The sequence below is a fragment of the Gordonia sputi NBRC 100414 genome (assembly GCF_000248055.1).
In the GTDB taxonomy this organism is placed as follows: domain Bacteria; phylum Actinomycetota; class Actinomycetes; order Mycobacteriales; family Mycobacteriaceae; genus Gordonia; species Gordonia sputi.
The window spans coordinates 1-57,671 of sequence record NZ_BAFC01000034.1 but is presented as its reverse complement, the minus strand read 5'-3'; the positions used below and the strand labels follow the sequence as shown (position 1 = coordinate 57,671).

Genomic DNA, 57,671 nt, shown 5'->3' with positions numbered 1-57,671 from the left:
CGTAGTCCCAGTTGTCGAGGCTGTCGGTCGAGACTTCGAGCGCGAACACCGGGTCGAGGCCCTGTGCGGGGTCGAGAAGGATGAGCCGACGGACCTGGTCGGGCATCCGGGCTGCCAGGCGTACGGCGATGGCACCACCGAACGAGTGACCGACCAGCACGAACGGTTCGTCGGCGCCGAGCTGTGTCTCGACAGCCGTGGCGACGGCGTCGACATGGTCGTCGAGGCCCCACGGTGGCCGCCACGGCGACCTGCCGTGCCCGAGGAGATCGGGTGCGATCACGCGGAGCTCGGGAATGCTGCTCGACGCGAAGTGTTCCCATCGTCGACCGTGGCCGGTGAGACCGTGCAGAGCGACGACCGCCTGGCCATCAGGAGGACCGAAGACGTAGGTGTGCAGCGGAGCCATGAACTCATCATGCCCCGCGTCGTATCCGTTTCAGTGCGCGCCACCCCGACTGCTCGCCGGGGTGGGGAACTCGTGAGAACGGGTGTCGTAGGCGCGTGATTCGATGGACTCGTGGCTCGACGACAAGGGGGGCCGAGACAGTCCCGGACAAACGCACCCCGTACACGACACCCCCGTGAGGGGCAGGGGGGCGGCACTGCGCTGCGCACCCATCTCGTCGCGTCGACCACTGATTCCGATGGCGCGCAGGGCGCCGGGCGGCCGAGGGTCTGGCCGGCGCAGGTGCAGGCTGTGATCGACGGCGCGGCACCGGCCTCTGGCGACGGCTCCGGCTGGCAACCGTGGCGGGTGCACGGCGGGCCGGGAACCGGCAAGACGTCGCTCGTCGTCGACGCCGCTGTCGCGCGGTTGCTGTCTGCCGATACGGACCCCGAGTCGATCCTGGTGCTCGCGTCGAGCAGGCGTGCGGCGGTCGCACTGCGCGAACGGATCACCCGCAGGGTGCTGGCTGAGTCGGGTGGCTTCGGAACGGGGGCAGGCGGCGCGTTGCGCGAACCGCTCGTCCGCACGATCCACTCGTACGCGTTCGCCATCCTGCGGTTGCAGGCGAGCGCGCACGGCAATCCGCCGCCCCGTCTGATCACCGGTTCGGAGCAAGACGTCGTGCTGCGCGAACTGCTCGCGGGCGATATCGAAGACGGTGCGGGCTACTGGCCGAAGCTGCTACGTCCCGCGCTGGGCACCGACGGCTTCGCGCAGGCATTGCGCGACCTCATGATGCGGGCTGCCGAGCGTGGCGTCGGCCCGGAAGAACTCGCGTCGCTCGGCCGCACACATCGCCGACCCGAATGGGTCGCCGCGGCGCGGGCATACGCACAGTACGAGCAGAACATGCTGTTGCGCGGGGCCGTGGGGCTCGCGACTCCCGGTGCGTCGGCGCCCGCGGTCGACGCCGCCGAGCTGGTCGGGTCGGCGCTGTCGGCGTTCGCGACAGATCCCGAGCTCCTCGCGGGTCAGCGCAATCGCATCCGGCACCTGATCGTCGACGACGCACAGCACCTCGACCCGCAGGCAGCAGAACTCGTCCGACTCGTCGGCACCGGAACCGAGTCGACGATCATCGCCGCCGACACCGACCAGTCGATCTTCGGATTCCGTGGTGCGAGTCCGCGTTTCGCCGACGGACTGGCCGATCCAGGATCCGAACGCGACGTCGTGCTGAGCGAGGATTTCCGTTCGCACCCCGACATCGGCGAGGTCGGCCGAGCGCTCGCGTCGCGGCTCCCCGGTGCCCGGCCGCATTCCTATCCACGGGCGTCGGCAACGGCGGACGACGACGCAGGCGCGGCGGTCAGGGTGTTCTCGTCGGCGGCCAAGGAGGCGACGGCCGTCGCCGACCTGCTGCGCCGCGCCCACCTGTTCGAGGGTGTCCCGTGGTCGGACATGGCGGTCATCGTGCGCTCTGTGCACCTGGCATTGCCTGCGCTGCGTCGAGCGTTCCGATCCGCGGGCGTCCCGCTCACGACGCCCACCTCCGATCTGCCGATCCACCGGCAACGTTCCGTTGCGGCGCTGATGACGGTGCTGTGCGCGGTCGCGGCGCGCTCGGATGCAGCAGAGGTAGCTCCTTCTCCCGACGAGACGTTCTCCATCGACGACACCGTCGCGTTGCTGACCGGCCCCATCGGAGCTGCCGATCCGGGCGCGATGCGCCGACTGCGTCGTGGTGTGCGCAGGTGCGACGAGAAGGCGGAGCGTGACGCATCCTCGGCCGGAGATGTCGCGGGTGAGGCTGCGGCGCAACGTGATTCGTTGACATCGTTGCGGGAGGCACTGCTCGACGACGAGGTCGCGCAGCGTTACCTGCGCGCGCTATCCGACGCCGAGGCCGCACCGTTGCGGCGCGCGCTCGACGTGATAGCTGCAGCGCAGCGGGCTCATGGTGCCCGCCGCGGCGTCGAGGAGACCCTGTGGGCCGCGTGGCAGGCGAGTGGGCTCGAGCGTCGGTGGGTCGGCAGCGCGATCAGGGGTGGGCCCGCAGGTGAACAGGCCGACCGCGATCTCGACGCGATGATGGCGATGTTCGAGGCGGCGGGCGACTTCGCCGACACGCTCCCGTCTGCGGGGCCCGCGGCTTTCGTGCACTACTTGAGCCAGTTGCAGATCCCCCGCGATTCCCGAACCGCTTCTGCGGCAGCCGATTCGGTGACGGTCCTGTCCGCGCATGCTGCGGCGGGCCGCGAGTGGGAGGTCGTCGCTGTCGCGGGTGTCCTCGACGGGCTCTGGCCGTCGCTGCGGAGTCGGGGCAGCGTGCTCGCCACCGCTGAGCTCGTCGACCTGCTCGACGGCGTCGCACCAGACGGGATCGACGTCGTCACGCGTGGTGCCGGGGCACTCGCGGACGAGCGGCGTCTGTTGCTCGTCGCGTGCACGCGGGCGCGGCGTCGACTTCTCGTCACAGCGGTCGAGGACGGTAGCGGCGACGCATCGCCGTCGAGGTTCGTCGCCGAGATCGCGGCGGCGCTCGGTGGCGAGTCCGACACGGACGCAGATGCGCCGCAGGTCATGGAGGGCGTCGCGCTCGATCCCGGCGTCGACCGTGTGCTGTCGCTTCCGTCGTTGGTGGCCACCCTGCGGTCCGTGGTCATCGCCGGTGCGCAGGAGCCAGAACTCGACGAGCGCACCAGGGCGGCCGCCGAACTCCTTGCCACACTTGCCGATTCCGACATCCCGGGAGCGCACCCGCGTGACTGGTTCGGTCTGGCAGAGGTGAGCACCGATGCGCCGCTGTGGCGCCCCGACGACGGGCCGATCACTTTGTCGCCGTCGAATATCGAGAGTTTGAGCAGGTGCTCGCTGCGCTGGCTGCTCGAACGCAACGGTGGGCGCGACGGCGATGCGACACCCGCCATCGCGGGCAGCCTGGTGCACACGCTCGTGCAGGCGGTTGCGGGCAACATCGACCCGGCCGAGGTGACCGGCGCGTTGCGCGACATCTGGGAGCGCGTCGACACCGGAGCGGCGTGGTACTCGGCGCACGAGTTGGAACGAGCGGAGGAGATGCTCACCAATTTCCGTGACTGGCTGCGTATTTCGCGCGACGAACTGCGGGAGCGTGGTGTCGAATCGGCCATCGACGCCACGGTGCCCGGCGTCGACGACGATCCACCGGTGCGGCTGCGTGGTCGCGTCGACCGACTCGAGGCCGACTCGTCGGGCAGGCCCGTCGTCGTGGATGTGAAGACCGCGAAGACCGCGGTGTCGCGCGCCGATGCCGAGGAGCACGCACAGCTCGCCGCCTACCAGGTGGCGCTTGCGCACGGCGGTGCGGCGCAGTTTCCGCCCGACACCGACGGCACGCTCGAACCCGGGGGTGGGCGCCTGGTGTTCGTGTCGGCGAACAATACGTCGACGGGCGCGGCCGAGCGTGTCCAACCTCCGCTGACACCGGAACTGCTCGATGAGTGGATCGGTGTGGTGCGGTCGGCGGCCAAGGCGAGCGTCGGGCCGGTGTTCGACGCGACGCCTAACCCTGGCTGCGCGCACTGCGCACTGCACACGAGTTGTCCCGCGCAGTTGCGTGGCAAGGCGGTGATCGATGACTGACGTCGATGTGCGGCGCGCGCGTGTCTCCGCGACTTCGCTTGCCGCAGCGCTCGGATTGCCCTCGCCGACACCCGAACAGGTCGCGGTGATCGAGGCGCCGCTGGAACCGCTGCTCGTGGTCGCCGGTGCCGGTGCGGGCAAGACCGAGACCATGGCGTCGCGGGTCGTGTGGCTCGTCGCCAACGGGCTGGTCTCACCCGACGAGATCCTCGGACTCACGTTCACCCGCAAGGCGGCCAGCGAACTGGGCGCCCGCATTCGGCGTCGACTCTCGATGCTCGCGGGGTCGCCAGCCCTGGTGAACTGGGACCCCGACGGCATGCTGGCCGCGCGGCTGCGTTCGGCCGACCCCGAGGTGAGCACCTATCACGCGTACGCGGGCAGGCTCATCGCCGACTACGGGCTGCTGCTGCCCGTCGAACCGAGTTCGACGCTGCTGAGCGAGACCGAGCTGTGGCAACTCGCGTTCTCGATCGTGTCGAACTGGACCGGCCCGTTGCACACCACCAAAGTGCCCTCCGGCGTGACCGAGGCAGTGCTGCGGTTGCACGGCGAGATGGCCGAACATCTCGTCGATCTCGACACGCTGACCGCGTGGGGCGACGACCTGCGGTCGATGGTCGACACATTGCCGCCCGGCCCGAGGCAGCGTGCGGCGCCGAGCAAAGACCTCGTCAAGATCCAGGAGGTCATCGACGAACGCCGTGAACTGCTGCCGATGGTGGCGGCGCTGCGCGACGCGATGCGTGAACAGTCCGCACTCGACTTCGGCAGTCAGATGTCGCTGGCCGCCCAACTGGTGCAACGCAATCCGGACGTTGCGGCGGGTGAGCGGCGGTCCTTCCGTGCCGTGCTGCTCGACGAGTACCAGGACACAGGCCATTCGCAGCGAATCCTGTTGTCGACGCTGTTCGGTGGTGCGGGTACGAAAGCGTCTGGAGGCGAACGTGTTCCGACGGTCGCTGTCACGGCGGTCGGCGATCCGATCCAGTCCATCTACGGCTGGCGCGGCGCGTCGGCGGCCAACCTTCCCCGCTTCACCGCCGATTTCCCGCGCTCCGACGGCAGGCCGTCGGAGCGGCTCGAGCTGCTCACGAGTTGGCGCAACCCCTCGCACACGCTCGAGCTCGCGAACCGGACCTCGGAAGAGTTGCGGCGCAGGGGAATTCCGGTCAGCGTGCTGCGCCCGCGACCCGACGCGCCGTCGGGAACGGTCTCGATGGCCCTCACCTCGACGGTGGTCGACGAGCGGGCATGGCTGGGGGAGGCCATCGAACGTCACTACCGTGATGCCGAGCGCGACGGCGTCGACCCGCCGACCGTCGCGATCCTGGTGCGCCGCAACGAGGATTCGGCGCCGTTGGCGGACGAACTCGAGAGTCGGGGAATCCCGGCCGAGGTGATCGGTATCGGCGGGTTGCTCCACGTACCGGAGATCGAGGACGTCGTCGCGACGCTGCGGTTGATGGCGGATCCGATGGCCGGGACCGCAGCGATGCGACTCCTGACCGGCGCGCGCTGGCAGTTGGGCGCCGCCGACATCGCCGCACTGTGGCGGTGTGCCACCAACCTCGCCGCCGACGCCTTCGCGGCATCCGGTGGTGCTGTCACCAGCCGCGAAGAACTCGACGCCGCGCTCGACGCCGTGCTGCCGACCGAGGTCGTCGACCGTGCCGGAATCGCCGACGCCGTCGTCGATCCGGGCGATCCGGAGGCGTACACACCGCAGGGATACGCCCGTATCCGGGCGTTCGGCGCGCAGCTCGAGGCGCTGCGCAGGCGCATCGGCCAGCCGCTGCCCGAGCTCGTCGCCGACGTCGAGAACACGATCGGTGTCGGCATCGAGGCTCAGATCAGGGCTCGTCGCATGCGCGGTGCGATCACCGGACGCGAACATCTCGACGCCTTTGCCGAGTACGTCACCGCGTACGCCGACCGTCCCGGCGCGAATCTGCCGGGCCTGCTGGCCTTTCTCGACACCGCCGAGACCATCGAGAAGGGACTCGAGCCCGGCAGGATCGAGGTGGCCGAGCAACGCGTCCAGATCCTCACGGTGCATGCGGCCAAGGGGCTCGAGTGGGATGTCGTCGCGCTGCCGCACGTCGCGGCACGGATCTTCCCCGGTGGGCGGGCCGATACGACGTGGATGCGCAGCGCCAAGGAGTTGCCGGGACCGCTGCGTGGCGACCTCGCGGAACCGGGGACGGGGGAGGGCTTCCCCACCTTCGACCTCGCAGCCGCGGGCATCAGCAACCGCAAAGAACTCGCCGAGGCGCTGACTCTGCACAAGGAGGCGATCGACGAGCGCAGGCTGGAGGAGGATCGTCGACTCCTCTACGTCGCGTTGACGCGAGCGCGCCACGATCTGCTCGTCTCGGCGCATCACTGGAGCGAGACCGGCGACAAACCGCGCGGCGGGTCGGAATTCTTCGACGAGCTCGTCGCCATCGTCTCCGACGCCATCGCCGACCCTGCCGTCGATTCCGAGGGCCTCAGCATCGACGAGCTCGCCCCGCCACCGGAAGACGGTGCGACGAACCCGTTGGCCGAGCAGACCATTCGTGCGCCGTGGCCCGCGGATCGGCTGGGTGCGCGTCGCGAAGGAGTCGACGCGGCGGCCCGACTCGTCCTCGATGCGGTCGCCGCGCGCAGTGCTCCGGCGCTCTTCGACGCACCCGCCGACAGCGGCACCGAGTCGGCGGCACACGGGCAAGACCCTGAGACCGCAGAAGAATCCGAGATCGCGCAGTGGAGAGCGGAGGTCGACGCCCTGCTCGCCGAGCATTACCGAGGCAACCAGGCCTTCGTCGACGTCGCGCTCCCGACGCACCTGTCGGTCAGCCAACTCGTCGAACTCGACTCGGACGAAAGGGAATTCGCACGACGACTCCGCCGTCCGACGCCGTTCCGGCCCAATCCGACGGCACGCCGCGGTACCGCTTTCCACGCATGGGTGGAGCGGTGGTTCGGTGCGACGCGGCTGCTCGATATCGACGAACTACCGGGTGCCGCCGACTCGTCGGCCTCGCCGGACGCCGACCTCGACGCGCTGCGCGAGGCGTTCCTGGCGTCGAAGTGGGCGTCGCGCAATCCCAGCGAGGTCGAGGTCCCGTTCGAGACGGTCATCGGCGACACGGTGATCCGCGGCCGGATCGACGCGGTGTTCGCCGAACCCGACGGCTCGTGGGTCGTCGTCGACTGGAAGACGGGTGCGGTACCCGGTGGTCGGCGTGACGGGGCGTCGAACGACTCGACCGTCGGTGGTGCGCAACGAGAATCCGTCGACATTCAGCTCGCCGCCTATCGGATTGCGTGGGCGCAGCTCGCAGGTGTTCCGGTGGATCGGGTGAGCGCTGCGTTCCACTACGTCCGGCACAACTACACGCTCGAGCCCGAGGTGTTGCCCGACCATGACGATCTCGTCGCGCTGCTCGCGCGAGAGTCGGATCAGTGATACACCTCCCGGATGCATTAGATTCACACCCTGTGAAGCAAAGGTGGTTCGGCTGATGCGCGGACGCGGATTCCGACGTCGATGGCGGGGCGAGGAGCTGTCCGACGGCCCCGACTACGCACTCGTCGGCGTCGTCCGTATTCCGGAGCTCAAGCAGAGTCCGGCTCGGGCCATCGGGCGTCGGGTCATCTTCGCGGTAGTCGCGCTGTTCTTCACGGCCGTTCTCGTCTACGTCGACCGCAGCGGCTACCGCGACGTTCAAGATAACGAGCTCTCGTTTCTCGACGCGATGTATTACTCGGCTGTGACGTTGTCGACCACCGGCTACGGCGACATCACTCCGTTCAGTCCGTCGGCTCGCCTGCTCAACCTGCTGATCATCACTCCGCTACGCGTGCTGTTCCTGATCGTGTTGATCGGTACGACGCTCGAGGTGCTGACCGAGCGGTCCCGCCAAGCTCTTAAAATCCAGCGCTGGAGGAACAACTTGCGCAACCACACCGTCGTCATCGGGTACGGCACCAAGGGTCGTAGCGCGGTCGACGCGATGATCGGCGACGGCATCAAGCCGGCCGAGATCGTCGTCGTCGACAACAACCCGGGAGTCCTCGAGCATGCGGAGGCCGACGGTCTCGTGACGGTTCGCGGCGACGCCACGAAGTCCGACGTGCTGCGGCTGGCGGGTGTCGCGCACGCCGCCAGCATCGTCGTGGCCGCCAATCGCGACGACACCGCCGTTCTCGCCACGCTCACGGCGCGCGAACTCAACCCGCGCGCGAAGATCGTCGCGTCGATCAGGGAGTCGGAGAACACGCACCTGATGCGGCAGTCGGGTGCGAACTCGGTGGTCGTGTCGTCGGAGACTGCGGGCAGGCTCCTCGGTATCGCGACCATGACGCCGTCAGTCGTCGAGGTGATCGAGGACCTGCTGACTCCCGACGCCGGGTATGCGATCGCCGAACGCGAAGTCGATCCGACGGAAACGGGAGGCTCGCCCGCCCACACCCGCGACATCGTCCTCGGCGTGCTGCGTAACGGTGTGCTGCACCGCGTCGACGACAGCGAGGTCGAGCAGATCGAGGCGGGCGACCGGCTGCTGTACGTCCGCAAGGGCGCGGGCGACTGAGGTTCGCCACCGGCGAGTGAGTCAGGGTAGAACAGTCTTCATGGGCGCCTTTGTCTTCGACCAACCGCCGCTGCTGTCTCGAGGCACGTTTGACCGTGCCGACGAGGTCCGCGACGAACCCGACCGTATGCTCGCAGGCTGGCCGACAGCGCGCGTACTTCGCATCGATACCGGCGGTCGCTATCCCGTCGAGCCCGACGGGGCGCTGCGGTGGGTCGACAGTTCTGAGTTCGGAGACGAGCCTCCGGCCGATGCGGTCTTCCTCGCACACACCGACACCGACCTGTGGACGATCAGGGTCGAAGCACTCGACGGCAAGACCGCCGATCCTCGACGCGGAGCCTCCCGACTCGACGCCGACGAGGCCGGACTCCTGGCCACCGCGCTCGGTATCTTGAACTGGCATGCGACAGCACGGTTTTCACCCGTCAACGGCTCCCCAACCGTCCCGGCACGTGGCGGTTGGGTGCGTCGCAATCCGGAGACCGGCGTCGACGAGTTCCCGCGCACCGACCCCGCGATCATCACCGTCGTCCACGACGGCGCCGACCGAATCCTGCTCGGACGTCAGGCCGTCTGGCCCGACCGGTGGTACTCAACGCTCGCGGGCTTCGTCGAACCGGGAGAGTCGTTGGAGCAGTGCGTGATCCGAGAGGTTCACGAAGAGGTCGGGATCACCGTGAGCGAGCCGCGATACCTGGGATCGCAGCCGTGGCCGTTCCCCAGATCACTGATGCTCGGTTTCTCCGCGCTCGGCGACCCCGCCGAACCGCTCCAGTTTCTCGACGGCGAGATCGGCGACGCGCAATGGTTCACGCGCGCCGAGGTACTCGACGCGCTCGACCGCGGCGACGAATGGCTGCGGGGCATGCCCGAACCCGACGTCGCCGACGGCGAGGACGCCCCTCGGCTACTGCTGCCCGGCTCGATCTCCATCGCGCGGGCGCTGGTCGAGGCCTGGGCGCGCACGCCCGCCTGACCGGGCCTGTCTCAGACGCCGAGCTTCTTCTTGACGTCGGTGATCGATGGGTTCGTGGCGGTCGTGCCGTCGGCGTACTGGACCGTCGGGACCACGTGGTTGCCGCCGTTGACGCTGCCGACGAACTCTGCGGCGTCGGGGTTGCGCTCGATGTCGATCTCGGTCCACTCGAGGCCCGAGCTGCGCAGGGCCGTCTTGAGTCGCGCGCAGTAGCCGCACCACGACGTGGTGTACATCGTCAGTGCGGCGGGGGTCTGATTCTCAGATGTCTCGCTCATGGCATCCACAACACGAACTCGTCGGCGCGTGTTCCCGACCTGTCTCCACGGTGAGGGTGTGGCGCGCTTGTGGACAGCGGTGAACGGGCCGGCGTCGGCGTCGTATCGGGGTGCCATAGTGGAACCCGTGTCCGACAGCCCCTCATCGCCCCGCGCACGTGACCGCAGCATCCTCGACGGACTCGACCCCGAGCAGCGGGCCGCAGTCCTCGCGCCGCGCGGTCCGGTGTGTGTGCTGGCGGGTGCGGGTACCGGCAAGACGCGCACCATCACGCGACGCATCGCGTATCTGATCGATCAGGGGCAGGTCAATCCCGGTCAGGTGCTCGCCGTGACGTTCACGGCGCGGGCGGCGGGGGAGATGCGCGGCAGGCTGAGGTCGCTCGGCGTCGGCGCCGGCGGTCCGAGCGTGTTGGCGCAGACGTTCCACGCTGCGGCCATGCGCCAGCTCCGCTACTTCTGGCCGCGCGCGTTCGGCAGTGCGTCGTGGGAGCTGCTCGACAACAAGTTCCCACTTGTCGGACGTGCGGCACGCAAAGCCGGACTCGACAGTTCCACCGACACCGTGCGCGACCTGATGTCGGAGATCGAGTGGGCCAAGGCGTCGCTCATCGGACCCGAGGACTACGTCGCTGCCGTCACCCGTGCCACCAGAGAGACGCCCGCACCCGCCGCGCAGGTCGCCAAGGCTTTCGCCGCCTACGAGGACGCCAAGGTCTCACCAGACGGCGACCGCCTCCTCGACTTCGACGACCTCCTCATCTACATGACGACGATCATCGAGTCCGACGCCGGGCTTGCCGACGAATTCCGTTCGCGCTACCGGTGTTTCGTCGTCGACGAGTATCAGGACGTGACGCCGGTGCAGCAGGGTCTGCTCGACGCCTGGCTCGGTCCCCGCGACGACCTGACCGTGGTCGGCGACGCCAACCAGACGATCTACACGTTCACCGGCGCCACACCGAAGTACCTTCTCGATTTCGGCCGCCGATTCCCCGACGCCACGCTTGTGCGCCTCGAACGCGACTATCGGTCGACGCCGCAGGTGGTCAGCCTCGCCAACCGGGTGATCGGGGCTGCGCGTGGGCGGATCGCCGGGACGAGACTGCAACTGATCGGACAGCGCGACGCCGGACCCGAACCCGAGTTCGCCGAATACGACGACGAGCCGAGCGAAGCGTCGGCCGTCGCGTCGGCCATCAAGCGTCTGATGAACTCGGGTGTACCCGCCTCCGGGATCGCGATTCTCTACCGAATCAACGCACAGTCGGAGAATCACGAGCAGGCGCTCACCCAGGCGGGCATCCCGTACCAGGTGCGTGGTGGCGAGGCGTTCTTCACCAGGGCTGAGGTCCGTCAGGCCATGCGGCAGCTCTCGCTCGTGGCGCAGCGGGGAATCCGCGACGACGTCGAACTTGCCACGGTGGTGCGATCGGTCCTCGGCGAGCTCGGCATGTCCGACGACGAGCCGACGGGTGCGCAGGCGAAGGCCCGCTGGCAGTCGCTGCGTGCGCTGTCCGGGCTTGCCGACGACATGCTTGCCGACAATCCCGCCCTGACACTGCCCGAGCTCGTCGCAGAACTCGACGCGCGGTCGCAGGCTCGGCACCCACCAACCGTCCAGGGCGTCACGCTGTCGTCGCTGCACGCGGCGAAGGGCTTGGAATGGGATGCGGTGTTCCTTGTCGGACTGACAGAGGGATCGCTGCCGATCAGTCAGGCCATCAAGGGATCGTTCGACGACGTCGAGGAGGAGCGTCGACTCTTCTACGTCGGCGTCACCCGAGCCCGCGAACATCTGCACATCTCATGGGCGATCGCCCGCAACGAGGGCGGTCGAGCACGACGTCGTTCGCGATTCCTCGCCGACCTCGTGCCCGACGACTCGCCCGCGTCGCGTATCGCACCGGCGTCGAAGCGAGCACCGCGGAAGGGACCGACGTGCCGGGTGTGCGGGTCGCGATTGCTCGATTCGACTGCAACTCTGCTCGGCCGGTGCGCCGATTGCCCGTCGGATCTCGATGAGGGTCTGCTCGTGGCGCTCAAGGAGTGGCGCCGGACGCGAGCGGACTCGAAGAAGGTTCCCGCCTTTGTCGTGTTCTCCGACAAGACATTGCTTGCGATCGCAGAGCAGCGGCCGACGGATTCCGCTGCGCTGGTGTCGATCTCGGGTATCGGTGCCGCCAAGCTCAACGAGTACGGCGAAGAGGTCATCGAACTCGTCAAAACCGCAGGTCAAAAATAGGTTGTGCGCTCTACGGCGAACCGAATAGTCTGGTTCGCGTCAGCACGGGAAGGTCACCGGCATATTCATGTGTGCCACGACCCCTCGCGAAACCATCGAGACCGAAAGGAGTGGATCAGTGAACGGAATCGCCAACGCAATCGTGATTGCGAAGACGATCGCAGCGATGCCAGATGCTCATCGCATCACGCACCATGCGCCGCGCGCATACGCCGTCAGTGACCACGCCTGGCGTGCTGCAGACCTGCAGCCCGCACCGTGTCTCGGTGCCACCGGTTTCCCACCGGCAGCACCGGTAGCGAGCACTGCCGCAGCGAAGCGAGCGATGCAGCGGTTCCCCGTACTGACTCGGGATCTCTCCACGTAGGAGGGTTTCGACAGCCACAACGGCCACGGGTGAATCGCACAAGGCGACCCGTGGCCTTTCTCGTGACGGATCACCGAACCACCACACCAGTGGATCGGCAACTCCCATCACGTCGAGGCCGAGGGCCATCGCCACAGACGATGACCAACCTCGAACAGATGTGGAGTACCAGATGACCGTCGAATGTGTTCTGGAGTCCTGTATCTCGGCGGACCGTGAGGTCGCTGCCGGGAACGCGCTGAGTGCCGCACCGGCACTCACCGCCTCGACCCTTCCGTGCCAGGAAGCCGACGCCGACCTGTGGTTCGCCGAAGACCCCCGTGACCTCGAGCGTGCCAAGGCGATGTGTGCCGACTGCCCGCTGCGGGCGCAGTGCCTGCAGGCTGCGCTTGATCGTGCCGAGCCATGGGGCGTCTGGGGCGGCGAGATCTTCGAGCGTGGTGCCGTGATCGCGCGCAAGCGCCCCCGCGGCCGCCCGCGCAAGACCGCGGCCTGACATGGATGGACACGACCCACGCGGCCCCGCCTCATGCGACACGACGTCGCAGATGGCGGGGGCCGCGTTGCGTTCTGGCTGACCTGCGACGTGGTGCGTCGGTCACCGTGGGGGACGCGCGGTCAGGGTCGCGCGCGAAAGCGGACCGCCCACTCGTTCGTCTCGACCTCGACGTCGGTGAAGCCCGCTGCGTTGAGTCGCTCGGCCAACGTCGCCGGATCGACCGGCACGCAGACGTCGCCGGCGTGCAGCGCGCGAAAGTCCGGGCTATCCCTGCTGTCGGAACCCGCGAAGACGCCGTCCGCGGTCAAGAGTCGACGCGCCTCCGCGAAGATCGCGTCCTGAAGTTCTGTCGATGGCACGTGATGCAGCATGGTCAGACACACGACGGCCGTGTAGCGCGAGCCTTCGAGTCCAGATGCCGTGCCATCGGCGTGGATGACAGTCACGTCGTCTGCCTCGGCGAAACGATCGGCAAGCGCCGCAGCCAGCGCCTCATCGACCTCAACCGCGGTCAGGTGTTGAGTTCTCGTACGCAGGATGTCGGTGGTCAAACCCGGTCCGGGGCCGAATTCGACGGCATCCGAACCCAATTCGACGTCGTCGAGCGCCCACGGCACGATCCACTGTGACAACGCATCTGCCCACTCGGTGCTCGCGCACAACTCCAGATGCTCCTTGTTCATCACCGCATCATCCCGCAAAGCCTGCCGCCACAGGAAGACTCCGTCAGCGTGGGTATCTGGTCAGCGCGGCTATGTGGTCACCGTGGGTATGTGGTGATTGTTTCGCCTGTGCGGGTGCTGGTCCAGGTGATGGAGAGGTCGGTGTGCATGGTGGGTGTCCAGAAGCCGAGGTGTTTGCGTTGGTGGTCGGGTCCGCAGAGGGGGACGAGGTTGAACAGCACGGTCCAGCCGCCCGCGTGGGGGTCGGCGTGGTTGAACTTGACCAGGTGGTCGAGTTCGGTGTGTTCGGCGGGTTTGCCGCATTCGGGGTAGCGGCATACCCCGTGCAGGGCGATGACTTGTTGGCGTAGCCGGTCGGGTGGTCGGTATCGCAGCGCCCATGGTGGTGGTGCTGGGTAGCCGCCGTGTCCGGTGGGGTCGGCGGGAGGTGCGGGATTGTCGGGCAGCTCCCATGCGGCGAGGTTGGATTCCATCGCGGCGAGGTTGAGTCCTGGCGAGGTGAGGTTTGCTGCGGTGAGGTCGGGAAACGCGACGGGTCGTGCGATGACGCCTGCGGCGAGTTCGGCTGCGTGGGCGGGGTCGATCACGCCGAAGCCGACGAGCCGGGGAACCGCGACGCCGGCGGGATCGATGAGTACTTCCAGCGCCGTCTGTTGTGCGGGCTCGGCTGTCGGCTCTTCGGCATGGTGCTCATCGCAGGTCGCGCTGTCAGCGGCCACCTCTGCGTTGGCCTCGCCGGTGTTGGGCAGATCCTCCGCGGGTGCCTCGCCTGCCTCAGTCACACCTGCGTCAGTCACACCTGCGTCGGCCTCGCCGGTGTCGGGCTGGTCGAGCGGTGCTGTGTCGTCGAATGGTGCTGTGTCGCAGTCTGTTTCGGGCTCGGATGGTGTGGCGGGGCAGGTGGTGTTTCCGCAGTGGCAGGTGAGGTGGGCGCCGGGGAGGCCTTGGATGTCGGCGAGGGCGGCGACGCGGCGTCGGCCGTGGGTGCGTGGGTCATCGGCACAGAGTCGTTCGTCGATGAGTGTGGAGATGCGCTGGGCGAGGTGGAGGCCTTGTTCGGCGGGTAGGCAGCCGTCGAGGGTGACGTGTCCGTGTGTGTCGGGTCGGATGTGGATGTTTTGGTTGCGGTCGGCGAAGTCGTGGCGGGCACCGGTGGCGGCGTCGGGGTCGAGAGCGATGACCAGTTCGGTGAGTTGGTCTCGCAGGGTGGAGTCGGCGGAGGTGCGTCGGGCGAGTTCGAGCGCGAGGGGTTCGGCCTGTGCTCGTAGTGACGGGTCGAGGATCGAGAGTTGGTCGGCGACGAGCTCGATGCGGGATAACCGGATGTGGCCGTCGAGGAAGGCGAGGGTGGTGTGGGGGAGGTCGGTGAGGTGGGCGCCGAGGATGGCGTAGCGGCGCGCGAGTGATCGGGAGATGCCGAGTTGTAGCGAGATTTCGGCGATGGCTGCTTTGTCGACGGCGTGGTGGGTGTGGGGTCGGGTGGCGGCGACGACGAGCATGTCGTCGGCGATCGATTCGCCGATGCGATAGGCGAGAAGTGCGGTGCGTGCTTCGGCTTGGCGTGCGAGACGTTGGGTGGTGCGGGCGACGTCGTTGAGTTCGACACCGGACAGGTGACTGATCGTGTCGATGTCGTCGGCGGTGAACGACAGTGGCGAATGCGGGAACGGTGACGTCGGGGCGTGGTCGTCGATGATGTCGGTAATGGCCACCCCTTTTTGCCGTGTTGTTGGTGATCGCTTGTGTGTTCGATCTGACAACAACGCTACAGGGTGGGTACGACAATTCGGACAGCGTGGAGAGCGGAGAACTCAGTCGGCGAGCCCCGGCACCCACTTCTCCATGATCGCCCGGTAGGGGGCCTCGGCGTCGAGTTGCGAGGCGATGCCGACGCAGCCCGCGAGGACACGGAACACCATCACATACTGCTTGGGCACGTTGAGGTTTCGCGACGTCTTGTACACATCGCCGCGCACGTCGGTTGCCTTACCCGCGGCGCGTTGGAGCCACTTACGGGTGAAGTGGAATGACTCGGTGTAGAGCGGGTCGACGTAAGGCTTCAGGTAGGCCTCGATGTCGGTGGGGCTGACCCGGTCGGCGCGGGACCGCAGGATGAAGCCTGCCTTGATCATCTCTTCGGTCAGCTCGTCGTACTGCTTGTCCCGAGCGAGCCGCAGGATGGGACCGGTTTCCGGAGGCAGTCCGTTGGGGTAGTGGCCGACGGCGCCGAAGTCGAGTACGCCGAAGCGACCGTCGTCGGTGATGAAGAAATTGCCCGGATGCGGATCGCCGTGCAGAAGTCCGACACGGAACGGTGAGCTCACCTCGAACGTCGCCATGCGTGCGGCGGCCTCGTTACGGGTGGCCTGATCGCCGGAGGTGATGATTTTCGAGAGCGGCGTGCCGTCGAGCCACTCCGACACGACCACCTTGGGTGCGCTCGCGATGACCTTGGGGATGACGAAATCGGAGTCGCCGTCGAATGCCTTCGCGAAGGCGCGCTGATTATCGGCCTCGCCGAGATAGTCGAGCTCGGCCTCGGTGCGGTCGATGAGTTCGTCCATCATCGCCTTGACGTCCGTACCGGGCGAGAGCTTCTGCAGCAGCCCCGACATCCTCGACAACGTCTTGAGGTCGGCTTTCAATGCGTGGTCGGCGCCGGGGTACTGCACCTTGACGGCGACCTCCCGGCCGTCGGACCAGATGCCCTTGTGGACCTGACCGATGCTTGCCGACGCCGCGGGCTCGTCGGAGAACTCGCGGAAGCGCTGACGCCATTTGGTGCCGAGTTGTTGGTCGAGAACCTTGTGGACCTTCGGCGCGGGTAGCGGGGGAGCCTCGGCCTGCAGTTTGGTGAGCGCTTCACGGAAGGGTTCGCCGAGCTCGTCGGGAATCGCGGCCTCCATGATGGACATGGCCTGGCCGACTTTCATCGCGCCGCCCTTGAGCTCGCCGAGCACCGAGAACAGTTGGTCGGCGGCCTTCTCCAAGAGTTCCTGGTTGACCTCGTCCTTGTCTTTTCCGACCATGCGTTTGCCGAGGCCCGCGGCCGCCCGACCTGCCATACCGATCGGTAGCGTCGCGAGCCGAGCGTTGCGACGATGCTGCCCGCGTGTGATGTCGGTCATGGTGTCCTTTCCCCATCACAGGATAGAGGACCGACCTGAGGATCGGCCTCAGCCATCACTCCTGGAGTTATCCGGCGGCGTCGTATCGGCACCTGCACAGCGGATGTGGAACCCATGTCTTCGTGACGATCCGAGTCGGCTCGGAATGGAGTTCGACGGTGCGCCCGAACAGCTCGGGTTGTCGCGCGCTCTGGGGCGCGCAGATCGCCACGGACAGTTGCTCGATGTGTTCGTGGGCGAGGGCGGCGGTCGCCCGGACCGTGGCCGGCCGTCCGTGACCCGCGACGCGCACCAACTGAGCCGAGACGATCGGCCACTCGGGATCGCGGTCGGCGCGATGCAGATCGATGCACGACAGACAGCTCGTGAGTCGCGGCAAAACCAGGGGTCCGACGATCCCGACCCCATCACGCATCCGCACCTGCAGATGAGGCTTTCCCGCGTCCATGAGACCGGAGACGAGCATCGTGTCGTGTACGAGATAGTCGGTGAGCACCACCAGATCCGTCGGCCATCCCGACACCGGATGCTCGGGCGATGGCCGTCCGCTCGATCGGGTCACGGAGAACCCGGCGTCGGCCAGCGACGTCGCGAGATGTGAACCCAATGGGCCTGAGCCGTGGACGCGGATGCGGCGCAGGCGCTCGTCGATACGACGTGGCGAGGCCAGTCCGTGCAGCGCACGGCCGGCCGCGACCATGTGCTCGAGCAGGGTGGTCAGGTCGTCAGGAGTCAGGCCGGTTGTCGCGAGTTCGCCTGCGACGTCGGACATTCGCTGAGGGCTCTCGAGCGTCACGAGTAGATCCGCGAGTTGGCGTGCCGACACGTCGCGGTCGAGTTCGACCACGATGCCGCTGTCGGGGCCGCTACCGATCTGCAGCCGATTGCCAGGCCGGATGACCACGACGGTGCCCGGAATGACAACCGGCAGAGACTCATCCAACTCAACTGCGACTGCCGTCGATGTCAGCAGTTCACGTGCACGTCGCGCCATGCGGCAACTCTGCCAGCAGAATCGTGGCTCGCGCCGATGAGCGCGACGTTATCCACAGCCGCCGCAGTGCGTCGACCTTTATGCACAGATGTCGCCGTCAGGCGTCGCCGTCGTCCTTCTTGCCGTCGTCCTTCTTGTCCTCACCGCGTTCGCCGTCGGACTCGGGCTTGTCGTCGGAGTCTTTCGCTGCCTCTTCGGCGAGCGTGCGCTCGAGCTCGGCGATTGCCTCGTCGATGCCACCCACGTCGCCGCCGATGACGCGATCGATGAAGCCCGCGGGATTGTCGAGGTCGTCGGCATCGGGCATGAGGTCGGGATGCGCCCAGACGCCGTCGCGGTTGTTGATGTCGCTGGCCTCGGCGAGCTGACGCCACAGGGTCGACGCCTCGCGGACCTTGCGGGGACGCAGCTCGAGTCCGACGAGCGTCGCGAACGTCTGCTCGGCAGGACCGCCGGACGCGCGACGTCGACGCATGGTCTCGGTGAGCGCGGCGGTGCTCGGGATGCGATCAGAAAGTGCCTGTGACACAACCTGTTCCACCCAACCCTCGACGAGTGCGAGTAGCGTCTCGAGCCTGCTCAGCGCAGCCTTCTGCTCGGGAGTCGTTGTGGGCTCGAAGGACGCCGACGAACTCATCAGCTCTTCGAGCTTCGACGGATCGGAGAACAACTGCGCCGGATCGATATTCGCGGTGAGGTCGGTGATTCCACTGAAATCGACGGTGATGCCACGCGCGTACTCCTCGACCGTCGCGAACAGTCGCTGACGCAGCCACGGCACATGCGTGAAGAGGCGCAGATGTGCTGCCTCACGCGCGGCGAGGAAGACGACGATCTCCTGTGCCGGCTGCTCGAGTCCCTCGGCGAACGCCGCGATCGCCTCGGGCAGCAGCACTGCCTCACCCTCGGGTGCGAGCGGCAGACCGATATCTGTGGAGGTCAGAACCTCCTTGGCGAGTTGGCCGAGTCCCTGCCCGAGCTGGGTGCCGAAGGCCATGCCGCTCATCTGGGTCAACATGCCCATCATCGGACCAGCGAACTGCGCTGCCTCGGGAGGCAGGTTCTGCTCCCAGGTACGCGAAAGCTGTTGGGCGACGGGATCGCAGAGGCGCTTCCACGTCGGCATGGTCTCTTCCAGCCACTGCACCGGAGTCCACGCGACGGACTTGCTGACACCGCTGGGCAGTGTGGTCGCGTCGTCGAGCCAGACGTCGGCGAGACGAACCGCGTCGGTGACGGCGTTCGTTTCCCGCTCCAGGACAGGGGTGAAGTTGCCGATCTGTTGGCGGGCGAGGTTCGACGCGAGGTCGTAGTTGACCGGCCCCGATGCCTTGCCCTGACCACCGAATCCGAAGCCTCCAGAACCCATCCCGCTGAGCATGCTGCCGAGCTGGCTGAATACCTGGCCGAGCGCCGCGGGGTCGAGCGACTCACCGCCGAGCGCGAAGCCGAAGGGGTTCTGTGCGGAATCGCCGCCACCAGAGGCGCCGCCGGACGCACCACTGCCCTTGTCGTCGCGGTTCTTGTCGCGGTTGTTGTCGTCACCGTCGCCGGACGGGGAGAAACCGAAGGGCAAATCACTCATGGGTTCCACGGTACCGTCCGAGTCGACCATGGGTGACCTGCACGACGTTCGCCTTGAGCGTAGTTCGCTCATGATCTTCGACGCTGCGCGACGTCGACTCAATCGTGCTCGCTCGCGCCTGCGTGCAAGTGCCCCTCGCGGCGTCGATTATGGTGGGCGGAATGACAGGTCCCGCAACGATGGTGCGGCAGCATTCCCGCCGAATCGCCACCATCGCAGTGACGACGCTGCTCCTTCTCATCCTCATTGTCGTCGGCACAACCGTGCAGGTGCCCTTCGTGGCGCTCGGACCAGGACCGACCGTCAACACGCTGGGCAAGCTCGACGACAAGCCCGTCGTCGACATCACCGGTACCCCCGTCGACCCGACGACCGGAAACCTCAACCTCACGACCGTGTCGGTCAACGACGGCCTCACCCTGTTCGACTCGATCCGCCTGTGGGTCTCCGGCCGCTACACCGTGCAGCCCCGTGAGCAGATCTTCCCGCCCGACCAGACGACGCAGCAGGTTCAGGAACAGAACCAGCAGCAGATGTCCGGGTCGGAGAGCACCGCGACGGCCGCCGCGCTGCGCCACCTCAACCGTCCGACCAAGCTGATCGTCGACTCGGTCGCCGCAGACGGACCGTCGTCGAAGGTGTTGCGTCAGGGCGATCAGATCCTGTCGGTCGGTGGGGCAGCGGTGTCGACGTCGGAGGACGTGCAGTCGGCTGTGCGTAAACAGAAGCCGGGTGCGCAGATCCCGATCGAGATCGATCGCGCGGGCACCAAGCAGACCGTCACGGTCACCGCGGCCGCTCGCCCCGACGACAACGACGTCGCCTACATCGGACTCACGCCGGATGTGGTCAACGCCGACCCCAACCTGAAGATCACCTACAACGTCGGCGACATCGGCGGCCCGTCAGCCGGTCTGATGCTGACACTCGCGGTGATCGACCGCCTCTCAACCGGCGAGCTGACCGGCGGCAAGTTCATCGCGGGCACCGGAACGATCGCCGACGACGGCCAGGTCGGCCCCATCGGCGGCATCACGCACAAGACCCGCGCCGCCCGTGAAGCCGGAGCAAATGTCTTCCTCGTGCCGGAACGCAACTGCACCGAGGCCAAGTCCGACGCTCCCGACGGACTGCAACTGGTCAAGGTGAACTCACTCGACTCCGCGCTCTCTGCACTCGACGACGTGCGCGCAGGCAAGGATGCGCCTCACTGCTGAGTTCTAGCCCTGTGGTCCGCGGTCGTCGAGCGTGGCAGCCAGGGCCGACTGCAGCGTCGACGCCAGTTCTGGATGCGTGAGCAGTTCCATCGGAGCATCGGGATTGTCGTCCGGAGTGGGCTGCAGCCGCATCAACGACAGCGTCTTTCCCCCACGCAGTGCGCCGACCGCCAGGCGTGCCGTGCGCGCCGACGGGTGTCTGCGGGCCGCGGCGCGCGCTGCGGACTCGCTTGCGGCCGGATCGCCGAGGAGTGGTTCGAAAGCGGAGTCCAGGTCACCTTCGGCATCCGGAGGCAAAACGACGATCTCCAGGACCAGCGCCACACCTTCCACCGGCGGGCTCCACGTCGCCGTCGCCAAGAACTCCTCGAGCTGCGCGTAGGGTTCGTCGCCCGCGGCGACCTCGAGTGGCTCCTGCGCGACGGGGCTCAGCGCAGAGTCGTCGTCCTCGTCGACGAGCCCAGGATTCTGCGCGGCGATCAGACTCGTCGGCACGAGCGCGAACACCTGCGGCGGTTGACCCCACCCGCCGAGTTCGACGTGATCGAGCACGTCGTGCAATGCGCGGCCGAGATCGTCGGGGGAGAACTCGTCGGTCATGGCTGTCAATACTGCCTGCTGCGCTACGACGACGTACCGGGACCACGGGATCCAGTGGCACCCGTGCGGGGACAGTACAGTGAATGCCACGATCGCGCTGAGAGGTGCGGCAGCCCCGGAGATGTCCGAAATGACCGAACCGGGTACGCCCTGCAATGATCGTGCTGAGAACACCGATCGCACTGAGAACGATGGCACTGGGAGAGTGGGTTAGTGGGCGTACGCGGGCCGGCGGGCATGCCGACACTGTCGCGCAAGAGCAAGATCGCCATCGGGGTGGGTGTGGCCATCCTCGTGGTGCTGTTGGTGGGGCCACGGCTCGTCAGCATCATCACCGACTGGCTGTGGATGTCCGACGTCGGATACACCGAGGTGTTCTCGACGATCGTCTGGACACGCATCGCGTTGTTCTTCATCGTCGGGATCGTCGCGGGTGGTCTGATCTTCGGTGCCGTTGCGCTGGCCTATCGGTCGCGCCCGGTTTTCGTGCCCGCGAGCGGCCCGAATGATCCGTTGGCGCGGTACCGGGCGTCGATCATGGGCCACATCCGCTGGTACGCGATCATTCCGCCGATTCTCATCGGGCTGGTCTTCGCGCTCGTCGCGCAGGGGTCGTGGGCCACGGTGCAGACCTTCCTTCACGGAACCGAGTTCGGGCAACGCGACCCGCAATTCGGCCTCGACGTCGGGTTCTACGCCTTCGACCTCCCGTTCTATCGGTTCGTGCTCAACATCCTGTTCGTTGTCGTGGTGATCTCGTTCTTCGCGAGCCTGATCACGCACTACCTGTTCGGCGGCATTCGTCTCGGCAGTGGCGGCAACTCGATCACCAATGCCGCCCGTATTCAGTTGGCTGTTCTCGCGGGAACCTTCTTGTTGCTCAAGGCGGTGTCGTACTGGCTCGATCGGTATTCGCTGTTGTCGAGTCAGCGCAAACAGGAGATCTTCACCGGCGCAAGCTACACCGATATCAACGCGGTGTTGCCGTCGAAACTGATCCTCATGGTCGTCGCGATCATCTGTGCCGTCGCGTTCTTTGCGGGCGCGGTGATGCGGGATCTGCGTGTCCCTGCGCTCGCGACCGTGCTGATGTTGTTCACCGCGCTCGTCATGGGCGTCGGGTGGCCGCTGGCGATGGAGCAGTTCTCGGTCAAGCCGAACGCGGCCCAAAAAGAACTCGAATACATCCAACGCAACATGGACGCCACGAAACAGGCATATGGCCTTGTCGACGGCACCAACGTCGAATATCAACGTAATTGGACACAGCAACAGGCAGATCCTGTCGCGGTCAACAACGACAGCGCCACGCTGTCGAATATCCGCATCCTCGATCCGAACGTGATCGAGCCCGCGTTCACCCAGCGTCAGAAGCTCAAGAACTTCTACGGATTTCCGACGCAGCTCGCCGTCGACCGTTACAACGTCGACGGTCAGCAGCGCGATTTCATCGTGGCCGCACGCGAACTCGATCCCAGCAAGTTCGACGCCAACCAGCAGAACTGGATCAACAAGCACACGGTGTTCACGCACGGCAACGGATTCATTGCTGCGCAGGCGAACACCGTCGACGAAGCGTCGTCGGATGCCGAGAGTGATCGCGGTGGCCTGCCGGTCTTCGCGGTGAGCGACCTGGAGAACTACCAGACCGAGAACTACAAGGCCAACGCTCCGATCAAGGTCAGCCAGCCGCGTATCTACTTCGGTGAGCTGATCGCCAAGGTCGATCCCGACTATGCGATCGTCGGCTCGACAGAAGGCGACCGCGAATACGACCTCGACGGCAAGAACTACACCTACAGTGCCGATTCGGGTGTCTCGCTTGGCAACTGGTTCAACCGGATGCTGTATTCGGTCAAGTACACCGAGCGCAACATCCTGCTGTCGAATGCGATCAACTCCAACTCGAAGATCATCTACAACCGTGATCCGCGGGACCGCGTGAAGAAGGTCGCTCCGTGGCTGACCGTCGACTCCAAGACCTATCCGTCGGTGATGGCCGACGGATCGATCAAGTGGATCGTCGACGGCTACACCACCCTTGCGACATATCCGTACGCGCAGAAGACGTCGCTGCAGGATGCGACGACCGACGCCCAGGAGCTCAACCGCGGACAGACGGGCCGGACGCAGGTCAACAAGCAGGTGTCGTACGTGCGCAACTCGGTGAAGGCGACTGTCGACGCCTACACCGGCAAGGTGACCCTGTACGAGGTCGACCAGAACGACCCCGTGCTCAAGACCTGGATGAAGGTCTTCCCAGGAACGGTCAAGCCGCGCAGCGAGTTCGACAAGCAGAAAGACCTCAAACAGCACGTGCGCTATCCCGAGGATCTGTTCAAGATCCAGCGCGCGCTGTTGTCGCGCTATCACGTGTCGGACCCGGGAACGTTCTTCCGCAGCAACGATTTCTGGTCGATCCCGAATGATCCGACGAAGGACGACGCGACGCAGCAGGGTCTGAGTCAGCCGCCGTACTACTTCACCGCGGCATCGCCGCGCGGGCCGCAGGCGGAGTTCCAGTTGACGACGGTGATGAACGGCTTCAACAGCCGATTCCTCTCGGCGTACATGACGGCGTCGTCGGACCCCGACGACTACGGCAAGATCACCGTCAAGACGCTGCCGACGACCAAGCAGACCGTCGGACCGCAGCAGGCGCAAGAGAACATGAAGAGCGCAGGACCCGTGGCATCCGACCGAAAACAGGTCGAGGACACCACCAAGGTCACCTACGGCAATCTGCTCACCCTTCCGGTGGGGCAGAACGGCGTGCTCTACATGGAGCCGATGTACACGCAGTCGAAGACCGACGACTCCGCGATACCGAAGCTCTACCGCGTGCTGGTCTACTACAACGCCGCCAGCGACGAGGCTCGTGTCGGCTACGCGGCGACGGTTGCCGAGGCGCTCAAGCAGGTGGGTATTTCACCCGCCCAGGCGACGACACCCGAAAACGGGCCGGTCGACGTGGGCGACAACGGTCAACAGCCGATCGCGCAGCCGACACAACCGAGCCAGCAGGGGCCGTCGTCTCCGCAGCGTGACGCCGCGGTGAAGGAGATCGGTGCTGCACTCGGCCAGCTCAAGGATGCGCAGAGCAAGGGCGACTTCACCGCGTACGGGCAGGCGCTCGACCGGCTGAACAAGGCTGTGCAGAATTACGAGGCGCTGCCCTCTGGCAACTGACCTCGAGCAACGGTGACTCTCGGCGTCGGACCATAGCGGTCCGGCGCCGAGCGTCGTTGTGGGGTCTTGTCTCGCCGATCTCATTGGGAGCCGAAATGTGCTCTGGCGCACTGAAAGCCGTGGTTCACGGGACCGTCACATCGATCGTTCACGATGCAAGGATCTTCGATGACGATGGCTAATGTGACAATCGCGAGTGCTCGATTAGCCGGGTGCTGATTGTTCGTTGGGGAGGTCGGGGAAGATGCCACCGCTGAGTCGGCTCGCTCGAATCCAGATCGCTGTGCTGATCATCGCCGGACTTGTGGTGTCGATCTTCGCGGGCATCCGCTATGTGCATCTCAATCGTGTTGTCGGCGTGGGGATCTACACGGTCGACGCTCATCTGCCGGATTCCGGTGGCATCTTCACCAACGCCGAGGTCACCTACATGGGCGTGCCCGTCGGTCGTGTCGGCACACTGACGCTCAGGTCGGACGGGGTGACTGTCCCGTTGATTCTCGAATCTTCCGGACCCGACATTCCCGCGAATTCGGTTGCCGTGGTGGCGAATCGGTCGGCCATCGGTGAGCAGTACATCGATCTACGGCCGCAGTCGGGTTCCGGGCCGTACCTGCACGACGGATCGGTCATCACGAAGACCTCTGTCCCGCCGCCGATCGAGGACGTCGTGTCGTCGGCGCTCGACTTCACCTCGTCGATTCCGATCGACGATCTGCACACCGTGATCACCCAGCTCGGCGCGGCGTTCAACGGGCAGGCGGATAACCTCACGCGGCTCGTCGACTCGCTGGGGAAGCTCTCACGCGCCGGGGTTGACTCACTGCCGCAGGCGATCTCGCTGATCAATTCGGCGGACTCCGTTCTCGCGACGCAAGAGGCGCAGTCGGATCAGATCCTGGCGTGGTCGCGCAGCCTTGATCTGATCACCGCGACGCTCGCGTCGTCGGATCCCGATCTGCGCAGGCTGCTGACAACGGGAACGACCTCGGCCACGCAGATCTCCACACTCATCCAGCGCAACGGTGGCGATATCGGCAAGGTGGTCGGTCAACTCTCTGAGGTGGCCCGCACCATCGAGCCCGCCGGCTACAACATCGGCAATACCTTCGCGATGCTCAGTCTGCTGTCGGCACAGGGGCATACGACGGCGCCGGGTGACGGTCAGATCCACTTCGGTGTGGTGCTGGAGACCAATAACCCGCCGGCGTGCACGCAGGGCTATGAGTCGACCGACGCGATGCTCGCGCGGGTTCGACGTGAGAAGCCGACCTTCGACATCAACTACGACGAGTTCCCGTTCAACACAGAGGCGCACTGCACAGCGCCCTTCGGTAACCCGACGGCCGTCCGTGGCGCACAACGAGTTTCAACCGCCAACCCCGACATCCCGCAGCCGTGGGACTCGACGCCGAAGAAGGACCCCGACAAGCTCAACCTCAATCCGCTCGCGCAGCAACTCGCGGGCCTGATGGGCGTGCGGTCGTCGTGACGTCGGTCACCACGACGCTCGCCGAAGCCACTTTTCGACGCATCGCCGCAGGTCAGACCGGCTGGCGCAATGGATTTGCATCTGCGTCGAACGCACCTGTAACGTGGTGTTCACCAACGCGGGGTGGAGCAGCTCGGTAGCTCGCTGGGCTCATAACCCAGAGGTCGCAGGTTCAAATCCTGTCCCCGCTACTAAGAACCGGCCCCGCCGGGACGAGGAACATCGTCCCGGCGGGGCCGGATTCATTGGTGCCAGTGCGGTTCCCGCTCATCGCGAAACCATGTCACCGCGGGTAGGTGACGATCACCTGGCCGCTGCGCCGGCTTCGCCATTCCACTCTTCGGTCGGTGTGGAGCGTCGGAACCCACTCTCCAAGATGTTTCCGCTGGTGATCGGCCCGGCACAGTGGGATGAGGTCGTCGAGTACCGTCCAGCCGCCGGCCTCGGGGTCGGTGTGGTTGAAGGGTCGCCAGTGGTCGAGGTCGCACAGGTGAGAGGGCATGCCGCAGAACGGGTATCGGCACCAGGCGTCATTGGCGAGCACCTCGGCGCGCAACGTGGCGCTGGGTGCATAGGTCAATGCCCCAGGTGGTGGCACGGTGTGAGAACCGTGTCCGGTCGGATCGGCCGGTGGTGCCTGGGGTCGGTCGGAGATCAGCGGGATGAGTGGTCCGGCGGCACGTACGGATTCGGGGTAGTGAATGGTCTTCGCGACGTCGGCGAGGGTGATCGCATAGGTGGGGTCGATCGGCCCGTATCCCTGTAACCGGGGTACAAGCACACCGTCGGGGTCCGTGAGCACTGTCAGCACGGGTGCATCGGGCATCACCATGGCTCGTCCGAACGGGACCGGTGCCTCAGTTGGGGTGTGGGGATCGGTCGGGTCGGGAGCCTCGGGTTCGGCGACGGGCTCCACCGCGTCGGCGGGTTCGACACGTTGGTGTGCGTCGCAAGGTTCCGGCGCACTGGAAGTCTCGACGTCCCGGGCTTCAGGAATGTCATCGTCGGCGGGCTCAGGCAGCAGGGCGTTCCGTGCTGGGCAGGTGTCGAGGCCGCAGTCGCAGGTGAGGTGCGCTCCCGGTACGCCGGTGATCTCGCCGAGCGCGATCACTCGCAGTGGCCCGAGCCGACGGGGATCTTTGCGGCAGGTGCGTTCATCGATCAGCGCGTCGATCTGCGATTTGAGGAACACCCCATAGTGAGCGGGGATGACCGCATCCAGGTTGGAGTGGCCCGCAACCTCCGCGGTGATGGTGACGTCACCCACCAACTCGGCGATGGTGTCGCGTTCCTCGGTGACACTGTCGGGACTCATCGAGATCAACGCGGCGTCGAGCTGTTGGGACAGCACCGGGTCGGTGGTGGCGCGGGCCCCATAGTCCAAGACGATCTCTTCGAACGACATCTCCGAGTCATCACCCTCGATGCAGTCGGGATCGATGTCTCCACCACGTTGGGCAGCGCGCGCCATGATCGAGGCCCGGTTGGTGGAGTAGTCGCCGTTCAGATAGCCGGCGCGGATGAGCGGGAATTTCTCGAGGAGATCCGCCAACGTCACCCAACTCCCGGCCTTGCTTCGAGAGACACCGAATTGCAGAGAGACTTCGGCTCGTCCGAGTTTCTCTGCATGCTCGATCACCGAACCCCACACACTGGTCTCGGACCGACCGGCGAGGTGCTCGCGATACACCCGCTCAGCCAGAGCCGCGCCCGCAAGGACCGTCCGAGCCTCGTGCTTGCGGGACTCGCGCAACAACTCCCGGCCCGTCTCGGTGAGCTCCTCTCGCGACATGGATCTGATCGTGGCGGCGTCGGCATCCGGATCGGTGAACGTCAACACACTGGACATCTGAATAACCTCCCCTCCGCGGCGATCGAACCTATGGGCACAAGTGTACGAAGGAGTACCGACAAATCCGGCACGGCAGCGGCCGGGCTGGAGGAATTTGTGGACAACTTTTTTCGGCGCACCTCGCGCCCCGCCCGCCGATCACCGATGGTCGGCGGCGGCCTTCGACCCGACGCCCGCGTGCTCTGCGGTCTCTGTCTTCGCTAGAGCCTCTGAGTCGCCGGAACTCTCTGGCGCGGTCGAACTTTCGCTTCTCGGCGTGTTGTTCCCGCCCAACCGGCGCCACAGCGCCGCGACGGCAAATACCGCGGCGGCGGCGATCACCAGGCTGACGACGGCGATGACCTTCCACCACGTCGACCCGTCGGACGACTGTTGCTGAGCAACAGTCGAGTTCGCATCGGTGGCCGACGCCGCGCCGTGCGCGGCGTCATGATCGCCCGACGCGGGGCCGAGCGTCACCACGGGTGCGGGGTGTTCTGGTTCCGTCTGGGCGTCGGCCGCCTGTTCGTTCCAGGAGACGACGGTGCCGTTGGCATACCGCTGCTGTGTGGGGAGCGTGACCGACGTCGTGCCTGCGGGCCAACGGCCTCCGGAGAACGCGAAGACACCGTATTCGGTTGGCTTGAGCCCACTCTCGGGGTTGCTGGCTTGCCACGTGATCTTCGAGACGCGCTCGGAGCCGTTGGACTGCGTCTTCTCCGTCGTGGCCGTCCACCCCGGAATCGGTAGTGTACGAACGGAACTGAGATCGACCCCGGTCGGCAGCGTGACGCTGATCGCCGTCGTCGTGGTGTTGTCTTCTTCGCTGGGTACCACGAGTCGTACCTGGCCGTAGCCGCCGGAGCTCGGCTGCGAGGTCGGGTCGACGGTGACATGCGCTGCGGCCACACCGGCGACCGACGTCGTCAACGAAAAGGCAAGTGCGGTAAGGCCGAAAGCGAGCCGACGTGCTGAGCGGTTCATGCTGTTCTCCTGGTTCTGAGTTCTACGGGTTTTAGACAACGCGGTACGTGAAGTCCTTGACGTGCGCGATCGAGTCGCCGGTGACCGGGTTGAGGGTGAGCGTCCCGATCCACTCACCGGTCGTGGGCACGGTCACCGCCGGACTGATGAACGTGACCGGCGCGGGGCGTCCGTGATTGATGTCGCCGGGTAGCCGGTACGAGAAGTCGACGGGCAGGCCGCGGACCCCGGAATCGGGTTGTCGGAGTACGAGACTGATCGAGGTGGGCGCCGCCACACCCGTCTGAGGGGCTGTCGGCGTCACCACGACACGAAAGGTCTCGGGGCCACGACGCGCGGGACCGACATCGATGCGCAGCGCGTACTCGCCGACCGTCGTCTCGATGGTCCTCGTCGGCGCGTACGCCGCAGCGGCGGGCGTGAGTGACGAGAGCACACCTGCGACCACGATGATCGCGCAGCCGACGACCGCCTCGACTCCCACGCGTGTCCGAATCCGCGCTGCCACAGCAGGACCGGAGACGTGTTCTCGCGCGGAACGTCGAATTCGACGGTGACTGGACGCGCCGAGCGCAATCGCTAGCGCCACCATCGCGAGCTTGACCAGCAGTGTCACGCCGTAACTCGTGTGCACCAGCGCAGCGAAGTGTCCGACGCCGATCACCGCGGCGACGACTCCGGTGGCAACGATGGCCGCCACGCACGACGCCGCAACCACCGACCACACGCCCAATCGGCGCAGTCGTTGCGACGACGGGTCGTCGTGGACCAGAAGCCACGTCAGCACGAGGAGCCCGCCGATCCACCCGACCATCGCGACGACGTGAATGAACGTGGAGACGAACCGAATCGGCCCGGAACCGCCGTGGCCATTGGCGACCACGGTGGCCAGGGCCGCGAGACCACAGACGCCGGCCACCGAGAGTCGCGTGATCTCGGAGCTGTCCCAGCGCGGCGTCTGACCGGGCGCGCGACCGACGACGAGTACCGCTGCGACGATCACCGCGATCCGCAGGTAGACCAACAACGCATACGACGACGCTCCGAAGTCGGCGAACCCGTCCCACGTCGGACCGCTCGGCGTTGCCGACGCATCCCAGATGTAGGCGACGACGATCTGGACGAGCGAGAGGATGACCGCGACGGCCGCCGCGATCCGCGCGAGGCGCCACGTGGTGCGCAGCCGAGGCGGCGACGCGTCGAGCAGCAGGGCGGCCGGTATGAGGCCGAGTGCTCCGATCAGTGCGATATAGAGCAGCCCGGTCAGCACTCCGCTGAGCAGACCGGCCAGCGCGCTCGGCGTCGGAGCCGGTGGAGGCGCCAATGCGATCGCAGGTACTCCGACGCCGAACTGGATCGAGCCCCCGACGGGATGGTTGTCCGCGGAGACCACCGTCCAACTGGCGATGTAGGAGTCTTTGCTCAGGTTGGGCCGCAACGGGATCGACAGCGTGCGACCACCGTCGAGGAGCTTCGGCTGACCCGACGTGACGGCGCGACCGGACGAGTCGAGGACGCTTGCCGTTCCCGATGTCGCCGAACGCGACACCGGCTCGTCGAAGGTGATTCTGACGTCGTGCGGCGACGTGGAGATCTCCGACCCGTTCGACGGTGAGGTCGCGACGACGACGGCGTGCGCGCTCGCCGGAGCTGCCGCGCACGTCGACCACGCGTATGCCGCGAGAATGGCGAACGCCAGCAGGATGACGCGGCGAGCAGACCATGGGGTCATCCGTCGCCGCGACGCGCTGCGGTGAGCGCGTCGTCGGGTGTTGTCGCCTCCTCGTCGAGCAGGGTGAGGATGCGCGATTGCAAGGCGACGAACTCGGGATTCGACGGATCGCGTGGTCGAGGCAGGTCGACGTCGATGATCTCTCGGATACGTGCGGGTCGGGGCGAGAGGATCGCGACGCGGTCGGCGAGGATCAGTGCTTCGGGGACGTCGTGCGTGATGAGCACTGCGGTGAAACGTCTTTCGTGCCATAGGCGCAGCAGCTCGCCCTGCAACACCCGGCGTGTCAGAGCGTCGAGTCGGCCGAGCGGCTCGTCGAGCAACAGCACCGACGGATCGTTCACGAGTGCGCGGGCGAGTGCCGCGCGCTGTGCCATGCCGCCGGAGAGTTGCGCCGGCCAGGCGTCGGCGAAGTCGGTGAGTCCGACGAGATCGATTGCGGCGTCGATCTGTTTGTCGGCCTCGCGTCCGAGTCCGCGTGCCTGGGGCCCGAGTGCGACGTTGCCGCGCACGGTGCGCCACGGTAGGAGAGTGGGATCTTGAAAGACCAACGCGCGACTGGGATCTGGCGCGGTGACCCGTTGCCCGTCGACATCGACCGTGCCGAACAGTGGATGGTCGAGGCCTGCGAGAAGCCGGATCAGCGTCGACTTGCCCGATCCGCTCGGGCCGACGAGTACCAGGAACTCGCCCGCATCGACGGAGATCGAGATGTCGTCGAGCACTGCGAGATCGGTGCTGCCGCTACGGAATGCCTGTGTCACGTGGCTGATGTCGATCACGCCGCCTGTCGTGGTTGTACCTGCGGAGTTTGTTGCAGGGGAGGTCTTGTTCACCATCGGGTCAGCTCCTTCTCCCAGCGCAGTGACCAATCACGAAGGCGGAACAGCAGACTCAGCAGCACACCGCAGACCACGACGAGGACGACGATGCCCGCGTAGACGCCGGGGAAGTCGCCCCAGCCCTTCTTCCAGTTGAGGTACCAGCCCAATCCCGAGTTCACACCGAAGTTCTCAGCCACGGTCAAGCTGACGAACGAGGCGCACAGACCCATGAAGGCGCCGGTGAAGATGCTGGGCAAGGCGCCGGGAAGACTGACGCGGAGGACGAGGAAGCGGTCGCGCGCTCCCAACGTCTGCGCGACGTCGAAGTACGATTTCGGGATGCTGACGATGCCCGCGCGGGTCACCACGGTCAGCGGGAACCACACGCTCAGTGCTATGAGAAACACTGCGCCCGAATAGGCAGTCGGGAACAGCACGAAGATGATCGGCACCCAGGCGAGCGTCGGTACCGGCCCGAGGAACATCAGGATCGGATGGACCCAATAGTTCGCGGTCTGCCACCAGCCGATCACCACACCGGTGGTGACCCCCGCGATCACACCGAGGATGAATCCGACAGCCAGGAGCTGCAGCGAGTTGCCGAGGCTCTCGGAGAGAATCCCGCGGTCATCCCAGAGTCGGGAGGCAATAGGTTGTGGTGCAACGAAATACGGGGGCTTGAGGAGACTCGTCGTTGCGGTGGAGGCCTCCCAGAAGATCGCCCAGAGCGTGGCGCCGAGTAGCCACGCGGCGCCGTGCGAGAGTCGACGCGAGGCGCGTGCACCCAGGGCTCCTGGTCGGGTACTGACGGCCCACGTCGCAGCGGCGATGGCCGCGATGACGAGTCCGACGACGGCGACAAAGGTCGACGACTGGTCGATCAGTGTGATGTCGCGCTGGGAGAGTCGGGGACTGTGCGGAGCGAACGCCACAATTGCGGCGAAGGCGATCCACGCGAGAATCCCGGAGGCGACGAGCAGTGGATCGACTCGGACCGGGTGCGTGACCTTGTCGAGCGCGGCGTGGATGCGCGCGGCGCCCTGCACCGTCGGGCGCTCGGCGGCGTTGTGTGCGTGGCCGGTGGTGTCAGGAGTCTCGCGACTCCGCAGACCGGGTTCTGTGCGCGGCACGTCGCGGTTGGTTGTGGTGGTCACCGATCGCTCCGTCAGAAGTTGAGACCGAGGTCGACGAAGACCTGGTCGGCGAGTGCTTTGGAGTTGGTCTCCTTAGGTAGGTATCCGGTGTTGATGAACTTCGCGATGCCGGGTTCGAGCTGTTCCTGCAGGTTGCGAGGTGAGGGGTCGAAGGTCAGCGTGCGCAGCACCGGCAGGATGTTCTCGGGCTTGTCGGGAACGTAGTTTCGCGTGGACTCGATGTGCGCGGTCTCCTCGAGATTCGAGCCCACCCAGCGCGATCCCTGCGCCCACGCGTTGACCAGCTTGCTCGCCGTCACCGGGTCCTCCGCCACGAAGTCGTTGTTGAGCGCGACGGCGCAGCACGGATACGCGGAGTTGCGGCTGATGGTGTCGTTGTTGGACAGCTCTTTTGCCCACCCGTCGTGCACGCCCTGGATGATCGGAAGGAATCCGCCCGCGGTGGCGATCGCGTCGACCTTGCCGTCCTGCAGGGCCTTGGGCAGCAGATCTTGTTGGATCACAACCCATTCCACTTCTTTCGCCGCGGGGCTCGAGTTGATTCCGGCGTCGAGTAGATCGAGCGAGAAGAAGTTGGTGGCCGACCCCTGGAGGTCGCTCACGCCGATCTTCTTGCCGCGCAACGCCGCGACCGTCGGGACCGAATTGTCGTTGCGCGCATAGAGATCGAGGCATCCGTGATGCAGACCGCCCGAGAGCTTCACCGGGGTGCCGTTGTAGATGGGGCCGAGGAAGTTGAAGAAGATGCCGTTTGTCGCAATGTATTTGCCCGAGCCGACGGCGGCGGGGAGATCTTCGTTCTCGCCCGCCTTCTTGAGCACGACGTCGAGGCCCGCGTTCTTGAAGAACCCCTTCTCGTAGGCGATGACGAGCGGGGCGTCGCACACACCGCTCGGGGAGGTGAGTGTCAGTTGCTTACCTGCCCACGACTTGGTGACGGTCAGTCCGTCGGCAGGCTTGTCGGCGTTGGCGTCGCTGCGCAGCAACCCCCAGGCGCCGAGGCCACCTGCGGCGACGAGTCCCGCTCCGACCGCGCCGAAGGCGAGGAGTCGACGACGCGACACTGTTGTGCGGCTGTCGATGTCGACGTTCGCGTCGACCAACTCGGGGTTGTCGGCTGTTGGGTTGTTCGCGGGCGTCGCGTCAGTGGGCGCATCGTCGGACATGGGTGGACCTCCGGGTTGTGTGGACTGTGGGCTGTGGACAGTGGGCGGTGAAGCAGAGCAGTGGAGCGCAACTCGCTCAGGTGGTTTCCGTCACCAGTCCGGCGACGGTGATGTCGGGTGTTGCGGCAACAATGTCGGCGGCCGTGGCGATGCCGACCGCATAGCCGTTCTCGACGAGGACGACGAGGGAATGGCCGTCACTTCCGGAGCGGCCGGCGCCGAGACGCGCGGCGACGTCGACGATCGGCTCGTCGATTCCCGCCAGATGTGTTGGGGGAAGCAGGTACTCGCACAGATGTGCGTCGTCGTCGGCGTCGACGAGTGTCGACGCGTCGACCGAGCCGACGATCTCGGCCGCGACCACCTGATCGCCTGCGCGCGGCAGATGTACCGGTAGGGACGGAATGTCGGCGAGTAGCGCGCGCGCCTGCGCGACGGTGGCATTCGACGGGAGTCCTGGATACGCCCGCCTCAGGCGTCGCACGGCTGGCTGCTCGCTCGAGTTCGCCACACCGAATCCCCAACGGCTGACCCAGGTGTCGTTGAAATACTTCGAGAGGTAGTTGCGTCCGGAGTCGGGGATGAGGACGACCACGACGTCGTCGGGACGCAGCGACGTCGCCACCCGTAGCGCGCCCGCGACAGCGAGCGCACCCGAACCGCCGACGAGTAGCCCCTCATGACGGAGGAGTTCTCGCGCGGTGTCGATGGCTTCACGGTCGGTGATCGGCACGAACTCGTCGACGACGTCGGGGTGAAACGACTCGGGCCAGACGTCGTCCACTGTGTCGGGGTGGCGGTAGTGGCCGACGGACTCGATGTAGAAGGCTCGACCTTCGCCCCCGCTGTAGGTGGAACCCAGCGGGTCGGGCGCGATCACGCGGACCGCGCCGTCGGAAACGTGCTTGAGGAACTCGCCGGTTCCGGTGATGGTGCCCCCGGTTCCGACGCCTGCGACGAAATGCGTGACGGCGCCGTCGGTTTGGCCCCAGATCTCAGGGCCCGTGGTCAGCGCGTGCGCGGCGGGGTTGGCGGGATTGTCGTACTGGCCGGCGAGCCACGCACCCGGCGTCGTCGACGCGATGTGCTCAGCGACTGATCGGACGTGCTCGGGATGTCCGATCGGCCGACCACCAGGTGTCACCACGACGCGTGCTCCGAGTCCGCGAAGAAGGCTGATCTTCTCGGCGCTGGTCTTATCGGGGACGACCACGATGATCGAGTACCCGCGCGCGGCGGCGATGATCGCAAGTCCCACTCCGGTATTGCCGGACGTACCCTCGACGATGACACCGTTCGGTTTGAGCTCGCCGGAGCGTTCGGCGGCGAGGACCATCTCGCGTGCTGCCCGATCCTTCACGCTGCCACCGGGATTGAGGTACTCGAGCTTGAGCAGAATGGTGGGAGCGACATTGCGTGCCAGAGCGTTCAGGCGCACGAGCGGTGTGTTGCCGATGGCATCACCGAATCGTAGACTCCGCCGCTGCCCGCCCGGTTCGTCGGCGAATCATCCTCGTGCAGAGCCGGTCTCGCCGCAGAGCTCACGAGCATCTCCCATCGGTCACATGTCCTGGCAGCCGCGCATCGTGGCTGCTGCCGACGTCATGTTTCCCGATCATCAAGCGCGCGAGAAGCTTTGGAATCGGAGCGGTTCTGGTGTTTCTCAGGGTGCGCGAAGAGCGGTCAGCGTCACCGTTCTGCGGTGGCGGAACCCGAGGGACTCGTAGAGTCGTATTGCGTTCTCGTTCAGTCCGTTGGCGCGGAGGAATGGCACGCGCCCGGCGTCGCGGACGCCCGCGGCGACCGCGAGGACCAGTGCGGAGGCGTATCCACGGTTGCGATGATCGGGGTGGACGCAGACCGCACTGATCTCCGACCATCCCGGTGGGCGGAGGCGTTCACCGGCCATGGCAACCAATGCGCCCTCGTGGCGGATGCCCACGTATCCGCCTAACTCGATGGTGCGTCGAAGGAAGGGTCCGGGCCGGGTCAGCTCGACCAGCGCGAGCATCTCGGGGACGTCGTCGAGTGTCAGCTTCTCGATCCGCGGCGATCCGGTGGAAAGCCGCAGGGTCGGGTCGACGTGTTCGCCGGTCATCTGGACGGCGACGTGGCGAGCGACGACCGAGAAACCTGCCTCGGGAGGCCGCGTGAGATCACGGAGGGTGAACTGGACTCCCTCGGGCACCAGCAGGGTGAGATCGTGCCAGTCCTCGGTCGTGATGTCGGGCGGATGGCCGATGAAGCCCGCCACCAGCGGGTGGTACCGCACGATGCGTCCGCTCCGGACCGCGAAGTGGCGATGGCCGTGGGCGAGTGACTGGTTGACGGCGTCGTCGAGGACTCGATCCGTGTCACGCGCGTCGGAAAAGATTGCTGTCATCACACCTCCCGGCAGTGGATGCAGAAGTAGACACCCGATTTACTAGACACCGGGGTGGCCGATGGTGGCAGTCTTAGGCTCACATCGATTTTCACTTTGCGGCGCGAGCGGCACGGTTTGTCTTTATGTGAATTCGACGATCCGGCGTTGATGAGCACCTTCAATCAGAGATTCGATATACTCATGTCGATTCGATAGCGATGTGTGCGCTGTGAGTTGTTGGGGCAACTCGGCGCACAGTCCGTCCGGGGGGATGAACCGTGCGGTCGGCAGTGTGGCGTGTGCGAACACGGCACGCTGGGCTGGTGCAGTGACGCTCATCACGGGCTGATTGCGCCAGCTGGGATAGCTGCCGGGGTTGTCGGATTTCAGCGATGACGAGGGAGGGGACGCCGGAATGGCGACAAAGAAGATAGTCAGGTTCGTCGACGATCTCGATGGTTCTGAATTGGACGAAGCGGTGACCGTGGTTTTCGGTCTCAACGGAAAACAGTACGAGTTCGACACCTCACCTGCGCATGCGAAGGAATTCGCACAATCGCTTCAGAAGTATCTTGCAATTTCTCGCGTTGCGGATGGTTCGGGCAACGGGCACCCGTCCAAGCGGGCGCACCCCAGGACGCAGGCGATCCGCGCCTGGGCACGCGAGAACGGTTACGAGATCAGCAACCGCGGCCGCATCTCGTCGGAGATCGTGTCGGCATTCGAGTGCGCGGTCTGAATTTGCGGCTCGTGTCGCATCGTCGGGACTAACGTGGGGGTCATGGCGACCGATAAGCAAATCCACGAACACATCAACGACCTCATCGCCGAGGAGCACGAACTTCGCACCAAGGTGGGCCGCGGCGACATCACGCCCGACGAGGAGAACTCGCGTCTGTCGCAGATCGAGGTGTCTCTCGATCAGGCCTGGGATCTCTTGCGGCAGCGTCAGGCCAAACGGGATGCCGGCCAGGACCCCGATTCTGCGGCAACAAGGCCGGCCGACGTCGTAGAGAAGTACCTGGACTGAGCGCGAGAAGAGCGTTCGATGGCGAGTTACGAGGACACGTTCGCGCGCAGCGTCGACGATAGGGAGAACTTCTGGCTGCAGGCAGCAGCCGACGTCGAATGGTCGGTTCCGCCGACCGTGGCACTCGACGATTCGGCAGCGCCGATGTACCGCTGGTTCCCCGACGGCCGACTCAACACCTGTTACAACGCGCTGGACCGGCACGTCGCCGCGGGGCACGGTGACCGTCTCGCACTGATCTGGGACTCCGCGATGGTCGACGAGATCCGCGAGTACACCTACGCCGAGCTGCTGGTGGAGGTCTCGCGATTCGCCGACGTGCTGCGCCGCCGGGGTGTCTCGCGCGGCGACCGGGTCATCATCTACATGCCGATGATCCCCGAGGCAGCGATCGCCATGCTCGCCTGCGCGCGGCTCGGTGCAGTGCATTCGGTGGTGTTCGGCGGCTTTGCCGCCCCCGAACTCGCCACACGCATCGACGACGCCGAGCCGGTTGCGATCGTGACCGCATCGGGCGGCCTCGAGCCGGGACGCAGCGTCGAGTATCTGCCGATGGTGGCAAGCGCCCTTGACCTCTCCGACAGCGCTGTCTCGACGGTCATCGTGAAGGATCGCCCGCAGGTGGCGGGTTCTGCCGCCGACCACGGCTCGTCCAGCAATGAAGGGGACTCGTCGAGTAATGAAAGGCGCGACTGGCTCGACTGGGATGCCGAGATGGAGACGGCAGGTCTCACCGAACCCGTCGACGTCGCGGCGACCGACCCGCTCTACATCCTGTACACGTCGGGCACCACGGGAAAGCCCAAAGGCGTTGTGCGCGACAACGGCGGGCACGCTGTCGCACTGACCTGGTCGATGGCCAACATCTACGACATCGATGCAGGCGACATCTGGTGGACGGCGTCGGACGTCGGGTGGGTTGTCGGCCACTCGTACATCGTCTACGCGCCGCTGCTCGTCGGCGCGACGACGGTGATGTACGAGGGCAAACCGGTTGGCACACCTGATGCGGGAGCCTTCTGGCGAGTCATCGCCGAGCATCGGGTCAAGGCACTGTTCACCGCGCCGACCGCGATCCGGGCGATCCGCAAGACCGACCCGGACGCGAAACTTCTTGATCAGTACGACATCTCGTCACTCCGCGCGCTCTTCGTCGCGGGTGAGCGGCTCGACCCCGACACGCTCGCCTGGTCGTCGAACGTGCTCGGTGTGCCGGTGATCGACCATTGGTGGCAGACCGAGACCGGATGGGCGATCGCGGCCAATCTGCGTGGGCTGCAACCGATGCCGGTCAAGGCGGGATCGGCGACTGTCGCCGTCCCCGGCTTCGGAGTCGGTGTCGTCGACGCCGAGGGGAACGTCGTCGATGCGGGCGCCGAAGGCAATATCGTGATCGCACTGCCGTTGCCCCCGGGCACACTGACCGGACTGTGGGGCGACGAAGAGCGTTATCGCAGTTCGTATCTCAACGCCTTCCCCGGCTACTACCTGACCGGCGACTCCGGATACATCGACCACGACGGCTACATCTTCATCCTCGGACGATCCGACGACGTGATCAACGTCGCCGGGCACCGACTGTCGACCGGAAGCATCGAGGCCGTCGTGGCGTCGCATCCGGCGGTCGCCGAATGTGCCGTGATCGGCATCCACGACGACCTCAAGGGTCAGCGGCCGAGTGGCTACGTCGTGCTCAAGTCGGGTGTCGAGATCGAACCCGACACGCTGCGTGACGAGCTGATCGCGAAGGTCCGCGACGAGATCGGGCCGGTGGCGACGTTCCGCGACGTGACCGTGGTTGCCGCGCTACCGAAGACACGGTCGGGCAAGATTCTGCGAAAGACCATGCGGCAGATAGCCGATCATCAGGAGTACGCCGTGCCGTCGACCATCGAGGATCCGGACGTCCTGGCGCGACTCGCGCAACAGATCGGACAGTGACATCACGGACTTCGCGCCCAGGGGCGACGGCTCTATAGATCCGGACGCGCCGGCCGACCGGCCTCTGCACCTGCAGTTCGGAGCGATCGCACTGGTCTTCCTCGGCGGGATCTGCGGAACGGGTCTGCGCTACGTGATCGAGGAGGCATTTCCCACGGTCGGCACGGGATGGCCGTGGGCGACGTTCGCGATCAATGTCAGCGGCGCGTTCGTGCTCGGCGCGTTGCTGGAGTTCTTGGCGCTCGCGGGCCCCGACGACGGCTGGCGTCGCACTGTGCGTGTCTTTGCGGGCACCGGACTCTGCGGGGCCTTCACGACGTATTCCACGTTCGCGCTCGAGACCACCCAACTCGGCCATCACGGCGCGCCCGAAGTGGCGATCGCGTATGCGGTGGTCAGCGTCGTGCTCGGTGTGCTCGGCGCCTGGGCGGGCATCGTCGTGGCGGGAACCGCGGGTCGACGACGTGCGGTGCGACGAGGCGGTGTGTCGTGACGGTGCTGGCGATACTCGTCTCAGGTGCGCTCGGGGCCGTGGCACGCTTCGTCGTCGATGGCGCGATCAAGCGGTGGCGGAATACGACGTTCCCGTGGGCGACGTTGATCATCAACGTGTCCGGCTCGTTGCTGTTGGGTCTGCTCGCGGGGCTGGTGATCTACCACGGGGCGCCGAGTGAGCTGCAGGCCATCGTGGGCACCGGATTCTGCGGCGGCTACACGACTTTCAGCACGGCGAGCGTCGAAACGGTGCGTCTGGCAGAGCGGCGCGCCGGTGGGCTCGCGCTGTGCTATGCGGTGGGCTCGGTGGCGGCGGCCACTGCGGCCTGCGCCGTCGGACTCGCGCTCGCGTGGGCTGTGTGAGGGGTCGGGAAAGAGTCGAGCCCTGCGGCACCGTGGCGCCGCAGGGCTCGTTATTCGTCGAGACTCAGTGTCTCACTTGAGTTCTGCGCTGCTCTTGTTCAACACGCGGCGAGCGATGATGAGCTGCTGGATCTGCTGGGTGCCTTCGAAGATGTCGAGGATCTTCGAGTCGCGGGCCCATTTCTCGAGCAGCAGGCGTTCCGAATATCCAAGTGTGCCAGTCAGTTCGACGGCCTTGTTGGTGACATCGGTGACGGTGCGGCCAGCCTTGGCCTTGGCCATCGACGCCTGTAGTGAGTTGGGTTCCTTGTTGTCGGCCATCCACGTGGCGCGGATCGTCATCAGGTAGGCAGCCTCGAAGTCGGACTCCATCCGGATGAACTCGGCCGCGGCGGCATGCTGGTTCTCGGCGGGCTTGTCGTAGTCGATCTCGATGCCCGCCTCCTCGAGGATGCGACGCAACTCCTCCAGGGCGGCGCGCGCAACACCGATGGCCATACCCGCGACGAGGGGGCGGGTGTTGTCGAAGGTCTGCATGACTCCGCCGAAACCCTTTTTCGTATCCACCTCGGGGCTACCGAGCAGGTTCTCCTTGGGGATGCGGCAGTTCTCGAAGCGGATCACCGCGGTGTCGGAGACGCGGATACCGAGCTTGTGCTCGAGCCGCACCACCTCGACGCCCGGATGCTCACGCGGCACCACGAAGCTCTTGATGGCCGCACGCCCGAGGCTGCGGTCGACGCTGGCCCACACCACGATGTGGGTGGCGCGCGAACCGGACGTCACGAAGATCTTCTCGCCGTTGATGACGTACTCGTCGCCGTCGAGTGTGGCGGTGGCGGTCACCGCGGCCGAATCGGAGCCGAAGCTGGGCTCGGTGATGGCCATGGCGGCCCACACCTTGCCGAAGCGCTTGAGCTGCTCGTCGGTCGCGACAGCGGCGATGGCCGAGTTGCCCAGTCCCTGGTACGGCATCGACAACGTCAAACCGACGTCGCCCCAGCATGTTTCGATGACGTTCATCACCGACTGCATGTTGCCGCCGTTGATATTCGCGCCCTCGCGCTCCGGCTTGGCCTTCTTCTCCTGGCTTCGTCCGCCGTCGGCACCGGCACCGGCCTGACCGGTCTCGGCGAGACCGTCGTACAGGCTTGCGAGAGTGTCGAGTTCGACCGGGTAGGAGTGCTCGGCGAGGTCGTACTTGCGCGAGATGGGGCGGAAGATCTCGGCCGCGGCCTGGTGGGCCTGGTCGATCGTGGTGTTCAGCTTCCGGGGGAGTTCCAGATTGATTGCCATGTCAGTTGCTTTCTCGGTGGGTCTCGTCGTCGGAAGAAGTCGCCGTCAGAGGACGACGATGCCCTCGCCGATGCCTGCGCCGCGCAGGTCGCGGTACCAACGCTCGACCGGGTGCTCCTTGGTGAAGCCGTGGCCACCGAGCAACTGCACGCCGTCGAGTCCGATCTGTAGTCCCTTGACGATGGTCAGCTTGCGTGCGAGTGCCGATTCGCGGGCAAACGACAGACCCTGCTCGGCCCGCGATGCGCCGCGCAGTGTGACCAGGCGGATGCCGTCGAGTTCGGTGGCGATGTTGGCAACCATGAAGGCGACGGCCTGACGGTTGGAGATCGGCTCGCCGAATGCCTCACGCTCGTTGACGTAGGGGATCACGTAGTCGAGGACGGCCCTGCCGGTTCCGGCGGCAAGCGCCGACCAACCGAGGCGCGACAGACGTACGACGTCGCGGTAGGCCGCGAGGGCTGCCTCGCCGGTCTCTTCGCCGAGGAGCGCGCTCTCGGGGACGGCAACGTCTTGCAGCAGTAGGCGACCCATGCCCGCGGCGCGCACACCCATGCCCGGATCTGCCTCGACGATCAGTCCCTCGGAATCGGATTCGACGATGAACAGCGCGGGCCGGCCGTCGAGCTGGGCTCCGACGATGAACAGTTCCGACGATCCCGCAGCGGGCACGAACGACTTCACGCCGTTGAGTCGGTAGCCGCTCGGCACCCGAGTTGCCTTGGTCTGCAACGAGAATGCGTCGAACAGAGCGCGCGGCTCCGCGATGACGACGGACGACTGCGGCACGTTCTCGCCTGCGAAGTCGGGCAGGTAGGTCTTCTGCTGACTGTCGCTACCGAAGTTGGTGAGGGTGGTGGCGACGCCGCTCGGTGCGAGGAGCGGAAGGGCTAGTCCCATGTCGCCGTAAGCCATTGCCTCGGCAACCAGGGCGTTGGTGACGACGCCACGCTCGGACGCCGCGCCGTCGAACTGCTCGGGCACGTTGATCATCGTGATGCCGAGTTCGGCGGAGCGCTTGACGATGTCTTCAGGTGCGCTCGCGGCGGCGTCGGCATCGTAGGCTGCGGGGCGCAGGATCTCCTCGGCGAATTCCTTCACCGTTTCGGCGATCATCTGCTGCTCGTCGTCGGGGTTGAGGTTGAAGTAGTCCTTCGGTGTGGTGCTCAGTCGTGCCGCGCCACCCGAGCCGCCCTGCACCTTCTTGAACGCGCGGTTGGCTGCGCCGAGGGTCTGGAAGCCGGTCTTGGTCGCCTGGTAGGCGATTCGGTTGATGGGCTCACGGATCTGGTACTTCTCCGCGAAGTCGGAGCCGGTGACCGTCGTGAGCACACGCATCGCGGTGCCGATGGCATTGCGCTTGTGCGGGTTCTTGCCGACCGCAGAGGTGTCGCGGGGTTCGGTGTGAGTCGTCATGACAACCATTTCTCTTCGCACGGGTGCTTGGACTGCGCGTGAGCAGTATCTTACTCGGTAGTAAGTACAAACCTTACTACTCGGTAAGGAGATTGTCACGCGCTCGTCGAACGTCGTGTTCTCATCGCCGGTTTAGGCTGGTCACGTGTCAACCGATCGCACCGACCTCCCGGGTCCATACACAGCGGCACCGTCGGGTGCGGGTGGCCGACGGGTCGGACCGGCGATGGTGGTCGCGGTCGGTGGGGCAGCGCTGCTCACCGCGATCGTGTGGCCGCTGGGATCGGTTGATCACGGCCGCGACCTCTGTGTCTTCCGCGCGCTCACGGGTCTGCCGTGTCCGGGGTGCGGACTGACGCGCAGTTGGGTGCACCTCATGCATGGCGACGTGGGCGGGGCGTTCACCTACAACGTATTCGGACCGTTGACGCTGGTGGCGACCGTGATCGCCGTCGCCGCCGGAGTCTGGTGTCTCGTCGCAGGTCCGGGAGCGTTGAAGCGGCTCCGGCTACGTCGAGCGCTGCCGGTGTTGGTGGTGGTGCTCGGGTTGTGGCTGGTCTACGGCGTCGCTCGCATCGTCGACGCTGCTGCGGGCTGGGGTGTGTTCCCAGCGGTTGTGTGATCCGGGGTTCGGCTGGACCAATGCGTAAACCCGTGCGGGAGAGCACAGTGGACGCATGGAGATCACCCACTTCGGCCATTCCTGCATGCTCGTCGAATTGGAGGGGACTCGTATCCTCTTCGACCCGGGCACCCTTGCGCACGGCTTCGAAGGGCTGACCGGACTCGACGCGATCCTGATCACCCATCAACATCCTGATCACTGCGACGTCGCGCGGCTGCCGAATCTGGTCGGTGAGAACCCTCAGGCGATCCGTATCGCCGACCCGCAGACCGCCGCACAACTCAACTCCGACGATGCGGCAGGGGAGTGGACTGCGGCACTCGCGGGCGGCCAGGTCGGTGTCGGCGCGGTGACCGCGCGATTCACCGGAGGGCGTCACGCCGTGATCCACCCCGAGATCCCCGTCGTCGACAACGTTGCGTATGTGCTCGGAACATCAACGGCTCCAGGGCGTTTCATGCATCCCGGTGATTCGTTCTACATTCCGTTCGAGCAGATCGACGTGCTCGCGCTGCCCTCGGCGGCGCCGTGGATGAAACTCAGCGAGTCGGTCGACTACCTGCGCGCGATGGCGCCGCGGGTCGCCGTCCCGATCCACCAGGCTGTGCTCTCCGACGCGGGTACCGGTGTTCACTACTCGCGGCTGACCGAGATGAAAGATCCCGGCACCGAGTTCGTCGTGCTCGATGAGGAGTCGGGAACGCAGGTCTGACGAAGGCTGTCCCGGCTCATGCAGGAGGTGCGAAGAACTCCAGCGCGATGTTGTCGGGGTCGCGGAACGAGATGCCGGACCCATAGTGTGCGTGCTTGATATCGCTGTGCGCGACGCCGAGTTCGTCCAAGCGCACCAACCAGTCGTCGAGCTCCGCACGACTGACGGCGAAGGCGATGTGGTCGAGTCCCGTCCGGTGTTCGTCGAAGCTTCCCGACGCCGCCGAGCCGGTGTGCGTGTGCAGTCCGAAGAGGGTTCCGCCATCGAGTGCGAACACCGCGTGATGGAACTCGCCCGACTCCTCATCCTCGTCGAGCACTGGCGCGGCGTCGAACAGAGCCGAGTACCAACGAGTGCTGGCGTCGAGGTCGGTGACGGTGATGGCCACGTGGGTCAGTGCGGGAAAGCCGGGCATCGCGAATCTCCTGGGGCGTCGGGTCTTACACGCACACGCTAGAAGCTGTCGCCCGTCGCCACGCCGGGATTTCGCAGGGACTATCCGAGCGGACAGGTAGGTCGGGCGCGGCGCTACGGCTACCCCTCGAGGGCGGTGAGCACCTCGTCGTGGAGGAGTCCGTTGGTCGCGACCGCGCTGCCGCCGCCGGGGCCGGGCGAGCCGTCGAGCGAGGTGAAGCGCCCGCCTGCTTCGCGGACCAGCACGTCGAGCGGGGCGAGATCCCACAGCGACACCTCGGGTTCTGCCGCGATGTCGACCGCGCCCTCGGCGACGAGGCAGTAGTTGAGGAAGTCGCCGTAGCCGCGCACTCGCCAGACACGGTCGGTGAGGTCGATGAACTTGTCGCGGACGCCGCGGTCGGCCCAGCCGGACAGGCTCGAGAAGGTCAGGCTCGACGACGCGAGGTCGGCGACCTGCGAGACCGTGATCTGGCGCGCGTCGCCGTGATCGAACGCGACAAACGCCCCGTGGCCGGCGGCGGCCCACCACCGGCGGCTCAACGCAGGCGCCGACACCACGCCGACCACCGGCACGCCGTCGACCAGCAAAGCGATCAGCGTGGCCCAGATCGGGACGCCGCGCACGAAGTTCTTGGTGCCATCGATGGGGTCGACGACCCATTGCCGACCGGTCAGGATCGCGTCGCCGCCGAACTCTTCGCCGAGGACCTCGTCGTCGGGGAACACGGCCGCCAGACGTTCGCGGATCATCCGCTCGCAGGCGAGGTCGGCGTCGGAGACCGGGGTGAGGTCGGGTTTGGCGTCGACCTCGAGGTCGATCGCGCCGAAGCGCCCCATTGTCAGCGTGTCGGCGGACTCTGCGAGAGAGAGCGCGAAATCGAGGTCGGCGGTGGCGTCGGAACCGGGCGTCGGAAGCACCCGGTCAGCGTAGCGCTTGGCTGCGTCGCGAAAACGGTCGACCGATGGCTGCCACGATGACCGTCGACGCTGCGTTCGCAGCCCGAAATGCCCGGTCGTGTCGGTAGGGTTGAGGCCATGTTGACCGTCATTCTCGTCATTTTGCTCGTCGTCGCCGTGATCGCGATGATCATGCGTTTTCGCGGACAGCGAATCGGCGGATTCGGTGGCAACACGGCGGGCTACGCGCAGGGGACCCTGACGGTCACCGGCGTGAGTGATCAGGGCGAGCCCGACAGCAAGGGGCAAGCGTTCTGCACCATCTCCGGAACGATCAACGGTCCGGGAACCAACCCGACCGAGGTGTACGGAACGATGATCCTCGCGGTAGGCGAGCCGTGGCCGCAGATCGGATCCGAACATGCCGTCGTCTACAAACCGGGCAAGACCGCGACGACGTGGAGTTTCGGCCAACTGCCTCCTATGCAGGCTCCCGACGCCCCGCCCTCGGTACCGCCGTCGGCGTGAGGAGTGGGGGCACATCGGCGATCAGCAGTCGGTACCCTGGTAAACCGTGCATCCTGACGTAGCAACCGATCTCGAATCCCTCGACTCGACCCTGACGACCGTCGAGAAAGTCCTCGACGTCGAGGAGTTGCGCCGGAGGATCGACGAGCTCGAGATGCAGGCGTCCGACCCTGATCTGTGGAACGACCAAGACCACGCGCAGAAGGTGACGAGCGAACTCTCGCACGCCCAGGCGGAGCTGCGTCGCGTCACCGAGTTGCGGCAGCGACTCGACGACATGCCCGTCCACTACGAACTCGCGGAGTCCGAAGAGGGTGAGGCACGCACATCTGCGCTTGCCGACGCCGACGCCGAGCGCGAATCCCTGCGCAGCGACATCCAGGCCATGGAGGTCAAGACCATGCTCGCCGGCGAGTACGACTCGCGCGATGCCGTGGTCAACATCAGGTCGGGCGCCGGCGGCGTCGACGCCGCTGATTGGGCCCAGATGTTGATGCGCATGTACATCCGCTGGGCGGAGAAGCACGGCTACGGCGTCGAGGTCTACGACACCTCCTACGCAGAAGAAGCGGGTCTGAAGTCGGCGACGTTCGCGGTCAAGTCGCCCTACATGTACGGCACGCTGTCGGTGGAGCAGGGCACGCACCGCTTGGTCCGCATCAGCCCGTTCGACAACCAGGGTCGTCGCCAAACCTCGTTCGCCGAGGTCGAGGTACTGCCCGTCGTCGAGACCACCGACCACATCGACGTCGACGAGAACGACGTGAAGGTCGACGTCTACCGGTCGTCGGGTCCGGGCGGTCAGTCGGTCAACACCACCGACTCCGCGGTCCGGTTGACCCACATCCCGACCGGCATCGTGGTGACCTGTCAGAACGAGAAGAGTCAGCTGCAGAACAAGGCGTCGGCGATGCGGGTGCTGCAGGCCAAGCTCCTCGCGCGCAAGCAGCAGGAGGAACGCGCCGAGCTCGACGCGCTGAAGGGCGACGGCGGATCGAGCTGGGGCAACCAGATGCGCTCCTACGTGCTGCACCCCTATCAGATGGTCAAGGATCTGCGGACCAACGTCGAAAACAACAACCCGACCACGGTTCTCGACGGCGACATCGATGAGTTCATCGAGGCCGGCATCCGCTGGCGGATGGCTGATGCCGATGCGTGAGGTCTTCGCGCAGGCAGGGTCGTCGGTGCTGGCGCGGGCCGACCTCACCACCCTTGCCTTCGCACCCGGTGCGACGGAGTCGGTGATCGGGCGCTTCTATCGGTGGATGGCCACCAACGGCCTCGAGATCGTCATCTGGATCCTCGGCGGCATCCTCGTCGTGCGGTTCATCCGCTGGTCGGCGCAGAAGTTCAACGACCGCATCGAGGCCAAGTTCCACGACAGTGATCTGATCGTGCAGAGCGAGGACTCCAAACACCGTCGCGCGATGATCGATGTGGTGTCGTGGACGCTCGTTGTCGTCGTCGGCATCATCGTGTTCCTGCACATCCTCACCGTGTTCAAGGTTCCGCTGTCAGGATTGGTCGGCCCGACCGCCGTGGTCGGTGCCGCCCTCGGTTTCGGCGCCCAGCGGGTGGTCCAAGACATCCTCGCGGGATTCTTCGTGGTCGCCGAACGGCAGTACGGCTACGGCGACGTCGTGGCTTTGACCGTCACCGGCAATGGTGAGGCCGAGGGAACCGTCGAGGACGTGACCTTGCGCATCACGCGGCTGCGCACGTCCGAGGGCGAGGTCATCACCGTCCCCAACGGCCAGGTCATCAAGACCACCAACCGCTCGAAGGATTGGGCGAGAGCTGTCGTCGACGTTCCGGTTCCCGCCGACTCCGACATCGGGGTGGTCAACGAGGTTCTCTCCGAGGTCGGCCAGCGGTTCTACAACGATCCGTACTGGCACGACCTGCTCCTCGACGCCCCGTCGCCGCTCGGTGTGACGAACCTCGAACTCGATTCGATGACCGTCCGAATGGTGACCAGGACACTTCCGGGTAAACAGTTCGAGGTCAGTCGCGCGCTGCGCGCATGGATTGTGCGCGCGTTGGCTCGTCGCGGTATCAACGTCGCTTCCGGTAAAGAGGTGCAGGCCGGGTCAGCGCCGCCGAGCGGTCATGCCGAGGCCGATGCACAAGCATCGTCGGGGGGTGACAAGTGATGGTTCATCGTCATGACGGCCCCGACCACGCCGCGAGTCGCTCCGACGACGACGCCGCGAAGGCAGCGGCCGAGGAGGTCGTCGCCAAGATCGAGCAGGCAGAAGCCGCCGCCGACAAGCAGGAAAACGCCAAGGACAACGGCAACAGCAACGGCGACGCGAAAGCCGACTCGGACGCGAAAAGCGACTCGGACGCCGATCGCACGGCGGCCCCGATCCCGCCATCGGACGAGATCGGCGATCCACACAGTCTGCGCCATCGACGCGACTGGCATCACATTCCGCACACCCGGGTCCGGACCAGTACGGCGATCGTGTCGGTGCTCTTCATCGTGTGCGTCATTGTCTACGGCTACACCTCGCAGCGATACGGAATCGTCGACGCTCCTGCGCCCCAACCGACTCATCACCGCACGTCGGTCGAGACGACTCCGGAGACCACGTACTCGACGCCGTCCTCGTCGTATCCCTCGACGTCGGTGCCGTCGGGCATCTCGGGGGAGTCGGAGAATCCGAGCGAAGAGCCCGGTCAGGGAGGCGCCGTTCCGGGCACCCAGAGTGGGCAACCGACCACGACCGGTGGCAACGGCTTCTCGGACTTCTTCAACAACCGGAACAACCAGCAGGAGACGACGGCTGTCCCGTCGCGCTGACCGGGCGGGTCGGCGCGCGGGTGCGCACCTGAACAGACCTCTCAGGCGTCACCGTTACACTCTGTTGTCGTGATCAAGCTGGAGAACGTGACGATGAAGTACAAGGCATCCAGCCGACCCGCCCTCACCGACCTCGATCTCGAGGTCGACAAGGGCGAGTTCGCGTTCCTCATCGGCCCCTCTGGTTCTGGCAAGTCGACGTTCTTCCGGCTGCTGCTCAAAGAGGATCGGCCGACGAAGGGTGAGGTGTACGTCGGCGACTTACACGTGAACCGCCTTCGCGGACGCACGGTGCCCAAGCTGCGGCAATCCATCGGATGTGTGTTCCAGGACTTCCGGTTGCTGCAGCAGAAGTCGGTGGCCGACAACGTGGCGTTTGCGCTCGAGGTGATCGGCAAGCAGCCGTCGACCATTCGCCGTGTCGTACCTGAGGTCCTCGAGTACGTGGGTCTCGAGGGCAAGCAGGACCGTATGCCCTACGAGCTGTCGGGCGGTGAGATGCAGCGTGTCGCCATCGCGCGGGCGATCGTCAACCGGCCACTGGTCCTGCTCGCCGACGAACCCACGGGCAACCTCGATCCGGAGACCAGCGAGGAGATCGTCGACGTGCTCGACCGCGTCAACCGGCGCGGAACAACCGTCGTCATGGCGACGCACGATCGGCACATCGTCGACGCGATGCGACGTCGGGTACTCGAGTTCGACAACGGCAGACTCGTCCGCAACGACGCACAGGGCGTGTACGGCATCGGCTGACCGTCGGCTCAGGTGAGCGCGATCGCGCGCCACCGACCATGTCGACGCCCGTCAGTCCGCGTACCACCAGCCCGCGTACTCCACAGACCAAAGGACGTGTAGCACCAGCATGCGAGCGAACTTCATCATCCGCGAGGTCTTCAACGGTCTCCGCCGCAACGTCACGATGACGGTCGCGATGATCCTCACCACTGCCATCACTCTCGGCATGCTCGGTGGCGGATTGTTGGTCATCCAGATGGCGAACAAGAGTCAGAAGATCTTCCTCGACCGTGTCGAGATGCAGTTCTACATCAACGACGACGTCAGTGCGGCCGACCCGGATTGCCAGAAAGCACCCTGTTCGACGCTGCGCACCGACCTCGAGAACGAGCCGGGAGTGGGCTCGGTGACCTACGTCAGCAAGGCTGACGCGTACAAGGCGGCGAAAGCGGCGTTCGAGCAGAGCGCACCGGAGATCGCCGACATGATCTCGCCCGATGCCAACCCCGCGTCGCTCAAGGTTCGGATGAGTGACGCCAACCAGTTCGGCGCGGTGCTCGACAAATACGCCGACCGGAAGGATCTCGGCGTCGATGGCGTTCTAGACCAGCGAGAGCTGGTGAAACGTATCTTCAGCGTGCTCGACGGGGTGCGCAACGCGGCGTTCGCGGTGGCCGCGGTCCTTGCGGTGGCGGCGATCCTGTTGATCGTCAACACGGTTCAGGTCGCGGCGTTCACCCGGCGGACGGAAGTGTCGATCATGCGGTTGGTCGGTGCGACCCGCTGGTACACGCAGCTGCCGTTTCTGTTGGAGGCCGTGTTCTCGGCCTTCATCGGTTCGTTGCTGGCGATCGGCGGCCTTTTCGCGGCGAAGGTGTTCTTCTTCGACAAGGCGTTGAACGACCTCTACGGCGTCAACATCCTGGCCAGGATCACCGCGGGCGACGTGCTGTTCGTGTCGCCGTGGCTGATCCTTGCCGGAATTGTGTTGGCAGGCGCGACGGCATATGTCACGCTGCGTGTCTATGTTCGTGAGTGAGGCTCGAAGCGCGGGCTTGTCGACGACAGGGAAAGGAGGTGGAAAGTGGCGAAGGAAAAGGGACGGAACGTGATCGCGTCGAACCGTAAGGCGCGCCACGACTACACCATCCTGGACACCTACGAGGCCGGTGTCGCTCTGGTTGGGACCGAGGTCAAGAGTCTTCGGGAGGGCAAGGCGTCGTTGGTCGACGCATTCGCCACCATCGACGACGGCGAGGTGTGGCTGCGTGGCCTGAACATCGCCGAGTACGGTCGCGGTTCGTGGACGAACCACACACCGCTGCGTAAGCGCAAGCTGCTCATGCATCGGAGCGAGATCGACAATCTGATCGGCAAGATCCGCGACGGCAACCTGACCTTGGTGCCTTTATCGCTCTACTTCAACGACGGCAAGGTCAAGGTCGAGTTGGCGCTTGCTCGGGGTAAGCAGGCGCACGACAAACGCCACGACATTGCTCGACGCACCGCGCAGCGCGAGGTCGAACGCGAGCTGGGTCGTCGGGTCAAGGGCATGTGACCACGACGTCGTCGTATCGTCGAACACGTTTCTCGGTGGTTGCCGCGCTGGTGGCGGTGATCGCCGCGTTGGCGGCTGTCGCGTGTACGCCGCAGCAGGAGGGTCGGATCGGCGGTGATGGGCCAGCGATCCCCGGGCTTGCGGCGGTTCCCCCGATGGGGTGGAACAGTTGGAACACCTTCGGATGTGGGATCACCGAGCAGATCGTCCGTGCGCAGGCTGACGCGCTCGTGTCGTCGGGGCTGCGCGATGCCGGCTACAAGTATGTGATCGTCGACGACTGCTGGGCCGCGCCACAGCGCGACGCCTCGGGCAGGCTGCAGGCTGATCCTGTGCGATTCCCTTCCGGGATGGCCGCACTTGGTGCCTACCTTCATGAGCGGGGCCTGCTCTTCGGTATCTACTCCGGCGCGCGGGACAAGACCTGCACGCAGTATCAGGGCACGTATCCAGGGGCGACGGGCAGCGGTGGTCACGAGGTGATCGACGCTCAGACGTTCGCCGGGTGGGGCGTCGACTATCTCAAGTACGACTGGTGTTCGTCGAATACGTCCCACGACGATCAGGTTTCGTCGTTCACAGCGATGCGAAATGCGTTGCGCGACACAGGCCGTCGCATCGTGTTTGCGATCAATCCCAACAGTGGCTACGCCGGATCGGTACCCGGTGCCCAATTCGATTGGGGCGGAACGGCAACGACGACCCGTGTGACCAACGACGTCACACCCGCGTGGTCGACCGCGAATGGGCCGTCGGGGTATCAGGGCATCGTCAACATCGTCGACGTCGCCGGGCCGCTGACCGCGCGGGTGAAGCCGGGGTCGTTCATCGACCCGGACATGCTCGTCGTCGGATCTCCTGGGCTCACAGCGGCGGAGCAGCGTACGCAGATGTCGATGTGGTCGATGATGGCTGCACCTCTGATTGCAGGCAACGACCTGACGAACATGTCGCAGCAGACGCTCGACGCGTTGCGCAACGCGGCAATCATCGCGATCGACCAGGACTCGCGAGTCGTCGCAGGCGCGATGGTCGACGACGATCCCGAGGTGTGGTCGCGCGCGATCGGCGACAAGGGTCTGGTCATCTCGCTTACCAACCGTTCCGATCATGCTCGGACGCTGTCGGTGTCGTTGGGGAGCGTCGGACTCGTGGGTGATGCGTCGGTCACCGGTGTCGACGCGTGGACCGGGCGTTCGTTCACGGCGCAGCACGGTGAGTTGTCGGTGCCGGTTGGGGTGCACGACACGGCTGTCCTCGAGATTCGCTGAGTGCGATCGTCGCCGGGTCACGTCGACGACTCGGGGGTATCTCGGGACGGTCGTTAGCATCCCAATCTGGTTTCGACTGACGATGAGCGGCGTGCCGAGTCTGGAAGGTTGCTGTGAGCGACGGTAAACATGCCGGGTGATCACGAGGGGACTACCACAACCGGAACATCAGCCACAGGCATCACAACTGTCACAGTCGGAGTGCACGCTACGACCGCGCGAGGCGTCGAGTTGGCGTCGACGCGGTACGTCGATCGTCGCCACGTTGCTGGCCGTTGTCGCAGCGACAGCGGGGGCGGTGCTCACGGGTACCACCGTCGCGGCTCCTGCGTCGGCGGCGGTAGTGCGCATCGATCGGGTCGACGACCAACTGTCGATCGTCTACGTGTACTCGCCGTCGATGCGCAAGGTGATCCCCAATCAGGTATTGCGACCGCGAGGCGAGGGCTCGGCACCGGTCTTCTATCTGCTCAACGGACGATCGGGCGGCGTCGAGGGTGATAGTTGGCTCAAGCAGACCGACCACCGATCGTTCTTCGCAGGCAAGAATGTGACAGTGGTATCGCCGCTGGGTGGGCCGTACGCCTGGTACGCCGACTGGCAGCGGCCGGACCCCGCGCTCGGGGTCAACAAGTGGGAGACCTACCTGCTGCGGGAACTGCCAGGTGCCATCGTGGGCCCGTTGCGCGCGAACGGCCGCAATGCGATCGCCGGGCTATCCCTCTCCGGTGGTCCCGCGCTCGACATCGCCGGGCGGGGTGGATCGCTCTATCGCGCGGCGGCGTCGTACAGCGGTTGCCCTGCCATCAGTGCGCCGCCCGCGACCGCAGGCGTCTTCGCCACGACATCGATAGGCGGTGGCAACGCGCTGAATATGTTCGGACCTCCCGGATCGCCCGCGTGGATTGATCACGACCCGTCGCGGAATCCTGCACGACTGCGGGGAAAGGCAATTTATCTGGGCGCGGCGTCGGGGTTGCCGGGACGAACCGACGGTGCTCCCCTCGGCGCACCGTCGTTGCTGGCCGGACCCGCCGAGGTGGAGATGGGGACTCATTGGTGTACCGACCAGATGGCTGCCGCTCTCAATGGGGCGGGGATACCGCACACGTACCGTGTGTTCGATCAGGGCGCGCACACATGGTCGTTGTTCGCCACTGAGATGCGTGACAGTTGGCGGGTCATCGGACCAGCGCTCGGCGCGTGACAGATGGGCGGCGCGCGGCAGTGATCAGGGGCGAACAGAAAAGGGAATGAACCGCGTGCCGTGGGTTGTTATAGTGGAGCTTCCGCCGGTTTCCGGTGGAACCATCTCGGGGCTGATCGGTTTCGACTACGTGCGTCGAGGTGGGGGAAGCGTGTCGGTGCAGGCCAGAGACCACCGTTAAGCGTCGCGGCAACCAATTAAGCGCCGATAAGAATCAGCGCGACTACGCACTCGCTGCCTGACAGCGACTGCGTGTCTGTTGGCCCGGGTTTTGCTCCCTTGCCCGGTGCCGGCATCATCTCAGGGAGCTCACTGTCCACTCCGGTCGCGGGAGTGAACGGGACATCTCACAGCGACTGGGATCGTCCTCTCGGCTTGTTCGCGTGACCGAGAGATCCGAGTAGAGATATAGCGGACTGCACACGGAGAAGCCCTACCGAAGCGACGGAGGACCCGGGTTCAATTCCCGGCAGCTCCACGAAAGCCTCCCACCTGTTTACGCAGGTGGGAGGTTTTTTTGTGCGGTGCCCTCGCCGTACATGGTGAGCCAGAACGATCGAGCCATTGCCGAGGCGAACGCGCGGTCGTAGCCGTCGTCGGCGAGTTGCATGACGTCGGAGAAGCCTGCCTGCATGCCCACCACGATGAATCGAGCCGTCTGATCGGGCTCGATGTCGGGGGATGCGATTCCCGCGGCCTGCTCGGTGCGGATTCGTTCGGCGATATCGGCCGTGTAGTTCTGCAGGCCTCGTCGGAAGTTGTCGCCGAAGCGGGTGTCGGTGCTCGTCGTCTCCAGATACGCACGCCAGATCACACGGTAGCGGCGTGCGGAGGCGAAGAGTTCGACGATGACGTCGGCCAGCGCCTCCGGACGTGCCTGCGACGGTTCCTTCCAGTAGCGGTCGGCCGTCGCGACGAACTCGGCGAGCAGTGGAGTGGTGAGCTGCAGAATGAGCGCGGTCTTGTCGGGGAACCACTGATAGAACGTCGATCGGGAGACCTCGGCGACCTCGAGGATGCGTTCGACGGGGATGTCGGCGTAGTGCTCACCGGTTTCCAGAATTGCCGATGTCGCATCGAGGATTCTGCTCTCCGACATCGTTTTCCGCCTACCCGCCCTTGGCATGCGCACACGGTACCGCGTGGAACAGGTAGGCGATGCCCGGTGTGCAGCGCGCAACGGATTTCCGCGATAACCGGTGAAATCAGCTGTCATCGGCAAGTGCGCGACCGACGATGTCGAGCGCTGAACGCTGCCACAGTGAGACGTGGTCGAGCATCGCGTGCCGCCCACCCGGCACCGAGACGAACGTGGCGTCGTAACCGGCGTCGCGCAGTTCGGCGATGCCTTCGACGGTACGTCGTGGTGATGTGAGGGTGTCGGCGTCGCCGTGGATGGCGCGCACGCGCACGCCTCGACGGATATGGCGCCAGTCGCGATGCTGCCACCAGGGGGCCAGCGCGAGTATGTCGGCGACCCGTGGGTCGGCGCCGAGGTGTGCCGCCACGCGCCCGCCCATCGAGTGTCCGATGAGGACGACGGGAACGTCGGGGTTGTCGCGAGTGATCGAATCGAGCGCTGCCCGCGCATACGGAAGGGGGCTTGCCTGGCCGCCGTTCCATCCGTACACGCGGTAGCGGACCTGCCGTACGTCGACGGCGCTGCCGAACCTCGCGCGTATCGACCACGTGAATGGGTACATCCTCAGCGCTGTTCCCTGGGTCGCTCGGAACGGGCGGTAGCTGTTGTCGGTCCCACCGGGCAGGACGAGCACATTCAGTCGCGGGGTCATCGACTCCAGCATGACGCCGGTGGAACAAGGGACTGACGGCGGCGCCGGGTTTCGGGCACAATCTAGGACTATGGCTTCCCCACGTGCCGGCACTCCGGCTCAGCCCGAAGACCTCATCGACGTCGACGCCGTCGTCGGCGCCTATTACGACAAGGTGCCCGATCCGGACGATCCCGGGCAACGGGTCGTCTTCGGTACCTCGGGGCACAGGGGGTCGAGCCTCGACTCCGCGTTCAATGAAGCGCACATCCTCGCGATCACCCAGGCGATCGTCGAGTATCGCGCAGGCGCGGGTATCACCGGCCCGTTGTTCATCGGATTCGATACGCACGCACTGTCGGTTCCGGCGTGGAAGTCCGCACTTGAAGTTCTGGTGGCCAACGGGGTGACCGTCTATACCGCCGAAGGCGACACCTACACGCCGACCCCCGCTGTCAGTCGCGCGATCCTCGCGTTCAATGCTGCCAATCCCGGTGTGCAATCAGACGGCATCGTCGTCACCCCATCACACAACCCGCCGCGTGACGGCGGCTTCAAATACGATCCGCCGACAGGTGGCCCCGCCGATACGACGATCACATCGTGGGTCGCCAACCGTGCCAACGAATTGCTGACGGCGAAACTCGATGGGGTCAAACGCATTCCGTTCGAAAAAGCCCGACGCGACGAATTGGTACACGACTATTCGTTCGTCATGAATTACACCGACGGCCTGGCATCGGTCGTCGACCTCGAGGCGATCCGCAAGGCGGGGATTCAGTTCGGTGCCGACCCACTCGGTGGTGCGTCAGTCGGCTATTGGGCCGCCATCGGGTTCCGGTACAACCTCGACAAGCTCACCGTCGTGAATCCGACTGTGGACCCGACGTTTTCATTCATGACGCTCGACACGGACGGTCAGATCCGGATGGACTGTTCGTCGCCGGACGCGATGGCCTCGCTCATCGAGTCGCGTGATTCCTACGACATCGCCACGGGTAACGACACCGACGCCGACCGTCACGGCATCGTCACCCCCGACGGCGGGTTGATGAACCCCAATCACTATCTGGCAGTTGCGATCGACTACCTGTACACGCATCGGTCGAACTGGTCGCCTGACGCCGCGGTCGGGAAGACTCTGGTGAGTTCGAGTCTCATCGACCGGGTCGTTGCGGGCATCGGCAGGAAGCTCATCGAGGTGCCGGTGGGGTTCAAATGGTTCGTCGACGGCCTGCTCGACGGCAGCATCGCGTTCGGCGGCGAAGAGAGTGCAGGCGCGTCGTTTCTCACGTTCGACGGTGGTCCGTGGTCGACCGACAAGGACGGCATCATCATGGCGCTGCTGGCGTCGGAGATCCTCGCGGTCACCGGCAAGACGCCGTCGGAGCGCTACCGCGAGCTGGCTGCGGAGTACGGCGAATCCGCTTATGCCAGAACGGATGCGCCCGCCACCCGCGAACAGAAGGCGGTGCTTGCGAATCTTTCCGCTGATCAGATCACTGCCACCGATCTCGCCGGCGACCCGATCACCGCGGTCATGACGAAAGCGCCGGGCAACGATGCGCCGATCGGCGGTGTGAAGGTCACCACCGCAGACGCCTGGTTTGCCGCGCGGCCGTCGGGTACCGAAGACAAGTACAAGATCTATGCCGAATCGTTCAAGGGCGTCGAGCACCTCGCGAGGGTGCAGGAGCAGGCGCAGGAGGTCGTCGACGCCGCCCTGTCGTGACTCGACGGAGCTTGTCATGACTCGACGGTGCTGTGGCGGATCACCGGTGCGTTAGGCTCGCCCGTGGTGCCACGCTGCTGACCGGTGTTGCGCACCCGCTCCGCAGGAGGGCACGGCGACCACACGAAGGATGATCTGTGACTGACAGGCGCAAGCCACCCGCATCGACGTCGAAACACCAACCTCGCTCGACGTCGAGCACGTCGACGTATGTGTTGTTGGGAATCGCGGTAGTGGTGGTGATCGCTCTGGTCGTCGGCGGCGTGCTGTGGAACCGCAACCGCGACCACGGGGGGACAGCGAACGAGCAGGTCCTCAACTCCAACGCCGCGTTGATCATCGGAGCTCCCGACGCGAAGACGACGATCGACGTCTTCGAGGACTTCATGTGCCCGGTGTGCAAGCAGTTCGAGGAGCAGTCGGGTCAGGCGATTGTGAGCGCCGTCGATGGGGGCAGGCTTCGAGTTCGCTACCACATGTTGAACTTCCTCAACCGCCAGTCGGCGTCGGGCAGCTACTCGAGTCGTGCGGCGGGCGCTCTGCAATGTGTTGGCGCAGGGGAGAATAAAGAGGTCTTCTTCAAGTTCCACACCGCGCTGTTCGCGGATCAGCCGAAGGAAGGTGGCCACTCCGATAAGTCGAACTCTGACCTGGCGAAGGTCGCGGCCGAGCAGGGCGCCAACGCAGTGACGCAGAAATGCATCGCCGATGGGTCCAAGGTCGCCGAGGGGGAGAAGGCGGCAGAAGAGTCAGAGAATCAGCTGGCCAAGGCCACAGGGGGACAGGTCGCCACACCGACGGTGCTCTCCGGCGGCGTGCCTGTGGACGGGATTCTCAACGGAACCGGATGGCTCGACTCGCTGCTCGGCAAAGCGAGTGAATAGTCGTTCTCGGTAGTCGCTGGAACGGTCGTGGATCTCACAGACCCAGATCTCACACACGTAGATCTCAAACACG

50 protein-coding genes, 1 tRNA gene and 1 other RNA gene (1 of these 52 running past the window's edge) are annotated in these 57,671 nt (G+C 65.7%); 30 read left to right on the top strand and 22 right to left on the bottom strand.

All coding sequences use genetic code 11. The annotated features are described in order from the left end of the window. On the bottom strand, positions 1 to 409 hold the 5' portion of the coding sequence (locus tag GOSPT_RS05030) for an alpha/beta fold hydrolase (protein ID WP_005203665.1). 392 nt of this gene lie to the left of the window's left edge; 409 of the gene's 801 nt are visible here — the first part of the coding sequence; it begins with the start codon at positions 407 to 409; its stop codon lies beyond the left edge, outside the window. 201 nt (positions 410 to 610) lie between these two features. Between GOSPT_RS05030 and GOSPT_RS05025 the strand changes: the two genes are divergently transcribed. The 4 genes from GOSPT_RS05025 to nudC are packed head-to-tail and all read left to right on the top strand — an operon-like array spanning position 611 to position 9,574. Beyond that, positions 611 to 4,015 (top strand): ATP-dependent helicase, encoded by a 3,405-nt coding sequence (locus GOSPT_RS05025; protein ID WP_051993745.1) that lies wholly within the window; start codon positions 611 to 613, stop codon positions 4,013 to 4,015. Next, positions 4,008 to 7,469 carry an ATP-dependent DNA helicase gene (locus GOSPT_RS05020; protein ID WP_005203660.1) on the top strand — a complete coding sequence of 1,154 codons (3,462 nt, stop codon included), beginning with the start codon at positions 4,008 to 4,010 and terminating at the stop codon, positions 7,467 to 7,469. Before GOSPT_RS05025 ends, GOSPT_RS05020 begins: the two co-directional genes overlap by 8 nt. A gap of 55 nt (positions 7,470 to 7,524) precedes the next feature. Next, positions 7,525 to 8,595, top strand: a complete 1,071-nt coding sequence (locus tag GOSPT_RS05015; protein ID WP_005203658.1) for a potassium channel family protein — start codon at positions 7,525 to 7,527, stop codon at positions 8,593 to 8,595. Between the two features lie 40 nt (positions 8,596 to 8,635). Further along, positions 8,636 to 9,574, top strand: coding sequence for an NAD(+) diphosphatase (gene nudC, locus GOSPT_RS05010; protein WP_005203656.1), 939 nt, complete (start codon positions 8,636 to 8,638; stop codon positions 9,572 to 9,574). Between the two features lie 11 nt (positions 9,575 to 9,585). Here nudC and GOSPT_RS05005 read toward each other — a convergent pair whose 3' ends face one another. After that, entirely contained in the window at positions 9,586 to 9,852 is a 267-nt protein-coding gene (locus GOSPT_RS05005) for a mycoredoxin (RefSeq protein WP_049698979.1), read from the bottom strand. A 127-nt stretch (positions 9,853 to 9,979) separates the two neighbouring features. Here GOSPT_RS05005 and GOSPT_RS05000 point away from each other — a divergent pair, with 127 nt between their 5' ends. The 3 genes from GOSPT_RS05000 to GOSPT_RS04990 all read left to right on the top strand — a co-directional run bounded on the left by GOSPT_RS05000 (position 9,980) and on the right by GOSPT_RS04990 (position 12,960). Next, positions 9,980 to 12,097, top strand: a complete 2,118-nt coding sequence (locus tag GOSPT_RS05000) for an ATP-dependent DNA helicase UvrD2 (RefSeq protein ID WP_005203651.1) — start codon at positions 9,980 to 9,982, stop codon at positions 12,095 to 12,097. Positions 12,098 to 12,215: 118 nt separating this feature from the next. Beyond that, positions 12,216 to 12,464 carry a hypothetical protein gene (locus GOSPT_RS04995; protein WP_005203647.1) on the top strand — a complete coding sequence of 83 codons (249 nt, stop codon included), beginning with the start codon at positions 12,216 to 12,218 and terminating at the stop codon, positions 12,462 to 12,464. 172 nt (positions 12,465 to 12,636) lie between these two features. Beyond that, positions 12,637 to 12,960 carry a WhiB family transcriptional regulator gene (locus tag GOSPT_RS04990; protein WP_039854811.1) on the top strand — a complete coding sequence of 108 codons (324 nt, stop codon included), beginning with the start codon at positions 12,637 to 12,639 and terminating at the stop codon, positions 12,958 to 12,960. Positions 12,961 to 13,082: 122 nt separating this feature from the next. Here GOSPT_RS04990 and GOSPT_RS04985 read toward each other — a convergent pair whose 3' ends face one another. From GOSPT_RS04985 to GOSPT_RS04965, 5 genes are all read right to left on the bottom strand, one after another. Next, positions 13,083 to 13,646: a class I SAM-dependent methyltransferase gene (locus GOSPT_RS04985; RefSeq protein ID WP_005203644.1), complete on the bottom strand. Its 564-nt coding sequence runs from the start codon at positions 13,644 to 13,646 to the stop codon at positions 13,083 to 13,085. Positions 13,647 to 13,723: 77 nt separating this feature from the next. Continuing rightward, entirely contained in the window at positions 13,724 to 15,358 is a 1,635-nt protein-coding gene (locus GOSPT_RS24250) for an HNH endonuclease signature motif containing protein (RefSeq protein WP_005203643.1), read from the bottom strand. 99 nt (positions 15,359 to 15,457) lie between these two features. Next, positions 15,458 to 16,774 carry an ABC1 kinase family protein gene (locus tag GOSPT_RS04975; protein WP_005203642.1) on the bottom strand — a complete coding sequence of 439 codons (1,317 nt, stop codon included), beginning with the start codon at positions 16,772 to 16,774 and terminating at the stop codon, positions 15,458 to 15,460. A 67-nt stretch (positions 16,775 to 16,841) separates the two neighbouring features. Continuing rightward, a complete protein-coding gene (locus GOSPT_RS04970) occupies positions 16,842 to 17,768 on the bottom strand; it encodes a hypothetical protein (RefSeq protein WP_005203641.1) in 927 nt (308 codons plus the stop codon). Positions 17,769 to 17,865: 97 nt separating this feature from the next. Further along, positions 17,866 to 19,353 (bottom strand): zinc-dependent metalloprotease, encoded by a 1,488-nt coding sequence (locus tag GOSPT_RS04965; protein WP_039854809.1) that lies wholly within the window; start codon positions 19,351 to 19,353, stop codon positions 17,866 to 17,868. Between the two features lie 179 nt (positions 19,354 to 19,532). Here GOSPT_RS04965 and GOSPT_RS04960 point away from each other — a divergent pair, with 179 nt between their 5' ends. Continuing rightward, the gene (locus tag GOSPT_RS04960) at positions 19,533 to 20,570 is read left to right on the top strand and encodes a YlbL family protein (protein ID WP_005203639.1); all 1,038 of its coding nucleotides are present in this window, start codon (positions 19,533 to 19,535) and stop codon (positions 20,568 to 20,570) included. Between the two features lie 3 nt (positions 20,571 to 20,573). Here the strand turns inward: GOSPT_RS04960 and GOSPT_RS04955 are convergent, their stop codons facing one another. Then, positions 20,574 to 21,170, bottom strand: a complete 597-nt coding sequence (locus GOSPT_RS04955) for a PPA1309 family protein (protein WP_039854808.1) — start codon at positions 21,168 to 21,170, stop codon at positions 20,574 to 20,576. Positions 21,171 to 21,383: 213 nt separating this feature from the next. Between GOSPT_RS04955 and GOSPT_RS04950 the strand changes: the two genes are divergently transcribed. From GOSPT_RS04950 to GOSPT_RS04940, 3 genes are all read left to right on the top strand, one after another. Further along, positions 21,384 to 24,359 carry a UPF0182 family protein gene (locus GOSPT_RS04950; protein ID WP_005203637.1) on the top strand — a complete coding sequence of 992 codons (2,976 nt, stop codon included), beginning with the start codon at positions 21,384 to 21,386 and terminating at the stop codon, positions 24,357 to 24,359. A gap of 244 nt (positions 24,360 to 24,603) precedes the next feature. Then, positions 24,604 to 25,851, top strand: a complete 1,248-nt coding sequence (locus tag GOSPT_RS04945) for an MCE family protein (RefSeq protein WP_005203636.1) — start codon at positions 24,604 to 24,606, stop codon at positions 25,849 to 25,851. Positions 25,852 to 25,968: 117 nt separating this feature from the next. Next, a tRNA-Met gene (locus tag GOSPT_RS04940) sits at positions 25,969 to 26,042 on the top strand. A 92-nt stretch (positions 26,043 to 26,134) separates the two neighbouring features. Here GOSPT_RS04940 and GOSPT_RS04935 read toward each other — a convergent pair. The 8 genes from GOSPT_RS04935 to GOSPT_RS04900 all read right to left on the bottom strand — a co-directional run bounded on the left by GOSPT_RS04935 (position 26,135) and on the right by GOSPT_RS04900 (position 35,925). Then, complete coding sequence (locus tag GOSPT_RS04935; protein ID WP_005203634.1) at positions 26,135 to 27,700, bottom strand: HNH endonuclease signature motif containing protein; 1,566 nt, start codon at positions 27,698 to 27,700, stop codon at positions 26,135 to 26,137. Positions 27,701 to 27,841: 141 nt separating this feature from the next. Continuing rightward, positions 27,842 to 28,666: a YcnI family copper-binding membrane protein gene (locus tag GOSPT_RS04930; RefSeq protein ID WP_005203632.1), complete on the bottom strand. Its 825-nt coding sequence runs from the start codon at positions 28,664 to 28,666 to the stop codon at positions 27,842 to 27,844. Between the two features lie 31 nt (positions 28,667 to 28,697). Then, positions 28,698 to 30,398 carry a copper resistance CopC/CopD family protein gene (locus GOSPT_RS04925; RefSeq protein ID WP_005203628.1) on the bottom strand — a complete coding sequence of 567 codons (1,701 nt, stop codon included), beginning with the start codon at positions 30,396 to 30,398 and terminating at the stop codon, positions 28,698 to 28,700. Then, positions 30,395 to 31,237 (bottom strand): ABC transporter ATP-binding protein, encoded by an 843-nt coding sequence (locus tag GOSPT_RS04920; protein WP_005203626.1) that lies wholly within the window; start codon positions 31,235 to 31,237, stop codon positions 30,395 to 30,397. The genes GOSPT_RS04925 and GOSPT_RS04920 overlap by 4 nt, the downstream gene beginning before the upstream one ends. Beyond that, positions 31,231 to 32,376 (bottom strand): ABC transporter permease, encoded by a 1,146-nt coding sequence (locus GOSPT_RS04915; protein WP_005203624.1) that lies wholly within the window; start codon positions 32,374 to 32,376, stop codon positions 31,231 to 31,233. Before GOSPT_RS04915 ends, GOSPT_RS04920 begins: the two co-directional genes overlap by 7 nt. Before the next feature lie 11 nt (positions 32,377 to 32,387). Next, on the bottom strand, positions 32,388 to 33,542 hold the full coding sequence (locus GOSPT_RS04910) for an ABC transporter substrate-binding protein (RefSeq protein WP_005203622.1): 1,155 nt from the start codon (positions 33,540 to 33,542) through the stop codon (positions 32,388 to 32,390). A gap of 76 nt (positions 33,543 to 33,618) precedes the next feature. Further along, entirely contained in the window at positions 33,619 to 34,980 is a 1,362-nt protein-coding gene (locus tag GOSPT_RS04905) for a PLP-dependent cysteine synthase family protein (protein ID WP_005203620.1), read from the bottom strand. A gap of 225 nt (positions 34,981 to 35,205) precedes the next feature. Further along, positions 35,206 to 35,925, bottom strand: a complete 720-nt coding sequence (locus GOSPT_RS04900; protein ID WP_005203618.1) for a GNAT family N-acetyltransferase — start codon at positions 35,923 to 35,925, stop codon at positions 35,206 to 35,208. Between the two features lie 397 nt (positions 35,926 to 36,322). On the opposite strand from GOSPT_RS04900, the gene GOSPT_RS04890 reads away from it, so the two are divergent. The 5 genes from GOSPT_RS04890 to crcB (GOSPT_RS04870) are packed head-to-tail and all read left to right on the top strand — an operon-like array spanning position 36,323 to position 39,736. Then, positions 36,323 to 36,646, top strand: coding sequence for a histone-like nucleoid-structuring protein Lsr2 (locus tag GOSPT_RS04890; protein ID WP_005203615.1), 324 nt, complete (start codon positions 36,323 to 36,325; stop codon positions 36,644 to 36,646). A 42-nt stretch (positions 36,647 to 36,688) separates the two neighbouring features. Beyond that, entirely contained in the window at positions 36,689 to 36,937 is a 249-nt protein-coding gene (locus GOSPT_RS04885; protein ID WP_005203613.1) for a DUF2630 family protein, read from the top strand. A gap of 18 nt (positions 36,938 to 36,955) precedes the next feature. Beyond that, on the top strand, positions 36,956 to 38,878 hold the full coding sequence (locus GOSPT_RS04880; protein ID WP_005203611.1) for a propionyl-CoA synthetase: 1,923 nt from the start codon (positions 36,956 to 36,958) through the stop codon (positions 38,876 to 38,878). Between the two features lies 1 nt (position 38,879). After that, positions 38,880 to 39,371: a fluoride efflux transporter CrcB gene (gene crcB / locus GOSPT_RS04875; RefSeq protein WP_039854778.1), complete on the top strand. Its 492-nt coding sequence runs from the start codon at positions 38,880 to 38,882 to the stop codon at positions 39,369 to 39,371. Continuing rightward, on the top strand, positions 39,368 to 39,736 hold the full coding sequence (gene crcB, locus GOSPT_RS04870) for a fluoride efflux transporter CrcB (protein WP_005203607.1): 369 nt from the start codon (positions 39,368 to 39,370) through the stop codon (positions 39,734 to 39,736). The genes crcB (GOSPT_RS04875) and crcB (GOSPT_RS04870) overlap by 4 nt, the downstream gene beginning before the upstream one ends. Before the next feature lie 72 nt (positions 39,737 to 39,808). Here crcB (GOSPT_RS04870) and GOSPT_RS04865 read toward each other — a convergent pair whose 3' ends face one another. Continuing rightward, positions 39,809 to 41,032, bottom strand: a complete 1,224-nt coding sequence (locus tag GOSPT_RS04865) for an acyl-CoA dehydrogenase family protein (protein WP_005203606.1) — start codon at positions 41,030 to 41,032, stop codon at positions 39,809 to 39,811. A 45-nt stretch (positions 41,033 to 41,077) separates the two neighbouring features. After that, positions 41,078 to 42,448, bottom strand: a complete 1,371-nt coding sequence (locus tag GOSPT_RS04860) for an acyl-CoA dehydrogenase family protein (protein ID WP_005203603.1) — start codon at positions 42,446 to 42,448, stop codon at positions 41,078 to 41,080. Between the two features lie 145 nt (positions 42,449 to 42,593). On the opposite strand from GOSPT_RS04860, the gene GOSPT_RS04855 reads away from it, so the two are divergent. After that, positions 42,594 to 43,070: a DUF2752 domain-containing protein gene (locus GOSPT_RS04855; protein ID WP_005203602.1), complete on the top strand. Its 477-nt coding sequence runs from the start codon at positions 42,594 to 42,596 to the stop codon at positions 43,068 to 43,070. 55 nt (positions 43,071 to 43,125) lie between these two features. Beyond that, positions 43,126 to 43,785 (top strand): MBL fold metallo-hydrolase, encoded by a 660-nt coding sequence (locus GOSPT_RS04850; protein WP_005203599.1) that lies wholly within the window; start codon positions 43,126 to 43,128, stop codon positions 43,783 to 43,785. A gap of 16 nt (positions 43,786 to 43,801) precedes the next feature. On the opposite strand, the gene GOSPT_RS04845 is transcribed toward GOSPT_RS04850, so the two are convergent. Together GOSPT_RS04845 and hisN are read right to left on the bottom strand one after the other, a co-directional pair. Next, positions 43,802 to 44,200 carry a VOC family protein gene (locus GOSPT_RS04845; protein WP_005203596.1) on the bottom strand — a complete coding sequence of 133 codons (399 nt, stop codon included), beginning with the start codon at positions 44,198 to 44,200 and terminating at the stop codon, positions 43,802 to 43,804. Between the two features lie 119 nt (positions 44,201 to 44,319). Beyond that, positions 44,320 to 45,120: a histidinol-phosphatase gene (gene hisN / locus GOSPT_RS04840; protein ID WP_005203594.1), complete on the bottom strand. Its 801-nt coding sequence runs from the start codon at positions 45,118 to 45,120 to the stop codon at positions 44,320 to 44,322. Positions 45,121 to 45,237: 117 nt separating this feature from the next. On the opposite strand from hisN, the gene GOSPT_RS04835 reads away from it, so the two are divergent. The 10 genes from GOSPT_RS04835 to ssrA all read left to right on the top strand — a co-directional run bounded on the left by GOSPT_RS04835 (position 45,238) and on the right by ssrA (position 53,691). Then, positions 45,238 to 45,627: a hypothetical protein gene (locus GOSPT_RS04835; protein WP_005203593.1), complete on the top strand. Its 390-nt coding sequence runs from the start codon at positions 45,238 to 45,240 to the stop codon at positions 45,625 to 45,627. A 46-nt stretch (positions 45,628 to 45,673) separates the two neighbouring features. Beyond that, a complete protein-coding gene (prfB, locus tag GOSPT_RS04830) occupies positions 45,674 to 46,789 on the top strand; it encodes a peptide chain release factor 2 (protein WP_005203591.1) in 1,116 nt (371 codons plus the stop codon). After that, positions 46,782 to 47,783, top strand: coding sequence for a mechanosensitive ion channel family protein (locus GOSPT_RS04825; RefSeq protein WP_005203589.1), 1,002 nt, complete (start codon positions 46,782 to 46,784; stop codon positions 47,781 to 47,783). The genes prfB and GOSPT_RS04825 overlap by 8 nt, the downstream gene beginning before the upstream one ends. Beyond that, on the top strand, positions 47,783 to 48,436 hold the full coding sequence (locus GOSPT_RS04820; protein WP_005203587.1) for a hypothetical protein: 654 nt from the start codon (positions 47,783 to 47,785) through the stop codon (positions 48,434 to 48,436). Before GOSPT_RS04825 ends, GOSPT_RS04820 begins: the two co-directional genes overlap by 1 nt. Positions 48,437 to 48,505: 69 nt before the next feature. Further along, the gene (ftsE, locus tag GOSPT_RS04815) at positions 48,506 to 49,192 is read left to right on the top strand and encodes a cell division ATP-binding protein FtsE (protein ID WP_005203585.1); all 687 of its coding nucleotides are present in this window, start codon (positions 48,506 to 48,508) and stop codon (positions 49,190 to 49,192) included. 109 nt (positions 49,193 to 49,301) lie between these two features. Continuing rightward, the gene (gene ftsX / locus GOSPT_RS04810; protein WP_005203583.1) at positions 49,302 to 50,213 is read left to right on the top strand and encodes a permease-like cell division protein FtsX; all 912 of its coding nucleotides are present in this window, start codon (positions 49,302 to 49,304) and stop codon (positions 50,211 to 50,213) included. Positions 50,214 to 50,258: 45 nt separating this feature from the next. After that, on the top strand, positions 50,259 to 50,732 hold the full coding sequence (gene smpB, locus GOSPT_RS04805; protein WP_005203581.1) for an SsrA-binding protein SmpB: 474 nt from the start codon (positions 50,259 to 50,261) through the stop codon (positions 50,730 to 50,732). A gap of 50 nt (positions 50,733 to 50,782) precedes the next feature. Continuing rightward, on the top strand, positions 50,783 to 52,003 hold the full coding sequence (locus GOSPT_RS04800; RefSeq protein WP_005203579.1) for a glycoside hydrolase family 27 protein: 1,221 nt from the start codon (positions 50,783 to 50,785) through the stop codon (positions 52,001 to 52,003). 136 nt (positions 52,004 to 52,139) lie between these two features. After that, positions 52,140 to 53,210 (top strand): alpha/beta hydrolase, encoded by a 1,071-nt coding sequence (locus GOSPT_RS04795; RefSeq protein ID WP_005203577.1) that lies wholly within the window; start codon positions 52,140 to 52,142, stop codon positions 53,208 to 53,210. 108 nt (positions 53,211 to 53,318) lie between these two features. Next, positions 53,319 to 53,691, top strand: a transfer-messenger RNA (tmRNA) gene (gene ssrA / locus GOSPT_RS23035). A gap of 15 nt (positions 53,692 to 53,706) precedes the next feature. On the opposite strand, the gene GOSPT_RS04790 is transcribed toward ssrA, so the two are convergent. Then, on the bottom strand, positions 53,707 to 54,309 hold the full coding sequence (locus GOSPT_RS04790; RefSeq protein WP_005203576.1) for a TetR/AcrR family transcriptional regulator: 603 nt from the start codon (positions 54,307 to 54,309) through the stop codon (positions 53,707 to 53,709). Between the two features lie 106 nt (positions 54,310 to 54,415). Continuing rightward, the gene (locus GOSPT_RS04785; protein ID WP_005203574.1) at positions 54,416 to 55,003 is read right to left on the bottom strand and encodes an alpha/beta fold hydrolase domain-containing protein; all 588 of its coding nucleotides are present in this window, start codon (positions 55,001 to 55,003) and stop codon (positions 54,416 to 54,418) included. Positions 55,004 to 55,073: 70 nt separating this feature from the next. Between GOSPT_RS04785 and pgm the strand changes: the two genes are divergently transcribed. Both pgm and GOSPT_RS04775 read left to right on the top strand, forming a co-directional pair. Next, positions 55,074 to 56,714 carry a phosphoglucomutase (alpha-D-glucose-1,6-bisphosphate-dependent) gene (gene pgm, locus GOSPT_RS04780; RefSeq protein WP_005203572.1) on the top strand — a complete coding sequence of 547 codons (1,641 nt, stop codon included), beginning with the start codon at positions 55,074 to 55,076 and terminating at the stop codon, positions 56,712 to 56,714. Positions 56,715 to 56,851: 137 nt separating this feature from the next. Beyond that, the gene (locus GOSPT_RS04775; protein WP_039854772.1) at positions 56,852 to 57,598 is read left to right on the top strand and encodes a DsbA family protein; all 747 of its coding nucleotides are present in this window, start codon (positions 56,852 to 56,854) and stop codon (positions 57,596 to 57,598) included. The last annotated feature ends 73 nt before the right edge of the window (positions 57,599 to 57,671 follow it).

What these genes read in the sequence shown, in the direction of transcription:
- GOSPT_RS04960 (WP_005203639.1), top strand. Translation starts at nt 19,533, where the DNA reads ATGGTGCGGCAGCATTCCCGCCGAATCGCCACCATCGCAGTGACGACG.
- GOSPT_RS04850 (WP_005203599.1), top strand. Translation starts at nt 43,126, where the DNA reads ATGGAGATCACCCACTTCGGCCATTCCTGCATGCTCGTCGAATTGGAG.
- GOSPT_RS04885 (WP_005203613.1), top strand. Translation starts at nt 36,689, where the DNA reads ATGGCGACCGATAAGCAAATCCACGAACACATCAACGACCTCATCGCC.
- ftsX (WP_005203583.1), top strand. Translation starts at nt 49,302, where the DNA reads ATGCGAGCGAACTTCATCATCCGCGAGGTCTTCAACGGTCTCCGCCGC.
- GOSPT_RS04945 (WP_005203636.1), top strand. Translation starts at nt 24,604, where the DNA reads ATGCCACCGCTGAGTCGGCTCGCTCGAATCCAGATCGCTGTGCTGATC.
- GOSPT_RS04900 (WP_005203618.1), bottom strand. Translation starts at nt 35,925, where the DNA reads ATGACAGCAATCTTTTCCGACGCGCGTGACACGGATCGAGTCCTCGAC.
- GOSPT_RS05020 (WP_005203660.1), top strand. Translation starts at nt 4,008, where the DNA reads ATGACTGACGTCGATGTGCGGCGCGCGCGTGTCTCCGCGACTTCGCTT.
- pgm (WP_005203572.1), top strand. Translation starts at nt 55,074, where the DNA reads ATGGCTTCCCCACGTGCCGGCACTCCGGCTCAGCCCGAAGACCTCATC.
- GOSPT_RS04890 (WP_005203615.1), top strand. Translation starts at nt 36,323, where the DNA reads ATGGCGACAAAGAAGATAGTCAGGTTCGTCGACGATCTCGATGGTTCT.
- GOSPT_RS04865 (WP_005203606.1), bottom strand. Translation starts at nt 41,032, where the DNA reads ATGGCAATCAATCTGGAACTCCCCCGGAAGCTGAACACCACGATCGAC.
- GOSPT_RS04930 (WP_005203632.1), bottom strand. Translation starts at nt 28,666, where the DNA reads ATGAACCGCTCAGCACGTCGGCTCGCTTTCGGCCTTACCGCACTTGCC.
- nudC (WP_005203656.1), top strand. Translation starts at nt 8,636, where the DNA reads ATGGGCGCCTTTGTCTTCGACCAACCGCCGCTGCTGTCTCGAGGCACG.
- GOSPT_RS04910 (WP_005203622.1), bottom strand. Translation starts at nt 33,542, where the DNA reads ATGTCCGACGATGCGCCCACTGACGCGACGCCCGCGAACAACCCAACA.
- GOSPT_RS04925 (WP_005203628.1), bottom strand. Translation starts at nt 30,398, where the DNA reads ATGACCCCATGGTCTGCTCGCCGCGTCATCCTGCTGGCGTTCGCCATT.
- GOSPT_RS04820 (WP_005203587.1), top strand. Translation starts at nt 47,783, where the DNA reads ATGGTTCATCGTCATGACGGCCCCGACCACGCCGCGAGTCGCTCCGAC.
- GOSPT_RS04955 (WP_039854808.1), bottom strand. Translation starts at nt 21,170, where the DNA reads ATGACCGACGAGTTCTCCCCCGACGATCTCGGCCGCGCATTGCACGAC.
- GOSPT_RS04785 (WP_005203574.1), bottom strand. Translation starts at nt 55,003, where the DNA reads ATGACCCCGCGACTGAATGTGCTCGTCCTGCCCGGTGGGACCGACAAC.
- GOSPT_RS04835 (WP_005203593.1), top strand. Translation starts at nt 45,238, where the DNA reads ATGTTGACCGTCATTCTCGTCATTTTGCTCGTCGTCGCCGTGATCGCG.
- GOSPT_RS04985 (WP_005203644.1), bottom strand. Translation starts at nt 13,646, where the DNA reads ATGAACAAGGAGCATCTGGAGTTGTGCGCGAGCACCGAGTGGGCAGAT.
- GOSPT_RS04990 (WP_039854811.1), top strand. Translation starts at nt 12,637, where the DNA reads ATGACCGTCGAATGTGTTCTGGAGTCCTGTATCTCGGCGGACCGTGAG.
- GOSPT_RS04790 (WP_005203576.1), bottom strand. Translation starts at nt 54,309, where the DNA reads ATGTCGGAGAGCAGAATCCTCGATGCGACATCGGCAATTCTGGAAACC.
- GOSPT_RS04965 (WP_039854809.1), bottom strand. Translation starts at nt 19,353, where the DNA reads ATGAGTGATTTGCCCTTCGGTTTCTCCCCGTCCGGCGACGGTGACGAC.
- GOSPT_RS05005 (WP_049698979.1), bottom strand. Translation starts at nt 9,852, where the DNA reads ATGAGCGAGACATCTGAGAATCAGACCCCCGCCGCACTGACGATGTAC.
- GOSPT_RS04845 (WP_005203596.1), bottom strand. Translation starts at nt 44,200, where the DNA reads ATGCCCGGCTTTCCCGCACTGACCCACGTGGCCATCACCGTCACCGAC.
- GOSPT_RS04825 (WP_005203589.1), top strand. Translation starts at nt 46,782, where the DNA reads ATGCGTGAGGTCTTCGCGCAGGCAGGGTCGTCGGTGCTGGCGCGGGCC.
- GOSPT_RS04975 (WP_005203642.1), bottom strand. Translation starts at nt 16,774, where the DNA reads ATGACCGACATCACACGCGGGCAGCATCGTCGCAACGCTCGGCTCGCG.
- GOSPT_RS04920 (WP_005203626.1), bottom strand. Translation starts at nt 31,237, where the DNA reads ATGGTGAACAAGACCTCCCCTGCAACAAACTCCGCAGGTACAACCACG.
- GOSPT_RS04880 (WP_005203611.1), top strand. Translation starts at nt 36,956, where the DNA reads ATGGCGAGTTACGAGGACACGTTCGCGCGCAGCGTCGACGATAGGGAG.
- GOSPT_RS04935 (WP_005203634.1), bottom strand. Translation starts at nt 27,700, where the DNA reads ATGTCCAGTGTGTTGACGTTCACCGATCCGGATGCCGACGCCGCCACG.
- GOSPT_RS04860 (WP_005203603.1), bottom strand. Translation starts at nt 42,448, where the DNA reads ATGACGACTCACACCGAACCCCGCGACACCTCTGCGGTCGGCAAGAAC.
- GOSPT_RS05015 (WP_005203658.1), top strand. Translation starts at nt 7,525, where the DNA reads ATGCGCGGACGCGGATTCCGACGTCGATGGCGGGGCGAGGAGCTGTCC.
- GOSPT_RS04970 (WP_005203641.1), bottom strand. Translation starts at nt 17,768, where the DNA reads ATGGCGCGACGTGCACGTGAACTGCTGACATCGACGGCAGTCGCAGTT.